Annotated in this window: 50 protein-coding genes; 31 read left to right on the top strand and 19 right to left on the bottom strand. The window is 68.0% G+C overall.

Annotated elements, in window-relative coordinates:
- Positions 1–2 precede the first annotated feature (2 nt).
- Positions 3–935: a ribokinase gene (locus tag I6A81_RS38240; RefSeq protein ID WP_203008175.1), complete on the bottom strand. Its 933-nt coding sequence runs from the start codon at positions 933–935 to the stop codon at positions 3–5.
- 123 nt (positions 936–1,058) lie between these two features.
- Positions 1,059–1,595, bottom strand: coding sequence for a DUF1697 domain-containing protein (locus tag I6A81_RS38235; protein WP_203008178.1), 537 nt, complete (start codon positions 1,593–1,595; stop codon positions 1,059–1,061).
- A 191-nt stretch (positions 1,596–1,786) separates the two neighbouring features.
- Here I6A81_RS38235 and I6A81_RS38230 point away from each other — a divergent pair, with 191 nt between their 5' ends.
- Positions 1,787–2,302, top strand: coding sequence for an SRPBCC family protein (locus I6A81_RS38230; protein ID WP_238431158.1), 516 nt, complete (start codon positions 1,787–1,789; stop codon positions 2,300–2,302).
- A 115-nt stretch (positions 2,303–2,417) separates the two neighbouring features.
- Here I6A81_RS38230 and I6A81_RS38225 read toward each other — a convergent pair whose 3' ends face one another.
- Together I6A81_RS38225 and I6A81_RS38220 are read right to left on the bottom strand one after the other, a co-directional pair.
- On the bottom strand, positions 2,418–3,311 hold the full coding sequence (locus I6A81_RS38225; protein ID WP_307875187.1) for a L,D-transpeptidase family protein: 894 nt from the start codon (positions 3,309–3,311) through the stop codon (positions 2,418–2,420).
- Between the two features lie 462 nt (positions 3,312–3,773).
- The gene (locus tag I6A81_RS38220; RefSeq protein ID WP_203002236.1) at positions 3,774–3,944 is read right to left on the bottom strand and encodes a hypothetical protein; all 171 of its coding nucleotides are present in this window, start codon (positions 3,942–3,944) and stop codon (positions 3,774–3,776) included.
- 610 nt (positions 3,945–4,554) lie between these two features.
- Between I6A81_RS38220 and I6A81_RS38215 the strand changes: the two genes are divergently transcribed.
- The 9 genes from I6A81_RS38215 (at position 4,555) to I6A81_RS38175 (ending at position 14,550) form a co-directional block, all read left to right on the top strand.
- A complete protein-coding gene (locus I6A81_RS38215; RefSeq protein ID WP_203002235.1) occupies positions 4,555–4,770 on the top strand; it encodes a hypothetical protein in 216 nt (71 codons plus the stop codon).
- Positions 4,771–5,078: 308 nt separating this feature from the next.
- On the top strand, positions 5,079–5,879 hold the full coding sequence (locus I6A81_RS38210; protein WP_307875188.1) for an acyl-CoA thioesterase: 801 nt from the start codon (positions 5,079–5,081) through the stop codon (positions 5,877–5,879).
- Positions 5,880–6,598: 719 nt separating this feature from the next.
- Positions 6,599–7,789, top strand: coding sequence for an alpha/beta hydrolase family protein (locus tag I6A81_RS38205; protein ID WP_203002234.1), 1,191 nt, complete (start codon positions 6,599–6,601; stop codon positions 7,787–7,789).
- A 64-nt stretch (positions 7,790–7,853) separates the two neighbouring features.
- Positions 7,854–9,329: an ABC transporter substrate-binding protein gene (locus tag I6A81_RS38200; RefSeq protein ID WP_203002233.1), complete on the top strand. Its 1,476-nt coding sequence runs from the start codon at positions 7,854–7,856 to the stop codon at positions 9,327–9,329.
- A complete protein-coding gene (locus tag I6A81_RS38195) occupies positions 9,330–10,277 on the top strand; it encodes an ABC transporter permease (RefSeq protein WP_203002232.1) in 948 nt (315 codons plus the stop codon).
- A 37-nt stretch (positions 10,278–10,314) separates the two neighbouring features.
- On the top strand, positions 10,315–12,312 hold the full coding sequence (locus I6A81_RS38190; protein ID WP_203002231.1) for a dipeptide/oligopeptide/nickel ABC transporter permease/ATP-binding protein: 1,998 nt from the start codon (positions 10,315–10,317) through the stop codon (positions 12,310–12,312).
- Positions 12,312–13,190: an ATP-binding cassette domain-containing protein gene (locus I6A81_RS38185; RefSeq protein WP_203002230.1), complete on the top strand. Its 879-nt coding sequence runs from the start codon at positions 12,312–12,314 to the stop codon at positions 13,188–13,190. The genes I6A81_RS38190 and I6A81_RS38185 overlap by 1 nt, the downstream gene beginning before the upstream one ends.
- Before the next feature lie 54 nt (positions 13,191–13,244).
- Entirely contained in the window at positions 13,245–13,568 is a 324-nt protein-coding gene (locus tag I6A81_RS38180; RefSeq protein ID WP_203002229.1) for a hypothetical protein, read from the top strand.
- A 79-nt stretch (positions 13,569–13,647) separates the two neighbouring features.
- Positions 13,648–14,550: a LysR family transcriptional regulator gene (locus tag I6A81_RS38175; protein WP_203002228.1), complete on the top strand. Its 903-nt coding sequence runs from the start codon at positions 13,648–13,650 to the stop codon at positions 14,548–14,550.
- Between the two features lie 460 nt (positions 14,551–15,010).
- Here I6A81_RS38175 and I6A81_RS38170 read toward each other — a convergent pair whose 3' ends face one another.
- Positions 15,011–15,625: a TetR family transcriptional regulator gene (locus I6A81_RS38170; protein WP_203002227.1), complete on the bottom strand. Its 615-nt coding sequence runs from the start codon at positions 15,623–15,625 to the stop codon at positions 15,011–15,013.
- A gap of 148 nt (positions 15,626–15,773) precedes the next feature.
- On the opposite strand from I6A81_RS38170, the gene I6A81_RS38165 reads away from it, so the two are divergent.
- From I6A81_RS38165 to I6A81_RS38155, 3 genes are all read left to right on the top strand, one after another.
- Positions 15,774–16,991, top strand: a complete 1,218-nt coding sequence (locus tag I6A81_RS38165; protein ID WP_203002226.1) for an acetyl-CoA C-acetyltransferase — start codon at positions 15,774–15,776, stop codon at positions 16,989–16,991.
- A 145-nt stretch (positions 16,992–17,136) separates the two neighbouring features.
- A complete protein-coding gene (locus I6A81_RS38160; protein WP_203002225.1) occupies positions 17,137–18,330 on the top strand; it encodes an acyl-CoA dehydrogenase family protein in 1,194 nt (397 codons plus the stop codon).
- Positions 18,327–19,433: an acyl-CoA dehydrogenase family protein gene (locus I6A81_RS38155; RefSeq protein WP_203002224.1), complete on the top strand. Its 1,107-nt coding sequence runs from the start codon at positions 18,327–18,329 to the stop codon at positions 19,431–19,433. Before I6A81_RS38160 ends, I6A81_RS38155 begins: the two co-directional genes overlap by 4 nt.
- Positions 19,434–19,880: 447 nt before the next feature.
- On the opposite strand, the gene I6A81_RS38150 is transcribed toward I6A81_RS38155, so the two are convergent.
- A complete protein-coding gene (locus tag I6A81_RS38150; protein WP_203002238.1) occupies positions 19,881–21,113 on the bottom strand; it encodes an ABC transporter substrate-binding protein in 1,233 nt (410 codons plus the stop codon).
- A 38-nt stretch (positions 21,114–21,151) separates the two neighbouring features.
- On the opposite strand from I6A81_RS38150, the gene I6A81_RS46455 reads away from it, so the two are divergent.
- Positions 21,152–21,415, top strand: coding sequence for a transposase (locus tag I6A81_RS46455; RefSeq protein WP_203002223.1), 264 nt, complete (start codon positions 21,152–21,154; stop codon positions 21,413–21,415).
- 129 nt (positions 21,416–21,544) lie between these two features.
- Here I6A81_RS46455 and I6A81_RS38140 read toward each other — a convergent pair whose 3' ends face one another.
- Both I6A81_RS38140 and I6A81_RS38135 read right to left on the bottom strand, forming a co-directional pair.
- The gene (locus I6A81_RS38140) at positions 21,545–22,483 is read right to left on the bottom strand and encodes a dihydrodipicolinate synthase family protein (RefSeq protein WP_203002222.1); all 939 of its coding nucleotides are present in this window, start codon (positions 22,481–22,483) and stop codon (positions 21,545–21,547) included.
- A gap of 17 nt (positions 22,484–22,500) precedes the next feature.
- A complete protein-coding gene (locus tag I6A81_RS38135; RefSeq protein ID WP_238428791.1) occupies positions 22,501–23,286 on the bottom strand; it encodes an SDR family oxidoreductase in 786 nt (261 codons plus the stop codon).
- Positions 23,287–23,520: 234 nt separating this feature from the next.
- Between I6A81_RS38135 and I6A81_RS38130 the strand changes: the two genes are divergently transcribed.
- Positions 23,521–24,618 (top strand): zinc-dependent alcohol dehydrogenase, encoded by a 1,098-nt coding sequence (locus tag I6A81_RS38130; protein ID WP_203002220.1) that lies wholly within the window; start codon positions 23,521–23,523, stop codon positions 24,616–24,618.
- Complete coding sequence (locus tag I6A81_RS38125; protein WP_203002219.1) at positions 24,590–25,795, top strand: DUF3500 domain-containing protein; 1,206 nt, start codon at positions 24,590–24,592, stop codon at positions 25,793–25,795. The genes I6A81_RS38130 and I6A81_RS38125 overlap by 29 nt, the downstream gene beginning before the upstream one ends.
- Here the strand turns inward: I6A81_RS38125 and I6A81_RS38120 are convergent, their stop codons facing one another.
- Positions 25,796–26,698: a LysR family transcriptional regulator gene (locus tag I6A81_RS38120; RefSeq protein ID WP_203002218.1), complete on the bottom strand. Its 903-nt coding sequence runs from the start codon at positions 26,696–26,698 to the stop codon at positions 25,796–25,798.
- A 123-nt stretch (positions 26,699–26,821) separates the two neighbouring features.
- On the opposite strand from I6A81_RS38120, the gene I6A81_RS38115 reads away from it, so the two are divergent.
- The 5 genes from I6A81_RS38115 (at position 26,822) to I6A81_RS38095 (ending at position 32,432) form a co-directional block, all read left to right on the top strand.
- A complete protein-coding gene (locus I6A81_RS38115) occupies positions 26,822–27,667 on the top strand; it encodes a fumarylacetoacetate hydrolase family protein (protein WP_203002217.1) in 846 nt (281 codons plus the stop codon).
- Positions 27,668–27,746: 79 nt separating this feature from the next.
- A complete protein-coding gene (locus tag I6A81_RS38110; protein ID WP_203002216.1) occupies positions 27,747–29,255 on the top strand; it encodes an FAD-dependent monooxygenase in 1,509 nt (502 codons plus the stop codon).
- A gap of 104 nt (positions 29,256–29,359) precedes the next feature.
- Positions 29,360–30,535 (top strand): alpha/beta hydrolase, encoded by a 1,176-nt coding sequence (locus tag I6A81_RS38105; protein WP_203002215.1) that lies wholly within the window; start codon positions 29,360–29,362, stop codon positions 30,533–30,535.
- 14 nt (positions 30,536–30,549) lie between these two features.
- On the top strand, positions 30,550–31,356 hold the full coding sequence (locus I6A81_RS38100; RefSeq protein WP_203002214.1) for an amidohydrolase family protein: 807 nt from the start codon (positions 30,550–30,552) through the stop codon (positions 31,354–31,356).
- A gap of 413 nt (positions 31,357–31,769) precedes the next feature.
- The gene (locus tag I6A81_RS38095) at positions 31,770–32,432 is read left to right on the top strand and encodes a TetR/AcrR family transcriptional regulator (protein ID WP_203002213.1); all 663 of its coding nucleotides are present in this window, start codon (positions 31,770–31,772) and stop codon (positions 32,430–32,432) included.
- Between the two features lie 252 nt (positions 32,433–32,684).
- Here I6A81_RS38095 and I6A81_RS38090 read toward each other — a convergent pair whose 3' ends face one another.
- Together I6A81_RS38090 and I6A81_RS38085 are read right to left on the bottom strand one after the other, a co-directional pair.
- Positions 32,685–33,371, bottom strand: coding sequence for an RraA family protein (locus I6A81_RS38090; protein WP_203002212.1), 687 nt, complete (start codon positions 33,369–33,371; stop codon positions 32,685–32,687).
- 66 nt (positions 33,372–33,437) lie between these two features.
- Complete coding sequence (locus I6A81_RS38085; RefSeq protein WP_203031890.1) at positions 33,438–35,156, bottom strand: GMC family oxidoreductase; 1,719 nt, start codon at positions 35,154–35,156, stop codon at positions 33,438–33,440.
- Positions 35,157–35,699: 543 nt separating this feature from the next.
- Between I6A81_RS38085 and I6A81_RS38080 the strand changes: the two genes are divergently transcribed.
- The 4 genes from I6A81_RS38080 (at position 35,700) to I6A81_RS38065 (ending at position 39,445) form a co-directional block, all read left to right on the top strand.
- Complete coding sequence (locus tag I6A81_RS38080) at positions 35,700–36,413, top strand: ABC transporter ATP-binding protein (RefSeq protein WP_203002210.1); 714 nt, start codon at positions 35,700–35,702, stop codon at positions 36,411–36,413.
- A complete protein-coding gene (locus I6A81_RS38075; protein ID WP_203002209.1) occupies positions 36,413–37,273 on the top strand; it encodes an ABC transporter permease in 861 nt (286 codons plus the stop codon). The genes I6A81_RS38080 and I6A81_RS38075 overlap by 1 nt, the downstream gene beginning before the upstream one ends.
- A 117-nt stretch (positions 37,274–37,390) precedes the next feature.
- Entirely contained in the window at positions 37,391–38,419 is a 1,029-nt protein-coding gene (locus I6A81_RS38070; protein ID WP_203002208.1) for an ABC transporter substrate-binding protein, read from the top strand.
- 279 nt (positions 38,420–38,698) lie between these two features.
- Positions 38,699–39,445, top strand: a complete 747-nt coding sequence (locus I6A81_RS38065; protein ID WP_203002207.1) for a FadR/GntR family transcriptional regulator — start codon at positions 38,699–38,701, stop codon at positions 39,443–39,445.
- A 365-nt stretch (positions 39,446–39,810) separates the two neighbouring features.
- On the opposite strand, the gene I6A81_RS38060 is transcribed toward I6A81_RS38065, so the two are convergent.
- Complete coding sequence (locus I6A81_RS38060; protein WP_238428790.1) at positions 39,811–40,452, bottom strand: TetR/AcrR family transcriptional regulator; 642 nt, start codon at positions 40,450–40,452, stop codon at positions 39,811–39,813.
- 451 nt (positions 40,453–40,903) lie between these two features.
- Between I6A81_RS38060 and I6A81_RS38055 the strand changes: the two genes are divergently transcribed.
- The 4 genes from I6A81_RS38055 (at position 40,904) to mhpA (ending at position 45,299) form a co-directional block, all read left to right on the top strand.
- A complete protein-coding gene (locus I6A81_RS38055; protein ID WP_238428782.1) occupies positions 40,904–42,031 on the top strand; it encodes a VOC family protein in 1,128 nt (375 codons plus the stop codon).
- Complete coding sequence (locus tag I6A81_RS38050; protein WP_203002204.1) at positions 42,028–42,978, top strand: fumarylacetoacetate hydrolase family protein; 951 nt, start codon at positions 42,028–42,030, stop codon at positions 42,976–42,978. Before I6A81_RS38055 ends, I6A81_RS38050 begins: the two co-directional genes overlap by 4 nt.
- Before the next feature lie 360 nt (positions 42,979–43,338).
- Positions 43,339–43,680, top strand: coding sequence for a DoxX family protein (locus tag I6A81_RS38045; protein WP_203002203.1), 342 nt, complete (start codon positions 43,339–43,341; stop codon positions 43,678–43,680).
- Positions 43,677–45,299, top strand: coding sequence for a bifunctional 3-(3-hydroxy-phenyl)propionate/3-hydroxycinnamic acid hydroxylase MhpA (mhpA, locus tag I6A81_RS38040; protein ID WP_203002202.1), 1,623 nt, complete (start codon positions 43,677–43,679; stop codon positions 45,297–45,299). The genes I6A81_RS38045 and mhpA overlap by 4 nt, the downstream gene beginning before the upstream one ends.
- A 3-nt stretch (positions 45,300–45,302) precedes the next feature.
- Here the strand turns inward: mhpA and I6A81_RS38035 are convergent, their stop codons facing one another.
- The 6 genes from I6A81_RS38035 to I6A81_RS38010 all read right to left on the bottom strand — a co-directional run bounded on the left by I6A81_RS38035 (position 45,303) and on the right by I6A81_RS38010 (position 53,342).
- On the bottom strand, positions 45,303–47,618 hold the full coding sequence (locus tag I6A81_RS38035; protein WP_203002201.1) for a transketolase-like TK C-terminal-containing protein: 2,316 nt from the start codon (positions 47,616–47,618) through the stop codon (positions 45,303–45,305).
- Positions 47,615–49,510, bottom strand: a complete 1,896-nt coding sequence (locus I6A81_RS38030; protein ID WP_203002200.1) for an acyl-CoA synthetase — start codon at positions 49,508–49,510, stop codon at positions 47,615–47,617. Before I6A81_RS38030 ends, I6A81_RS38035 begins: the two co-directional genes overlap by 4 nt.
- A gap of 37 nt (positions 49,511–49,547) precedes the next feature.
- Positions 49,548–50,393 carry a fumarylacetoacetate hydrolase family protein gene (locus I6A81_RS38025; protein ID WP_203002199.1) on the bottom strand — a complete coding sequence of 282 codons (846 nt, stop codon included), beginning with the start codon at positions 50,391–50,393 and terminating at the stop codon, positions 49,548–49,550.
- A gap of 97 nt (positions 50,394–50,490) precedes the next feature.
- On the bottom strand, positions 50,491–51,804 hold the full coding sequence (locus I6A81_RS38020) for a PucR family transcriptional regulator (protein WP_203002198.1): 1,314 nt from the start codon (positions 51,802–51,804) through the stop codon (positions 50,491–50,493).
- A 27-nt stretch (positions 51,805–51,831) separates the two neighbouring features.
- Complete coding sequence (locus I6A81_RS38015) at positions 51,832–52,293, bottom strand: flavin reductase family protein (RefSeq protein ID WP_203002197.1); 462 nt, start codon at positions 52,291–52,293, stop codon at positions 51,832–51,834.
- A gap of 71 nt (positions 52,294–52,364) precedes the next feature.
- The gene (locus I6A81_RS38010; RefSeq protein WP_203002196.1) at positions 52,365–53,342 is read right to left on the bottom strand and encodes a PucR family transcriptional regulator; all 978 of its coding nucleotides are present in this window, start codon (positions 53,340–53,342) and stop codon (positions 52,365–52,367) included.
- 517 nt (positions 53,343–53,859) lie between these two features.
- Here I6A81_RS38010 and I6A81_RS38005 point away from each other — a divergent pair.
- Both I6A81_RS38005 and I6A81_RS38000 read left to right on the top strand, forming a co-directional pair.
- Positions 53,860–55,059: an acyl-CoA dehydrogenase family protein gene (locus I6A81_RS38005; protein WP_203002194.1), complete on the top strand. Its 1,200-nt coding sequence runs from the start codon at positions 53,860–53,862 to the stop codon at positions 55,057–55,059.
- Positions 55,060–55,079: 20 nt separating this feature from the next.
- A complete protein-coding gene (locus I6A81_RS38000) occupies positions 55,080–55,658 on the top strand; it encodes a VOC family protein (protein ID WP_203002193.1) in 579 nt (192 codons plus the stop codon).
- Positions 55,659–55,983: 325 nt separating this feature from the next.
- Here the strand turns inward: I6A81_RS38000 and I6A81_RS37995 are convergent.
- A partial coding sequence (locus I6A81_RS37995; RefSeq protein WP_203002191.1) for an aldehyde dehydrogenase family protein occupies positions 55,984–56,106 on the bottom strand: 123 nt, incomplete at its 5' end.

The following is a 56,106-nucleotide window of genomic DNA, read 5'->3' as shown; positions in this document are numbered from 1 at the left end:
GCTCAGGCGGGGCCGACGGCGGCGACCTCGTCCGCGGTGGGCATGGACGGGCCGGCGCCGAACCGGCCGACGGCTAGGCCCGCGGCCGTGTTCGCCCGCGCGAGGGCCGACGCGGGCTCGAGCCCGACGGCGAGCGAGGCGCCGAACGTGCCGCAGAAGCAGTCGCCCGCCCCGGTCGTGTCGACCACCGGCATCCGCCGGCCGGGCACGGTGAGCAGCTCGCCGCCGATCCGGGCCAGCGCCCCGTCGACCCCCAGGGTCACCACGACGTCGCCGAGCGGCCCGCCGTCGGGGGCCGTCAGCGCGTCGCCGGAGCGCAGCAGCTCGGCGATCCCGTCGGCCCCGGCGCCGGAGGCACCGACGAGCTCGGCGAACTCGGTCTCGTTGACGATCAGCACGTCCACCGCGTCCAGCAGCCGCCGGCTCGGCGGCCGAAACGGCGCCAGATTGAGGATCGTCGTCGCGCCGGCCGCGCGGGCGGCGGCGGCCGCCGCCTCGTTCGTCTCCGCCGGGATCTCGTCCTGCAGCAGCACGACGTCCCCGGACCGAAGCGCGGCCTCGGCCACCCGGTTGGGGCCGACGGAGCCGTTGGCGCCGGCCACGACGATCACGGTGTTCTCCCCGCCGTCGGCCACCGTGATCAGGGCGGTGCCCGTCGGGCCATGCTCGGTCCTGACCGGCGAGATGTCGATCCGCTCCGCGCCGAGGAAACCGGCCAGCACCGTCCCGAACCCGTCCGCGCCGACCGCGCCCACCAGGACCGTCGGCACGCCGAGCCGCCGGGCGGCCACGGCCTGGTTCGCGCCCTTCCCACCCGGCACCTGATGCACCGAGCCGCCGGCGAGCGTCTCGCCAGGCAGCGGCATCCGGGGCACCGTCACGACCACGTCCATGTTGATGGACCCGATGACAACAACCCGCCCGCGCTCAGCCACGCCTCATCCTTCCCGTCCCACCCCTCCCGCCAGTTGGGCGGCTTACGTACGTCAGGTGCCCGCTGACGCGTCCGGCGGTCCGCCGGCGCGCCCGCCCCGGAAGTGGCCGGGGCGAGTCTCGGGTCAGGCGGCGGTGCGGTCGCGCAGCGCCAGGACCGTCCGCCAGTTGCGGGTGGTGCCCAGGACCGCGAGCCGGCGTTCGACGGCCGTGTTGGTGAGCTTGCTGCGCCCGTAGCCGTGTGGGCAGTGCAGGTAGACGTCCCGCCCGACGACGGCGACCTCCTCGCCCTCGGCGGCCAGGGCGGACAGTCCTGGGATCAGGGCCCGGTCCGGGTCCTCGGCGACGAAGGTGACGTGCAGCTTGGCGGGGTCGTCCTGGCGGCCCAGGAACGGGTTGGCGGCGACGACCGCGGCCAGCTCGGCCCCGCTGCGCAGCAGCACGGTGGTACGCAGGCCGAGCTCCGCGCCGAGCCGCGCCTCGATGTCGGCACCCAACGCCGCGCGGGGCGTCTCAGTCTCGAAAACGACGTTGCCGCTCTGCAGGTAGGTCGAGACGCCCTCGAACCCGAGGCCGGCGAAGGCCGTGCGCAGATCCGTCATGAGGACCTTTGCCCGGCCGGCAACGTTGACCCCGCGCAGCAGGGCCGCATAGGTGATCACCGGTCTCCTTCCGACAGCCCCGCGCGGAACTTTAGAGCATGGGCGGTCGAATCCGGCCAGATCTGCCGCTCCGGTGGTCTCTCGGTGACCATCGGCGCTGGCGGAGGGTGACGGACAGCGACGGGGGTGTCCGGGCCGTTACACGTCCGCGGCGCGACATCGCAGCTCGCGGACCCGTTCTGATCGGCAGCATGGTCACACGCGCACCGACGCGCGCCGCATTCGAGGGGATGAGCACCATGCGCGAGCCGTTCCGGACGAGCTTCCTGTCCGCGTCCGTCACGGCGGGGCCGGAAGAGGTGTGGTGGATACTCGCCGGCGGCGGCGAGCCGGGTGTCGAGGTGCTGGGCGCCATGCTGCCCGACCGCCAGCTGCTCTCCGACTGGCGGCCGGGCTCATCGGTCCGGCTGTCGGCCGCCGGCACCGACGTGTACGGGACCGTGCTGCGCGCCACCGCTCCCTACCGGCTGACCTACACCCTCGGCGCGCCCCAGCCGGACGGCCAGGACTCCACGGTGATCGTCACCTGGGAGGTCCAGCCGGCGGCGGACGGGGGCAGCGTGCTCATGCTCGCGGTTGACGACCTCTACCCGGACGGCGCCGACGACCTGCGGGACGCCTGGGCGAGCGTGCTCGCCGAGGTCCGCGGCCGGCTGGAGATCCTCGCGCCGCCGGTCGGCGAGACCCCCGGCTCCGACCGCGCCTGACCGCCCGCCGCGCGGCCCGGCCGCGGACGGCGGGCGGCACGCCGCGGCCGCCTCAGCGGGCGGCCGGGGCGACGGGGCGGCCAGCGGCCGCCCTCCAGGGCCCGCGGCGGCGAGGTCAGTAGACGTGGACCGCGGCGCCGATCTCGGCCACGCCGGACGACCACATCCAGTCCATCGCCGGGTTGCTCAGGCGGACGCATCCGTGCGAGGCCGGGTAGGCGGGCACGGACGAGTAGCCGTGGAACGCGATCCCGCCGTTGAAGTACTTCGGCCGGTAGAGGCTGCCCAGCGGGCCAGGGTCGACCCCGTTGACCTGACGGAAGATCTTGTAGGTCCCCTCCGGGGTGACCGCGAGCTTGCGGACGCCGCCCGAGACGTAATACGTGTTCGAGCCCGTCGACGTGTTGAAGATCTGCTGGACCTTGCCGTCCTGGGCGACGAGGACCAGCTGCCGGGCGAGGTCGACCTCCAGCGCCCGTCCCTGGGTGCTACGCGCCGACGGGCGGACCCCGGCGTCGAGCGCCCGCCAGGTGGCCGGGCCGGCCAGCCCGTCGCGCTGCGCGCCCGCCGCCTTCTGGAGAGCCAGGACCGCCTGCTGGGTGAGCTGGCCGTAGGTGCCGTCGGGGGTGCCCAGCCAGTAGCCGGCGGCCGAGAGCCGGTTCTGTAGCTCCAGCACCCGCGGCCCGCTGTCGCCCGGCCGCAGCGCCGGCGGGGCCGCCGGGCTGGCCGGGGTGGCGGGAGCGGACGTGCCCCCGGACGGCGGCTCCGCCGTCGGCGACAGGGTGGCCGTGGCCGGCGGAGCCGCCGTCGACGGCCCGGCGGGAGGCGCGGACGTGGTGCCGGGCACCAAGGTGGTCCCGGGCGCGGACGTGGGCGGCGCGGGCAGCGCGCCGCTGGTCGCGCCGGCGCCCCCGGACGCGTCGCAGCCGGCGACCAGAGCGGCGACGGCGGCCGCGGCCGCCAACGCCACCGCGGCCCGGGGGCCCCCGAAGGGGGGTCGAGTAGTCACGTGTCCAGATTGCGCCCAATCGCGCCGTGATGTTGCCTGTCGGGCGATCGTCGGCGGGCGCCCGGCTGTCGCCTTCACGACCCGTTGTCCTGGTCTTTTCCCGCAACCAACGGGCCCTCACGCGCGTGGCACCGCCAGCGGGCATTGCCGGAAAACACCCGGAGCCGGCCGGGGGAATCCCCGGCCGGCTCCGAACGGTGCGCGCCCGCGCGGCCGTGGGTTGGACCTGCTTTTCTCGGGGCCCGCCGGCCGGCCGTCAGGCGCGGGTCGGTGGGTCAGGGTGTCGTGGGTCACCTGGCCGGTGCACGTGGCCGTTCGGCCCGGCGACCGGAAATCGACGCCCCGATATCCGAGGAGTTAAGGGAGAGTGAAAGCGGAAAACAGTGGCGGCCATCACCCGTCGGCGCCCGCCGGGGGCCGACGCCGCCCGGCCCGGGCCGTCGGGCCAGGCCAGCGCGGGTCCTAGACGGAAACGCCCTGGCGGAACAGGATGACCTCGAGCTCCTGGCGCGCGTTCGGCGACAGCGAGTCCTGGGCGAGGTAGGTCTCGAGGGCGCGCCGCTCGCGCCGCGCGACCCGACGGGACGAGGCACGCGACCGCAGCCGCTCCAGCGTGGACAAGTCGTTGCGCATGATTGCTCCCTGCAGATGTGACGGCGACCGCATTCCCCGACGGCCACATAACCATTGTGGACCTCCGTCCAGAACGTTTCGAGACACCTGGACGTGAGCTTTGCCGCATATAGCGGGACTAAGTCCAATGCGACATGTTGAACGTGTCGGCGACCACATTGGGAATAGTTGCCTGGCAGCAATCCCGAAGGTGGTCACGGTCACAGCGACGCAAAACCTCCTGGTCAGCGGGCGCATTCGCCGAGGTGTGGTCGCGGTCGCTTGTCGGGTTTCGGCGGAAGCCGGGCCGCGGCCGGCGAAGCGGCCAGGCGGGACGGCCCGGACCATGCCGGCGGATGGCCGTGGCGGGCACCACACGGGCCTGCCCAGCGGCCCCGGCCCGCGCCCTGTCCGGCGGCCCTGGTCAGCGCCGGCCGGTTGCCGCGAGGCCGGCTACCGCGAGGGCCGACGCGTAAACCAGGCAGTTCGAGGTGGGACGAACAACGCAGTTCCGGCAACAACGGGCGCGTCGGCTGGCACTTCGGCGACTTTTACTGTGTCGTAGAGGTTGGTTGGATCCGGAGAGGCGCAGTCCGACAACCCGCAGTGACGCTGCCAGGGAGGCAACCAGGTGCGCGACCAGCTAAGACGGGCGGCTCTGATCATCGCCGCCGCCAACGACGCGGATCTTCTGCGCCTGCGCGGTAACGACGACGACACCGCCCAGCGGCTGGAGGCACCAGACAGCCCGAGCGGCCGGGTGCCCGCTCCCCGCCAGCCGGTCGAACCACCGCAGCGGACCGGCCGCCGGCCCCGCCTGGCCAGGCCCCGCTCCGGCCAGGCCTGAACGGCCCCACCGCGCGGGCCGCGTGCCCGTCAACGGGTGCGCCCGCGCACGCCCGTGAGCATCCCGCGAAGGGGCGTTCCTGGCGTCTCCAGTGGTCAGGGACGCTGTCGGCAGGTGGAGACGCCGTCGGCAGACAGGGAAGTCGTCAGCAGGTACGGAATCGGCGGGTACGGAAGTCGCCAGAACGGGGTGTTGTCGGGGATGTCGTGGTCGACGAGGCGGGCGGGCGGGTGAGCGGGGTGGACGGCACAGGAGTGGTGGGCCTGACCAGCGACACGAGGCGGGCGGGCGCCGTCCAGACCGCGACCGTGCCGCCGGGACAGGCGGGCGTCACCCTGCTGGACCTGCTGGCGCTCGAGGAGCTCGACCGGGACCTCTACCGGACCACGGCCGTCTTCGACGAGCCGTACTTCCTCTACGGCGGCCAGGTCGCGGCGCAGGCGCTGCTCGCGGCCGGGCGGACCGTGCCCGAGGGGCGGCTGCCGCACTCGCTGCACGGCTACTTTCTCAGCCGGGGCAACGCCGCCCGGTCGACGATCTTCCGGGTGGAGCGGGACCGGGACGGCCGGTCGTTCTCCGCCCGCCGGGTGGTCGCGGTGCAGGGCGGCCAGGTGATCTTCAACATGAGCTGCTCGTTCCACGTGCCCGAGGGCGGGGCGGACCGGCAGGTCTCCGGGCCGCCGCCGGCCGGCGACCCGGAGACGCTGCCGGCGTTCACCCTCCCCCGGCTGTTCGACGTCCAGGCCCGCCGGCCCGCGCAGCCCTACCCCGACGCCGGCTGGGACACCCGGTTCTGGGCGCGCGCGACCGTCGAACTCGGCGATGACCCGTTGCTGCACGCGAGCGTGCTGACCTACCTGTCCGACGTGTCCGGAGGGCTCGCCGCCTGGCACGACGGGCGGGCCCACACGGGAGCGAGCCTCGACCACGCCGTCTGGTTCCACCGGCCGGCCCGCCTCGACGACTGGGTGCTGATGGACGTCACGCCGCTGACCGCCGCCAGCGGTCGCGGCCTCTACAACGGCACCATCCACACCCCCGACGGCCGGCTCGCCGCGAGCCTGATCCAGGAGGCCCTTTTCCGCGACCGCGCCGCGAACGGCGCCTAGGGCGCGTCCCGTGGATCTTCGGCCGCGCGGATCGACGCCCAGACGGCCGCTCGCCGCGTTGTCGTCGTCGTCCATAGCTCCGCTATGGACTCCTCCTCCGCCTTGCGAGCAACCGCCTGGACGCCGCCCGCATCGACCAAGATCCACGGGAAGCGCCCTAGCTTCGGGCGCTGCACCTGCCGTCGCAGCCGCGACCCGGTGGCGCAGGACGAGGATCTCTACCTCTTTCGCGGTGTCCCCACGAATCCGGAGCAGCGTCAGCCCGAGGACGTCGCTGGTCAGGCCGTAGAGCAAGGACCACACGATGACCAGCCAGCCTGCCCGAGCCGCGCCCGGGCGGCAGGCAAAAGTGTAGGTCATCGTCCGAATCGGGGCTCCGGAGCCCACAGGGTCGATGTTGCGGCGGCCAAGGTCCGCGGGCAGGTCGGCGACGGGGGTCCTCCGCGACGGCTACCTCGGCATGTGCATGTGGGCCTGGAGTCCGGCTGAGCGGCGCTGGACCTCGTCCGGGCCTCCTCGTCGGAGGTTGACCATAGCTGCTCTCTATAGCTGTTGAAGTTGATTGGTCTTTGCGCCGCACAGCACCGAACCGCTTCAGTGATGCCAATCACGTCGACGGCTGTACTCGGGTGCCCGCTCGACATGTAGCTGCGTCGCACGCAGGAGAGGGCGACGAAGGCTGACATCAGGACAAGAGCGATCAGTTAGCAGGTGCAAGCGTGGAGAACGCGACAGTGAGTCCCTGCTCGGCATCTACGGTCCCGACCGAAGATCCGTGGGACATCGGGCCAGACGGCTTCTACCGGCGTTGGCTCGCTGCGATCGAGGATCGCGCTGAGCTTGTTGAGGCTGTCAATCGTCTGACTGGCACGACGCAAGACAAGTGGATTCCGGTATGGAAGGAACTCGGAGAGGTCCACGAGGCGGCGGGCGAGCGCCTTGAGGCGGACGGCGACTTTGGACGGGCGCGCAGGGAGTTCCTTCTCGCCAAGACCTACTACGCGATCGCGCGCTTCCCCGGTGAGATCACCCCGGAGAAGGCAACTGTCAGCAAGGACTGCGTCCGCGCGTACATCCGCGCTTGCGCCCACATTGACCCTCCTCTCGAGGTCGTCCAGATTCCGCACCAAGACGTGACCATGACGGCCCACCTGCGGGTGCCGAAGTCGGATGAGCCAGTGCCAGCAGTACTCGTCATGTGCGGTTCCGACGTCTTCAAGGAAGACCGCGGCTGGGCTCAGGAGATCTGTATCTCGCATGGCATGGCAGGGCTGGTCATGGACGCCCCGGGCACGGGGGAGAACCCTGTTCCCTGGGCACCGGAATCGGTCACGGCGTGGGAAGCGGCGGTCGACGCGCTCCGCGCGCGCCCGGAGATCGACCCGAACAGAATTGGTGCATTCGGTATAAGCCGGGGTGGCTACTCCGTCATGCAGCTCGCTGGGACCGTGCCCGACAAGCTCCAAGCGGTCGTGGCCGTCGCGGGAGCGCCGCTGGGATACCTGCCTGAGGGCGAGGAGATGGCCCGGCACCTCGCCACGTTGAACGAGCGCGCCGAGTGGTACTTCGGTGCCGCGGACGACGGCCCGTTCAGGCCGCCGATGTCGGAAGAAGATGTCCGAGCCGAGTTTCACCATTGGGCGTTGTCCGAGATTGGTGTCCTCGATCGCATCACGCAGCCAGTACTCATGATCAACGGCGACCAGGACTACTTGTCACCTGTCGGGCACATCTATTCGGTCCTGGAGCACGGGCCGGTCACGGGCAAAGAGGCGCGCGTCTACGCCGGGGCCGGGCACTGCGCTGCCGAGCACGCGGGCGAGTGGGTTCCCGAGGCATTCGCTTGGCTCGCCCGCAAGCTGTCCGTCACCACAACGACGCCCGCAGCGGGCTCGCTGCCCCAGCATTGAGGATTTGGAGCAGCACATGCGAACTATCAGTCAACGCTTCCGGCGAGTGTCCATATGCGGCGTCGTGGCGACCGTTCTCGCGATCACGGGCTGCAGTTCCTCCTCGGACAATTCAGATGATGGGAGTGGTCAGGGGCCGTCCGGCACCGTGCGCGTCGGGATCGAGGAGATCCCGAGCCAGTGGGTGCCTGGCACCGACAACGGGTACGCCTGGGTGCGCGTCCCGTACGAGACACTGGTCGGTCGAGCACCGGACGATCCCACTCAGATCAGCCCACAGCTCGCCACCAAGTGGGAGCAGACACCGGAGTCGATTACCTTCACGCTCCGCGACGACGTCACCTTTCACGACGGAACGCCGTTCAACGCCGAGGCCGCGAAGTTCAACCTGGAGTACGTGATCGAGCAAGCCGGGCCCTTCAGCGCCGGCCTGTCCTCGATCAGTTCGATCGAGACTCCCGACGAACTCACCCTCGTGCTCAACCTCGCGCGCCCGACCCAGAGCCTCCTCAGTGCTTTGACCGGGCGAGGCGGCGTGATGGCCAGCCCGGCGGCCATCGAGGACGGCACGATCGACGACCACCCAGTCGGAACAGGTCCCTGGGCATACGACCAGAGCCTCAGTGTTCCCGGCAGCGAGGTCGGATTCTCGCTCTACGACGGCTACTGGGACATCGACAACGTGGGTGTGCGGCAGATCGTCCTGGTGGCTATCGACGACTCGGATGCTCGAATCAACGCGCTGCTGACGGGTGAGGTCGACCTCGGCGACGTCCTCGTCGCCCAGGCGGACCAGGCGAGGGATGGCGGTCTCGAGGTGGACGTCTTCCCCGGAGTTCACTACGGCCTGCTCTTACTTGACCGGGGTCCAGGTGGCGCCCTCGAGGACCTCGCCGTCCGGCGGGCGACCTGTCAGTCGATCGATAGCGAAGGACTCGCGGCCGTGGGAGGTGGCGAGTATCTGACGGCCACGAACCAGCGCTTCCAGGAAGGCGAGTACGGCCACAACGGCGACATCCCGCCCTTGAAGTTCGACGCGACGGCGGCAGAGCCGCAGCTCGACGGTGTTCCGCCCCTCACCATGCTCGCGTTCGAGCAGACCCAGCTGTTTGCCGAGGCGATCTCAGGAATGTTGGGCGAAGTGGGCGTGACCCTGGATGTGCAGACGGTCACGGCAGGTGAGTATTTCACTGGCTGGTATGCCGGCACGAACTCGATGGGCTTGGGGGACAACACTGACCTGACTCCCGAGGAGTGGTACACGCGCTGGTTCGCGGCTGATGCTCCCGGCAACCCGGCCGGGGTCGAGTCGCCAGAACTCGCCGCGGCGGCAGAGAAGGCCCTCGCCGAGACCGGCGTGGCTGCGGCGGAGCCGCTCTGGTCGGACGTGATGGGGATCATCGCGCAGGAGTCTCTCGTGTGCAACGAAACGATCGTCAACCAGGCCATGGGATACAAGCCGGGTCAGGTGGAGGGCGTGCAGACCGTGACGTGGGAAGCCAGCTCGGTGGTCTTCAAGAGCCTCAGGAAGGGGAACTAAGTGCTGGGACGGCTCGTAGGGTTCCGGCTGATGGGGATCGTTCCTCAGCTCGCGCTGGTCTCGGTCGCGATCTTCCTGCTGACCTACCTCATTCCCGGAAGCCCTGCGGCCGTCCTGCTCGGACCTCGAGCGACGCCGGAAGGCATCGCCGAGCTCGAAGAGCGCCTTGGTCTGGACCAGCCACTCGTCGTTCAGTTCGTCGAGTGGGTCGGCGGAGTTCTCCGGGGCGACTTGGGGACCTCGTGGTTCGGGAACAAGCCCGTCACCAAGGTGATCTCCGAGCATCTCCTGCCGACGATCAGCCTGACCGTCGGCGGGATCCTGGTCGCCATCTTGCTCGGGATGAGCGCCGGTATCGTAGCTGCGCTACGTCCGGGGGCCCTTTTGGACCGCATCGTCGGGCTTGGCACCGCCACCGGACTCGCGGTGCCGTCCTTCTGGCTCGGGGTCATCCTTCTCGGGTACCTCGCGGTGCAGCTCGGTTGGTTCCCCGTATTGTCCTGGACGCCGCCGTCGCAGGATGTCGGGCTGTGGCTCCGTGGCCTGGTGCTGCCGTCTATCGCGGTTGGGATCGCCGGCAGCGCCGTGATCGCCAGGCACACACGCAGCGCGATGCTGGAGACGCTGGCCGCACCGTATGTACAGACGCTCCGCGCTATGGGCACCCCGCGCAGGACGATCGTCGCTCGCTACGCCATCAAGAACACCATGGTCCCCATCCTCTCGGTGATCGCCTTTCAGCTATCCACGTTGATCGCGGCGAGCTTTGTGGTCGAGCAGGTCTTCACCATCCCTGGGATCGGCACTCAGCTGATCAACGCGGTGGCACGCAAAGACGTACCGGTGGTCCAAGGAATCACCTTGGTCGTGGCGGCCGCCGTGATCATGATCTACCTTCTCGCCGACATCGGCTACGCGCTCCTCAACCCTCGGGCACGACCGCAGTAGCCCCGACACCCCCGGCACCTTCATCAGATCCAGGGCAATGGAAGCTCGCAACCATATGATGAACAAGGTCGATTCCTCTGTGTTCCCGGCGCTGGACCCTGAGGCCGGCCCGGAAGTCCCACGGATCGCGCGCCGTGTACTCCATCGGATGCTTCGACAACCAGCCACCGTGGCTGCTGGCGCTTTCGTCGCGGCCATCATGATCGCTGCCGTCCTCGCACCAGTCCTCGCTCCCTATGACCCACTCAGCCAGGACCTCCGGCGGGCGCTTGAGGGCCCAGGTGGCGACCACTGGCTTGGAACCGACTACCTCGGCCGTGACGTTCTCTCGCGCCTCATCTTCGGTGCGCGGGTCGCGATCCAGGCGTCGCTTCAGACAGTGGCCATCGCACTCATCGTAGGCGTGCCGCTCGGACTGTTCGCGGCGTATCGCAGCGGTTGGTGGGACCGCGTGCTGATGCGGCTGCTCGACGTGGCGGACTCGATCCCCGGCCTCGTCCTAGCCTTCGCCATCATCGCCGTTTTGGGACCTGGCCTCACTAGCGCGATGATTGCGGTGAGCATCATTTTCGCGATGAACTACATGCGGCTCAGTCGCGCGCTCGCGCTTGGAGAGCGAGAGAAGCTGTACATCGACGCGGCGAGGGTCTCTGGGCTCACCGAACGAAACGTGCTCTTCCGACAGATGCTGCCGAATATGGCCGGGCCCCTCATCGTGCAGTCGACGATCTACATGGGAACGGCGCTACTGATCGAGGCGGCGCTCAGCTTCCTCGGCCTCGGCCTCGATATCGGAGCCCCGAGCTGGGGTGGCATGCTCAGTGGTGCCACGCAATGGCAGAACCAACAGCCGTTCCTGCCCTGGCCGCCCGGTCTGGCGATCACCCTGACCGTGCTGGCCTACAACCTTCTGGGCGACGGCCTGCGGGACGCACTCGCCGGCGAGGGTTCCATCCGGGGCATCCGAGAGCGCCGCCAGGCACGCCGGCTCTCCTCGCGGCCAGCGGCGTCGGCCGCGGAGATCGATGGGCCGCAGGCTGAGAGGATCGCGCTGTCCATCCGGGGCTTGTCCGTGGCCTTCCCGACCGACACAGGCATCGTGACCGTGGTGGATGACGTGAGCCTCGACGTCCGCCGTGGCGAGATGCTCGGACTCGTCGGGGAGTCTGGGTCAGGCAAGACCATGACGGGCCGCGCCGCGCTCGGCCTGGTGCCCATTCCGGGTCTCGTCACAGCTGGCTCAGTGCGCGTCGACGGGCAGGAGGTGGTGGGCAGTTCCGAGGCCGAACTGAACAACCTGCGGGGCGGCAGTATCAGCATGATCTTTCAGGACCCCCTTGTCGCGTTGTCCCCGGTGCACACCATCGGGCGCCAGCTGACCCAGGCGATCCGCAACCACGACCACGATCTCAACGCCTCCGCCGTCCAGGACCGAGCCGTCGAACTGCTCGAGATGGTGGGCATCGCTGAGGCGCGCACCCGGCTTCGCGACTATCCCCACCAGTTCTCCGGTGGAATGGCCCAGCGGGTCGTGATCGCGATCGCGTTGGCTGGCCAACCGAGCGTGCTGATCGCCGACGAGCCAACGACGGCGCTCGATGTGACGACGCAGCGTCAGGTTCTGGACGTTCTTGCCGACCTGAAAGACCGCCTCGGCATGGCGGTCGTGCTGATCACCCATGACCTCGGCGTCGTCGCCGACGCCTGCGACCGCGCCGCGGTGATGTATGCCGGTCAGATCATCGAGGAGGGCACCGTGGACGAGATCTTCAAGGAGCCTCGCCACCCGTATACCAGTGCGCTGCTTGCCGCGGTGCCCACCAGCGCCGGCGGATCGGGCCGACTGCCGACGATCCCGGGCCGCGTGCCTCCCATGGACGCCCTGCCGACGGGCTGCCGGTTTGCCCCTCGATGTCTACATCGGCGTGATGTGTGCAAGATGGGTCCGATTGAGCTCACCACTGGTTCGCGCTGCATTCGTGAGGATGAGCTCTCCCTCCCTGGCACGACCCCCGTACTCCGGAAGAAGAGCTGATGTCAACGCTGCTCGAGGTCGAGGATCTCTGGATCAGGTACGAGGGCGGGTACCTCCTCGCACGGCGTGCGCACGAGAAGGTCGCGGTTCGTGGCGTGTCGTTCGCCGTCGCCGAAGGTCAGACGTTCGGCCTGGTTGGGGAGTCGGGCTCGGGCAAATCGTCGGTGGGCAAGGCGATACTGCGTCTGGTTCAGCCCTCGTCTGGCGCGATCCGTTTCGACGGCCAAGACATCGTGGAGTTCGGCAGAAAGACCCCTCTGAGCTACCGCGGAGACGTCCAAGTGATCTTCCAGGACCCGTGGTCCTCCCTCAACGCTCGGGCACCGATCGGACGGATCTTGGCGGAACCGATGCGACGCCATGGCCGAGTCGCCCCCGGTAAGGAGCGTCACCGCGTGGTCGAACTGCTCGAACGCGTCGGCCTCGCGCCAAATCACGCCGATCGCCTCCCTAGCCAGCTCTCCGGCGGGCAGCGGCAGCGCGTCGCGATTGCCCGAGCCTTGGCAGTCGAGCCGCGCCTGATCGTGTGCGACGAGCCTGTCAGCGCCCTCGATGTCTCCACCCAGGGACAGGTCATCAACCTCCTCCAGGACCTCCAAGAGCAGCTCGGTCTGACCTACGTCTTCATCGCACACGATCTGGGCGTGGTCAGGCACATCAGCCAACAAATCGGCGTGATGGCCTCCGGCGAGCTCGTTGAGACCGGGTTGGCCGACGATGTCTACCTTCGCCCGCAGCACTCGTACACGCGCGCTTTGATCGACGCCGAGCCGCTACCTGATCCGGACTATCAGCGCGAGCGAAGGCGCGCGCGCCGCACCGCCGCACAGAACACGGCGGATGCCGTACCGGGCACCGGCTCCGGGCCGGCACGTTGACCTGCGCCGACTCCACAGCCTGCCCGTCCGGGGCGTCGCTCGGTCTCGCGCATCGTGGTCATCGTCGTTGTGGCATTTCTCACGCAGAACCTCGACATGACCATCCTGACGTCGCTGCCGCAGATCGCGCACACCTTCGGTGTCTCGGCAGTGGACGTGAACATCGGAATCACCGCCAACGTGCTGGCCGGCGCCGCATTCGCCCCCGTCGGGCGGTTGAAGTTGACCCGATTTCGTGCGCACCGGGCTCTTGGGGCAATAGTCACAAAGAGGATTACTGGTGTCGAGATCGCAACCGCTTTACACGGAGGAGTTCCGCCGGCCGATGGTGGACCTTGTCCGGCTGGCCGCTCGGTCCCGGTTCCGCCGTCGAAATGATCGTGTGTGGCGGAGCGGGTGCGGGTTCGGTCCGCGCCGCCGCAATAGCCCGTTCCTATATGGCATGTAGGCTGTTCTCGTGCGGCTGCGGCAACTCGAGTACTTCCTGGCGATCTGTGAGCACGGTTCACTCACGGCAGCGTCGGCGCATCTGTTGGTGGCGCAGCCCTCCCTGTCCCGGCAGATCCGGGCTCTGGAGAAGGAGGTCGGCGCGGAGCTCCTTGAGCGCGGGCGCCAAGGCGTCTCCCTCACCGCGGCCGGCCGCGTGTTCCTGCCGCACGTGCGGGCAGTGATCCAGGCGACTGAGGAGGCACGGCGCTCTGTGGCGAACGTCGTGAGCGGCGGGGACGGCGAGCTTCATGTGCTCACGGTTCGTTCCGTCGCATCGGGTGTTCTGCCTGCGGCTGTTGTGCGCTGGCACGACAAGTACCCCGCTACGGTGCAGCGACTCCACGACTTCTCTCACCGGAAAGACCTGGAGGCGGCGATGCGGGAGGGCAGGGGCGACCTCGCCATCGGGCCGAGGCCGTTGGGGTGGGAGGGCGAAGTCGTCTCGATCGGGTTCGAGGACCTCGTTGTCGCCGGCCGGGGGCCATTCGCGCACGCGGTGGCGTCGGTCGAGGAACTGCGGGACGCGAAATGGGTGCACTTTGAGCCGGAGCAGGGCATGACCGAGGTCCTGGACTGGGCCTCCGTCTCGCTCGGGTTCACTCCACGCGTCGTTGCCCGGGTCGGCCAGGTCGCAGCAGCGCTGCGTCTGGCGATCGAGGGCGTCGGGCTCGCGATCGTCCCTGCGAACGCTGTTCCGCATGGTTGGAGCCACCATGTTCGTCCGTCGGATCCTCCTCTGTTCAGGGAGCTCGTTGCGTACAGCAGGGGTCCGATGGTGCAGCTCACGGCACGCTTCGTCAGCCTGCTGCGCGCCGTCGAGTTACCCCTGGTCCAAGCCCAAGGCCTGCCCGCCGACGCCCTGGTTCGTTGACCATCCGATAGTTGTAACTACGCTGCGGCCAAAATGGCGAGTCCGGCGGCGATGACGCGTTCGATCGGCATCGAGGGACGTCCAGGACCCTGGTCCTTGACGTTGTCACGATCGGGGCGGCCCTGCCACCAGCGGGGGCTCCCAGGCCGAGGGACGGTCTGACTCACGGCCACCACCCTTTGCTCAACCAGTCGGCCCCGGCGTCAGCGCCTCGCCCACTCTGGCGTGGCTACACTGTAGCCGCAACTATCGGCCACGTCGTAGCCGATATATCCCGTGCTCCGGGGGAGGTCGTCGTACTTGCCTCTCTCGTCGTGGTTGGACGCTCGCCAGAAGTACAGACGGCCGCATGCCGAGACCTTGTAGTCCTCGGGCGGTGGCCGGTAAGGCCCCGCCAGACGAGTAAGTCCGAAGTCTGGCGGGCCGTGGCCGGACATAGAGAGAGGCCAGCCGGTCGACATCAGACTGCGTCGTGGGCGGGGCGCAGGCCGAGCATCCTCAGGGCCAGTTCGGCGTAACGGTCGCCAATGTCCTCGGGCGTCCAGCCGCCGTCGTCCCGATACCACCGCGCGATATCGATGCCGAGAGACAGGAGCGCTGTTGCTGCCATCGCCGGGTCGACGATGTCGAAGACACCGGCGGCCACGCCCCGCTCGACGAGCCTCCGGATCTCGCCGTCAGTGATCTGCCGGATAGCCCGGATCTCGGCTAGATGCTCTGGGCTCAGTGCTGCCAACTCGTAATGGACGACCCTGGCGGTCGTGTGATCGCGAGCGTGGAAGACGGCGAAGTCGCGGATGACGCGGCGCACCTGCTCCACCGGGTCGCTCGAGGAGGCCACGCCTGCGCGAAGACGCGCCAGGGTCCGCTCATGCCCGCCGCGCGCGATGAGGTAGAGCAACTCCTCCTTGGACCTGTGGTGCACGTAGAGTGCCGCCGGGCTCATCCCGGCGGCCGCGGCGATGTCCCGCGTGGTCGTCGCGTGGAACCCCTTCGCGGCAAACGTGCTGACCGCGGCGGCGAGAAGGCGGGCGCGGGTGGCGTCGGCACGCGGCGGATCCGAGGTCTCTGTCATCGTGCGTATCTTCGGCCACCCGCGGGATCCAAGGCCACCCAGCAGCAGTGACGAGGGTCATAGCAGGCGAGCGATCCGCGACTCGTTGACGCGAGGCACCCCCACGGTCCAGGCTCCTGACTAAGCGCTTAGTCAGCGAGGAGCCTTCATGCCTGAGGCCGTGATCGTCGCCACCGCCCGCTCGCCGATCGGCCGAGCCGTCAAGGGCTCGTTGCGCGACATGCGCCCCGACGATCTGGTCGCACAGATGGTGCGGGCAGCGCTCGCAAAGGTCCCGGAGCTGGACCCTCGTGAGATCGACGACCTCATGCTCGGCTGCGGTCAGCCCGCCGGCGCCTCCGGCTTCAACCTCGCCCGGGTCGTCGCGGTACTCACTGGCATGGACCACCTCCCGGGCACCACCGTCAACCGGTACTGCTCGTCCAGCCTGCAGACCACCCGGATGGCGCTGCATGCGATCAAGGCGGGCGAAGGCGCCGTCTTCATCTCGGCAGGGGTCGAGACGGTGAGCCAGTACGCCAAAGGGAATGCCGATGGCCTTCCCGACACCAAGAACCTCATCTTTGCCGAAGCGGAGGCACGAACCGCGGTCTTCGAGGCTGGCGGGCAGACCTGGACCGACCCGCGCTGTGACGGAGCACTGCCGGACATCTACATCGCCATGGGTCAGACGGCCGAAAACGTAGCCCAGCTCACCGGAGTCACCAGGGCGGAGCAGGATGCCTTCGGCGTACGCAGTCAGAACCTCGCGGAGAAGGCGATCGCGAATGGCTTCTGGGGCCGCGACATCGCGCCGGTCACCCTTGCCGACGGCACGATCGTGGCGAGAGACGACGGCCCCCGGGCCGGCGTCACGATGGAAGCGGTCGCCGCCCTCAAGCCGGTCTTTCGGCCAGACGGCACCGTCACTGCCGGCAACTGCTGTCCGCTGAACGACGGCGCCGCGGCGATTGTGATCATGTCGGATACCAGGGCCAGAGAGCTCGGCATCAGCCCTCTGGCGCGCATCGTCAGCACCGGCGTGACCGCCCTGTCGCCTGAGGTCATGGGCCTCGGCCCCGTGGAGGCGTCTCGTCAGGCACTCGCCCGAGCCCGCATGACCGTCAACGACATCGACCTGGTCGAGATCAACGAGGCCTTCGCCGCCCAGGTAATCCCATCGGCCCGCCAGCTCGGTGTGGACGAGGAAAAGCTGAACGTCAACGGCGGGGCCATCGCGGTCGGCCACCCCTTTGGGATGACCGGAGCTCGACTGACCAGCACATTGATCAATTCGCTTGCGTTCCACGACAGGCAGCTCGGCCTCGAGACCATGTGTGTCGGTGGCGGGCAGGGCATGGCGATGGTCCTCGAGCGGCTGCGCTGAGACGGAGGACGGGAGCGCTGGCCCCGTCCTGGAAGTGACCGGCGTCGCGCGATACACGAGCGAGCCACCTGTGGGCGTCGCCGCAGGCGTCGGAAGTCCATGCGCGCGTCAAGTCGCGTCGCCAGACCAGGACAAGGAGGAGCCGATGGCCCTCGCACAGAACGACCCGGCGGGCGAGTTGCGGCGTCATGTCGCAGCCTTTCTCGCCACGCACGATCCCGCGACCATGGAGCGACTTTCGTTCCTGCGGGCTCGTTACGACGCCGGGCTGGCGTGGGTGGCCTTTCCCTCGGGACACGGCGGCCTGGGCCTGCCAGGGGCCTTGCAGCCAGACCTGGACCGGCTGTTCGCCGAGGCGGGAGCACCCGACAACAATCCGCGAGCGAACATCATCGGCCTGGGGATGGCGGCCCCGACCATCCTCGCCTTCGGCACGGCCGAGCAAAAGGAGCGATATCTACGGCCGCTTTGGACCGGTGAGGAGATCTGGTGTCAGCTGTTCAGCGAGCCTGGCGCTGGCTCCGATCTGGCGAACGTCGCCACCCGCGCGGTACGTGACGGCGACGAGTGGGTGGTCAACGGGCAGAAGGTCTGGACCTCCAGCGCGCATACCGCCCGGTTCGCAATCTTGGTCGCCCGGACAGATCCCGACCTGCCCAAGCATGCCGGTCTTACGTACTTCCTGTGCGACATGGCCGACCCTGGCGTCGACGTTCGGCCACTGCGCCAGATCACCGGGGAAGCTGAGTTCAACGAGGTGTTCCTCACCGACGTCCGCATCCCTGACGCTCAACGACTCGGGCCCGAGGGCGGCGGGTGGAAGGTCGCCAACGCAACGCTCAACAACGAACGTGTGGCAATTGGTGCCGCGGCTGTCCGCGAGAGCGGCATCGTCGGACTCGTCGCGAGTACCTGGCGTGAGCACCCGGAGCTGCGCAACACCGAGCTGCACGCACGCCTGCTGAAGCTGTGGGTCGAAGCCGAGGTCGCACGGCTGACTGGGCAGCGGCTACGTCAGAAGCTGGCACTGGGGCAGCCCGGCCCCGAGGGGTCGGCGATGAAGCTCACCTTCGCCCGGCTCAGCCAGCAGCTCACCGGCCTCGAGCTCGAACTGCTTGGCGAAGAGGGACTGCGCTACTCCGACTGGACCATGGTCCAGCCGGAGACGGTCGACTTCGCTGGCCACGACGCCGGCTACCGCTACCTGCGCGCCAAGGGGAACTCCATCGAGGGCGGCACCTCGGAGATCTTGCGCAACATCATCGCGGAGCGCGTCCTGGGCCTGCCCGCGGAGCCACGAGTTGACAAGCACCGTCCCTGGAGGGAGCTCGCCCGATGACAGCGTTGAACCTGCTCTACACCGACATCGAGGACGATCTACGGGCCACCCTCCGTGACCTACTCGCCGACCTGTGCACGCCAGCCGCCGTGAGCGCGGTCTACGACGGTGACCGATCCCTGGTCGCCCCCCTGTGGAAGGCCGTCGCCGCTGACCTCGGCCTGGCGGGGCTGCTCGTACCTGAGGCACTCGGCGGCGCTGGCGCGTCCGCGCGTGAGGCGGCCGTGGTTCTCGAGGAACTCGGGCGGGCATCCGCGCCGGTGCCGTTCCTCACCAGCGCCGTGGTCGCGACCATGCTCCTGCTGAATGCCGGCGACGATCTGCTGCCCGCGGTCGCGTCAGGGGAACGGACCGCGGCCCTCGCCATCCCCCTTTCGACCGCTCCACACGCCCTACTCGCGGCCGTCGCGACGGACAGCCAGCAGCGGCTCACCGGAGTCGTCACCAGCGTCGCCGGCGCCGCCGAGGCGGACACGCTCCTCGTGCCCGCCTCGACCGCGGACCGAATAGCGCTGTACGCAGTACCCGTTGCCAGCGCCAGTGTCGCCCCGGTGGTCTCGCTGGACATGACCAGGCAGCTGGCCGACGTCACCCTCGACTACGCGCAGGGCCGCCTGGTCCTAGCGGATGCCGAGCCAGCGATCCGCGCCGCCCTGCGCGCCGCTGCCGCGCTGCTCGCCTCCGAGCAGCTCGGCGTCTCCCGCTGGTGTCTGGAGACGACCGTGGCCTATCTCAAGGAACGACGCCAGTTCGGTCGGCCCGTCGGCGGCTTCCAGGCGCTCAAGCACCGGCTCGCGGACCTCTATACCGGCATCGAGTCCGCGGCAGCCGCCGCCCGCTATGCCGCCGCGGCGCTGGCTGCCGGAGACCTCGACCTGCCCGTCGCCGCGTCGGTCGCCAAAGCGTTCTGCGGCGACCTCGCGGTCCTCGCCGCCGAGGAAGCAATACAGCTGCACGGCGGCATCGGCATGACCTGGGAATATCCGGCACATCTCTACCTGAAGCGCGCGAAAGCCGACCAGCTCGCCCTGGGAACCCCCGCGGAGCATCGTGCCCAGCTCGCCGAACTCGTCGATCTGACGATGAGAGCGCCGGGCGCCTGACCAGAAAAAGCCCTTGAGAGGGCTTGGTCGATGCGCCCGGAGACGAAAGAGCGCGGCGACGACGTCCGCCCCCGTACGCTGTCCGTTCCGGGGCCAGGCCGGCCCCGTCAGGCCCCGGAGCGGGCAGCCCGTACGGCAAACGAACACAGGTACAACAACTGGTACAACCTGAAACGCCGGCACACCAGTATCGGAATGATCAACCTGCTGACTACGAGGCCGCGTACCTGCCCCGGTCGTCGAGCCAGACGACGATCGCTCACCCCACACCCAGGTGTCCTGCCGTAAGGGGCCAAGCTCACGCCGTCTACTGCCAGCGAGCGCATTGACGACTCACGACACGAGTAGACCCGGCGACGGTCGGCCATGTGCCGCGCCCTACCCCACCCAGTGCCGTCGATGCACTGATCTTCCTCTCGCTGCGCCAGGGGTGCAGACGCGCCGCCGTCAGCTGATGGGGTTACCACACCGCGCCATCGGCTGCAGCGGCACGAACCGCCTCCCATCGTCGCTGACCCGGACGAAGGCAAAGCAGTTACTGCTCATACCTCTGTTCGTCGCTAGGTCGACCGGGCCGGGGAGAAGACCGTCAGCGTCATAGTTGTGAATTGCGCGGAGGCCTTGAATGAAAGACTGGCGGGTCGGGCAAGGGCCAGCGGCTCGAAGGCCGCGCACGAACAGATCGGCAGACAACCAGCCATAGACCGCGCTTTCCTGCGCCGGGGGTTGGAACTCCGGAGCGTACGCGGTCATTGCGTTGAGAAACCTCGTGTGAGCGGGGCTTTGCACTTCGAAGGGAATGAAGCTCAGGTATATGACGGTGGTTGCGAGGAGGGAGCCAACCTGGTTCAGCAACGTCGGATCGTAACCGAATGGCACGAGTATCGACTTGAGGTTGACGCCGACAACCTGGGCCGCGGAAAGCATCTGGGCAAGGAGATCTGGAGGGGTAGCGCCCGTCACGGTATCAATGCGCTCCGCCTTCAGCCACTCTGCCAGCGCCACAAAGTCAGTAAGATCGGTCGCCTCGATGATGTCGACGCTAATACCTTCCGCTTGGAGGCTCTCGGTGAGCTGTCGATTGTAATTCCGTACCGCATCGTTCGCCACCCCGCTCAGGAGTACCGCGCGGGCTCCTCCCTGGCTACGGATGAAGTTCCCCCACACCGTGGATGACCCTGTCGAGGCCGTGTAGTAACGCCAGCTGACCATGTTGTCGTAGGCCGCCCAGGCAGTTTCGGCGGCCACGCCGGTGACCGGGATCTTCTGATCGGCGAGATACTGTGCCGAACCGGCCGCTGCGTTAATTCCTTCGATCATCCCGAAAATTTCTTCGCTAACAAGCTCGCGGGCTTTCACCCCGTTCACCTCGGGGTCGCCGCCATCGTCTCGCCACGAATAGACGATCTTTCTTCCGCTGACGCCACCGGCTGCATTTTCTATTCCGAAGCGGGCGTCGACGCCAGCCCGGAACGCGCCCACTATGAACGATGCCCCCCCGGTGTCGGCAAACAACAGGCCTGCCTTTACTTCGGTGTCCGTCACGCCCGGCGTCTCACAGGCCGCTCCCACGTGTCCTGATTCCCCCGAGTCGGCGCACGCGACCAGCCCGATCAGGCCGGCCAGGGAAATGGATAATGCGACGGATCGGGGCGACGACCGCCTTCCTGTAAAGAGCATCGTCACAGCTCCCTTGACTTTCTTGGTTGATCTGAGGCGTGGACGGCCCCCTTGCCCCGAGGCTGGTATTGGATGAGCTTTGGGAGCTGGTGAAGCCGCTATTGCTGGAATTGACGTCTCGCCGGCAGCGCCGGAGCAGAGCGGCGGTGCCTGATCGTGCCGTATTCACCGCGGCTGCTTTCGTGCTGACCACGGGCTGTGCGTCGCGGCATCTGCCACAGGGTTTCTTGGTGTCCCCGGCGACCGCGTTCTCGATGACTTTCCGTCACCGCCAGGCGACGGACGATAATCGGTATGTCTAGTTGAGCGACCTCACCTGCGGGCCAAATCGACACTCGTTCAGGCGGGGCTTGACTGGCTGATCGCGGCTATGTGGGTCGTGCTGGCCCCGAAGACCGCCGGGTGGTGCCTGCGCCGTGCGGAAGGCCGTGTCACCCGGCGCCGATGGGGCTGCGCGCGTCACGTTTGCCGAGTCGCCGCAGCAGGAGGTCGACCTCACCGCGCTCGGCAGCGCTGAGCGAGCGCCCAGGCAAACGCTGAGCGTCGGAGTGCAACAGGCCACGGCGCCGCATGATGTACTTGCGGACCGCGAGGCCGGTGCCGACCTGCTGCTCATACCGGATGAGTGGGAGGTGGGCGTCGAAAAGGTCGTGCGCCTCGTCGGTGCTGCCTTCGGCGCCCAGACGCACCAGGTCGACGAGGAGTTCCGGGAAGCAATAACCTGTCATCGCGCCGTCGGCGCCGCGTTGGATCTCGAAGTCGAGGAACAGTCCGCCGTTGCCGCACAGGATTGACAGTCGTGGCATCTCGCCGGCTGCCTCGATGGCGCGGATGGCGCTGATTTTCTCGAGGCCGGGCCAGTCCTCGTGCTTGAGCATCACCACCGACGGCACGTCCCGCGCGATGCGTTGGAGCACTGGCACCGAGATGACGACGGAGAAGGTCAGTGGATAGTCCTGCAGCACGATTGGCACGTCAGGTCCGAGTGCCTGGGCGACCTGAGTGTAATAGTCCACGATCTGGTCGTCGGTGCGCAGTGTGTTGGGTGGGCCAACCAGCACGCCTTTGGCACCGAGGGACATCGCCTCGTGGGTTAGCTCCTTCATCGTGCCGAAGCCCGGGGCCGAGACGCCGACGACCACGGGCAGGTGGGTTCTGTCGATGACAGTGGCGATGATCTGCACCGCCTCGGCCTGGGTCAGCTTCGATGCCTCTCCCATCTGGCCGAGCAACGTCAGTCCGTCGACGCCCACCTCTCCGTAGAAGTCGACGAGGCGGCGCAATGAGTCCAGGTCCAGGGAGCCGTCTGGGAGGAACGGAGTCGGGGCGATCGCGTACGCGCCGCGGGTGGTCCTGCTGAGCAAAGACATGGGCTTTTCCTCGGGGCTCAGATGCTGGGGATGAGTCCGCCGTCGACTCGCACCAGGGATCCGGTGATGTAGGAGGCCCGCTCGCTGGCGAGAAAAGCGACGACGGCGGCGTACTCATCAGGGTCGCCGTAGCGACCCACAGGGATCGAGGCGATGCTGGCCTCGGCGACCTCATCCACGGGTCGGCCTTCACGGGCCGCCTTGTTCTCGTCGAGTGTGCGGACGCGAGCGGTGCCAATCCGTCCGGGGACGACGACATTGCAGGTGACGCCAGCCGCGCCCACCTCCCGCGCTAGGGTCTTCGACCAGCCCACGAGCGCCGCGCGCAACGAGTTGGAAAGACCCAGGTTGGCGATCGGCGCGACCACGCCGGAGCTTGTACTGGTCACGACCCGCCCCCATCCGCGCTCGCACATGCCTGGAACGACCCGGTCGGTGATCGCGATCACCGCCTGCACCATGGAACGGAAGTAGTCCGCCCAGATTTGCTGGTCCACCCCGAGCACCTCTGTTGGCGGCGGGCCGCCGGTGTTGTTGACTAGGATGTCGACCGGGCCGAGCTCGGCCTTGATGCGCGTGATGTTTCCGTCGATGGCCGACAGGTCACCGAGGTCCCACGCCAGTCCCACAGCCCTGCCCCCGGCATCACGGACCTTGCGCGCGGTGTCCTCGGCGGCCTCGCCCCGGATGTCCGCGATGGCGACGGCCACGCCCTCGGACGCGAGGGTCCGCGCAGCGGCACCGCCGAGTCCACCCCCCGCGCCGTGCACGAGCGCGACCCGTCCCGCGATACCCAAGTCCATCGGCTTCCCTCTCCAGCGGCGACCACCGCACGTGCGTCCTCGATCCCCAATCACTGAAGCGCTTCCAGCCACCGACGCGCAAAGACCAATCCCCTGCGCCTCCAATAGGCAGCGGCTATACGTCGCTCATAGGAGAAGGCTATGAGGGTGAGCGGCGAATGGTCTTGGACACATCGACAGCGCGCACATCACGCTGTGGAGTGTCACAAGCTGCGACAGTGAGGACCGATGAGGATGACGCCGCTCCCGAGCGTGATGAAGGCGGCCGTGCTAGGTGAGCCCGGTCAAATTCGAGTACGAGAGCTGCCGGTGCCCGAACCCGGACCGGAGGACGTACTGGTGCAGGTGTGTCGCGCATCCCTCTGCGGCACCGATCTCAAGATCCGCAGCAGGAAATTCTTCAAGAACGACGGTCCGCGGGCCGACACCTTCGTCCCTGGTCACGAATACGCCGGCGTCGTCGTCGCCGTCGGTTCCACAGTAGACGAGTTCGGGATCGGCGACAGGGTGGTGACCGAGGCCCACCGGGGATGCATGCGGTGCGCCAACTGTCTGCACGGTAAGTACACGGACTGTCTCAACTACGGCATCCGTGCCAAGGGTCATCGAACCCAGGGAATGACGGTCAACGGCGGGTTCGCGGAGTACGCACTGAACCACGTCTCCACCCTCTACCGACTTCCGGAGAACGTGAGCTTCGATGCCGGCGTTGTCCTGACAACCGTGGGCACCGTCATGCACGCCTTCGACGTCCTCGCCGATCTGGTTGTCGGCGCCCGGGTCGCGGTGCTCGGCCCAGGCCCTATTGGCCTCCTTGCCGTGCAGGTCGCGAAGCAGCTGGGAGCCGAGTTCGTGACGCTGACCGGGACCCGTGAATCCAGGCTCGCGCTCGGCGAGTCGTTCGGGGCCGACCTTGCCCTGAACGTCCGCGACGGCGACGCCGTGTCGCGGATCAGGGCGGCTACCGGCGGCCACGGGATGGATGTCGTCCTCGAGTGTTCGGGGGCCCCGTCCGCGGTCGACGACGCGCTGGCAATGGCCAAGCGCGGCGGCCGCGTCGTCCTGGTCGGTTTCTTTGACGAGCCCGTCACCTCCGACCTCAACCGTGCCGTGATGAACGGCATCACCATCCACACCGTCCGCGGCGAGGGCACCGGTTCCTTGGCACGAGCTGTGTCACTGGCGAGCCAGGGCCGGATCGACACCAAAAGCCTGGTCACGCACCATTTCTCGCTCGACGCGGTGTCCGAGGCGTTCGACACCTATGCCGAGCGCCGCGGCGACGCACTCAAGGTGATGCTGGATGTCTCGCCCATCTCCGCGGGGGCATGACGTGACCAACCAGGCGAACGGGCGCGAACCGCAGGTGGGACCGCGCGACGACGAGCACGCGCTCGTCCGTCACATGGCCCGGCTCGCGACCGACTTTCTCGACTCGCTCGAACCGGAGATGCAAGCACGCGCTCTCTGGGCTCGCTTCGACGACTCGAGAGTCGAAGCCGAGCGGATCCGTTGGTTCTACACGCCCACGGACCACGGCGGGGTGGCGCTGCGTGAACTGTCACCCATGCAGCAGAGCCTCGCCATGCAGCTGCTGGCAAGCGGCCTCACGCGGCCCGCCTACGTCACCGCGTGCGCCGTACTGGGCCTGGAGAACGTCCTCGACGAACTCGAAGGATGGAATGTCGACTGGGGCCGGGAGCGTGGGCGCGACCCAGGGCTGTACTGGGTCCGCGTCTTCGGTCATCCCAGCGAGAACACCTGGGGATGGCGCTTCGGGGGCCACCATCTGTCCGTCAACCTTCTGCTTCGTGACGGACGCATCGCCGCGACGACTCCGTCGTTCCTCGGCGCCGACCCGGCGACGTCTCCGCTCCTCGCGGGTGAGCTGCGCCCGCTCGGCGGGACGGAGGATCTCGCCCGGGCGCTGATGACCTCCCTCGGCAAGCATGAGCGGGCCCAAGCGCTCCTGCACCCGCGGGCGATCTCCGACATAGTCTCGGGTAACCGCCCGCGGCTCGGGCCCGGAGACCAGATGATGCACATGCAGGATCTGTTCCGGGGTCCCCTCCCGATCCCGCGCCTGGTCGCGCTCGTCAATCGCATCGACGAGGTCGCGGAGACCGGAGCCGGGTATGCCGAGGCCGACCACGAGCGGATGGCGCTCGGCCTCAGCCCTCGTGGAGTCGCTGGCCGCGACCTGACGACAGAGCAGCGGGACCTGCTCCGTGGACTGATCACGACCTACACCGACCGCGCCCCTGCGCCGGTCGCCAGCGCCCTGCGACGTCGCTATGCCGATGACGTGAGCCTTGACGTCGTGCGTTTCGGCTGGGCCGGCGACATCGCCCCCGGGCAGCCGCACTACTACCGGCTCACAGGTCCGCGTCTGCTCGTCGAGTACGACAACACGCAGCGAAGCGCGAACCACGCGCACTCCGTGTGGCGGGATCCCGCCGGGGACTTCGGGCTTGACCCGCTCGTGTCACACCGCACCAGGTCCCACTGATCAGCGCACCAGAGCGTCGGCCGGCAGCTGCGCACGGCTGACCAGCGGCAGCTCCACCGACGTCAGCAGATCGACGAACCGCCGGGTCAGTTGCGCCATCGAGCCCCGGCAGTAGGCGACCAGCTCGCGGTAGAGCGGTGGCTCCGATGGCCGCACATGGTGGCTCCACCCAGGAGGGACAGCGTTCGCCGGGATCACCGTGAACCCGACACCCTCGACGGCGAGACGCAGTGCCGCGGCCACCTGACCCACGCGCGCCACCACCCGCGGTGTGAAGGCGAGGGAGCGGGCTGCCCAGTCGAGGACCTCCGTCATCCCCTGCTCGGGCTCGAAGTGCACCCACTTGGCGGCGTGAAGCTGCGCCACCGTGGCGCTCTCGGTCTCGTACGGCCCCGGGCCGGCCACCATCATGCTCTCGAAGCCAATGGACACGACGTCGCCGTCCCAGTCGGACGGTCGTGGTCCGATCGCCAGGTCGCCGAGCCCCTCCCGCATGGCCGCCTCAAGATCCTTGCGATGGGAGTAGTCGTGCAGCCGCAGCACCGTGGCGGGATACTGGTCGTGCCAACGCACGATGCCCATGGGCAGGACTCCGGAGGCAACCGACCGGATCGTCATCACGTGCAACTCACCCTCGGCGCCACTGGCCAGGTCCGCCACCGACTTGCGGGCCGCCTCCGCTGCCGCGATCACGGCCTGCGCGCGGGGTAGCAACACGCGGCCGGCAGCAGTGAGCGCGACACCCAGGTGCCCGCGCTCGAGGAGCTCACCACCCAGCTCACGCTCCAGTGCCCTGATTTGCTGCGACACAGTCGGCTGCGCCACACGCAGGTGGTTCGCCGCCGCGTTGAACGAGCCGTGCTCGCAAATGGCGACGAAGTACTCGAGCTGGCGGAGACGCACAAGCGGCACCGTAGCACATAGGCGCCGACTATAACCACTGGTAGCAACCGGTATTGGACGCCTTGTGACCGCCGGGCCGACCATGTGAGGGCCCGTCCCAATCGCGAGCCCCGAGGACCCGACATGCGCCTTGCGCGAGCCCGCATGCACGACACCAACCACGTCGTCCTCGTCCGACTAGAGGGCGACGACGCGGTGGTGCTTGCGGAGGAGTCCGCCCACGTGGCCGCCGACGTGCTGCGCGAGGCCGTCCACAGTGGAATCGACCTGGCCGGCCGCGGCGCGACCCGGGTCGCAATCGATGATCTCACCCTGCTCGCCCCAGTACGGCATCCCGGCCGCATCCTGTGCGCCGCGCTCAACTACGGGACGCACGCGGCTGAAACCGGCAGGCGGGCGCCGTCGGAGCCGACGCTGTTCGCCAAGTTCAGCGGCTCGCTCGTCGACCCACACGGCACCGTTGTCGTCCGCGACGCGGACCTCGCGGGCATCGACTACGAGGGGGAGCTTGCCGTCGTGATCGGCCGGCGTGCCCGGGACGTCGACGAGCGGGATGCGCTTTCCCATGTGCTCGGCTACACGATCGCGAACGACATTTCGGCGCGGGCCCAGCAGCGAGCCGACCGTCAATGGTGGCGAGCCAAGGGCAGCGACGGCTTCTGTCCCCTCGGTCCGGTCATCGTCACGGCCGACGAGCTCGGCGACGCCTCGGGGCTCACGATCCGCACCACCGTCAACGGCACGCTACGTCAGGACGGCATGACGACGGACCTGATCTTCTCGGTCCCGTCTCTGCTTGCCTTCGCGTCGCGGTTCGTGACGCTCGAACCGGGCGACGTCCTACTCACGGGAACCCCTTCGGGCGTCGGTGTGGCGATGGATCCGCCCTGCTTTCTTGAGCACGGCGACCAGGTCGAGGTGGCGGTGGACGGCATCGGACGCCTGCGATCGACCATCGAGCTGCGGTGAGCGCGCTCTCAGGGACTTTGCGCCCCCATTAGTTACGGCTACGATGTAGCCATAACTGGGGACGATGGGAGGCGACAACGTGAATGACCATGTCGAGGTGCTCGTGGTGGGCGCCGGACCCACCGGGCTGACGCTGGCCTGCGACCTGCAGCGCCGGGGCGTCCGCTTCCGGGTCATCAGCGCGGCGGACCACGGCTTCGAGGGCTCCCGGGCCAAAGGCCTTCAGCCGCGAACCCTGGAGGTGTTCGACGATCTCGGTGTCCTGCCCGATCTTCAGCCGCGTGGGGCTCTGTACCCGCTGCTTGGCCTCCACGTCGGTCCGCTCACCCTGCCATGGGTGATGTACAAGCGCTACAAGCCGACCGAGGCCGTGCCCCATGCCAACACGTTGCTCGTGCCGCAAAACGAGACCGATGCATCGGTCCGGCGCCGCCTCGAGGAACTCGGGGGGGCCGTTGAGTACAGCACACGACTCGTGTCGTACGAGCAGGATCTCGACGGTCTGGTCGCGACCGTCGAAGGCCCAGCCGGCACGGACCGGATCCGCGCCCGTTTCCTGGTAGGCGCGGACGGTGGCGGCAGCATCGTCCGCCTCAACGCCGGTATCGACTTCGTCGGGACGACAGACGAAACCGATAGGATGATCGTCGCCGACGTGACGCTCGGCGGCCTCTCTCGCAAGCGGTGGCACGTCTGGCCTCGCAACGGAGGCCGCTTCATGGCGCTATGCCCACTTCCCGGTAGCGACAAGTTCCAACTCATGCTCAAACTGCGCCCTGACGAGAACGCCGACCTGAAGCGGGACGCGGTCAATCGCCTCGTCCAGGAGTTCGTGGGCCGAGCCAAGCTGCGCGTTGAGGAGATCCACTGGGCGTCGGTCTGGCGTCCGAACATCAGACTCGCCGCGCGTTACCGACGCGGGAACGTCTTCCTCGCTGGCGATGCCGCCCACGTCCATCCACCCACCGGCGCCCAGGGGCTCAACACCGGCGTTCAGGATGCCTACAACCTCGGCTGGAAGCTGGCCCAGGTACTGGCCGGAGCTCCAGACGCGCTGCTCGACACCTATGAGGCCGAGCGGCAGCCGGTCGCGGCCCGGGTGCTTGGCCTCTCGAGCGAGATCTACGCAGGCATAAGCAACCAGCCTCTCGCCGCGACCAAGCGCGGTGACGAGGAACGACAGCTTACCCTCACCTACCGCACCAGTGGCCAGTCTCCGGACGGAGCGGAGCCGCGGGAGGCCGTCCGCGTCGGCGACCGCGCTCCGGACGCCCGGTTTACGGACAGCCAGGGGCGCCCCGGCCGGCTCTTCGACGTGTTCCGCGGCCCGCACTTCACGCTGATCGCCGTTGGCGATCGCGCGATCGATGGGCTTGCGCGGATCAATTGGCCGGACCGAGGCGCACCCCTGAGGACTGTCGCTCTCGCCGCGGACGCCGCTCACGGGCTCAGGCGCATATACGGAATCCAGGAGCCGGCCCACATCCTCGTGCGACCCGACGGCTATGTCGCCTCTGTCGTCCATGACAACTGGATCGCGGCCTTCGACAAGCACGCCCAGCTCATGCTGCCGCCGCTCGCCAGCTAGCCGCGGCGCACCAAGGCGGTCACCACCGCACCTGAGGTCGAAGTCGGCGGCCCGGCACGCCACGCCATTGACGCCCATGAACCATGAAACGAGGAGTCTCAGGAATGTCAACAGAGCGCGACGCCGCATTAGACCCATTCCCGATCGTGATTCGTGAGTTCGTCGGCCCCCGCGCGGAGACCGACGACGTCACCTCGGCCCTCTCGGTCGAGTCGCGGGCCGCACTGCGCCAGTTCTCACTCGAGCGGACGCTCGCCTACGGCGTCGACTACGCCGACGCGGTTGAGTTGCGCGGGCGGGTGCTCGACGGACAGGATTGGCGCTCGGCCGCCACGGAGCTCGCGGATACCTGCCTTCGCCGCGTCCAAAGCGCGCCCGCGGTCGCGGGAGTTCCCACGCGGATCGCCTACCTGCGACGTGCGTCCGCGCTCCTTCGCATGAGCCAGATGATGATGCTGTCCGACATCCCCGAGCGTCGGGTCATCTTCGCGGAGGCCGCGTCTTTGTACGAGCAAGCCGCCGACCTGCTCGTCGATCGAACGCGCGTCTCGATCAATACGGACCACGGAACGCTCGCGGGCTGGCTCATCCCCGCCGGCGATGCCGCAGTCGCCTCCGTCATCATCATCGGCGGCATTGAGGGCTACGCCATGGACTTCGACAGCATGGGGGAGGCGTTCGCGGCCCGCGGCGTCGATGCCCTACTGCTCGACGGACCAGGGCAGGGCGAGACCAGGTTCATTCATCAGCATTACCTGTCGACGCAGTGGCGCGATGCATACCGCCGCGCCATCGATTTTCTGGAGGAACGCGCACCGGGTCGCCCGATTGGTTTCGTCGGCAACAGCATGGGCGGCAGTCTCGCGATGGCCGTCGCCGTAGACGACACGCGTATCCGGGCATGCTGCAACAACGGCGGCATCGTCGCGCCGTGGATGGTACCGCCAAGCGTCGGAACCTTCTTCTCGAAAATGGTGGCATACTGCGGCGTCGTGGACCCGGAACAGGCGGTCGACGTGTGGAGGACCGTCACCCCAGCGGCTGATGGGCCAAATGCGGGGTATCCGTTACTGGTTGTGCACGGTCGAAAGGATCCGATGATCTCGACGGAGATGGCACAGATGCTCCTGGAGAGCGCGCCCACGGACGACAAGCAGATGGTCGTCTTCTCTGACGGCGATCACTGCATCTACAACCACCGGCACGATCGCGACGTGCTGATCACTGACTGGATGAGAGCACGCCTGTGCGGCGTGACGACACTAGAGCTCACGAGCTGAAACGGGCCGTCCCCATGCAAATCATCGATGCTCAGATCCATCTGTGGGCCGGCGACAGCGCGCCGCCTCACCACTGGCGGGCTCCATACACCGTCGAGCGTGCCCTCCGCGACATGGATCAGGCAGGCGTCGACCGTGCGGTCAACTGCCCGGCGATCTGGGACGCGGGCGCGAACGACTACGCGGTCGAGGCGGCGCAGAGTCACCCGGAACGGTTCGCGACCCTCGGCTGGTTTTCTCTCGACGACTCTGCGGATGAGTCTCTCGTCGATCGTTGGCTCGCGAAGCCGGGGATGCTGGGTCTGCGCTTCGTCCTCGTAATGCCGGATATCGCCGATCGGCTCGCGTCCCGTGCGCTCGACTGGCTGTGGGCCGCGGCCGATCGACGCGAGATTCCGGTCGCGCTCATGGTGCTGCCCCAGCAGCTGCCCGCGGTCGCCGACATCGCCGCGCGCTTTCCCCGCATGCGTCTGTTGATGGACCACCTCGCGATCAGTCCCTTCGAGAGGTTGCCTGGTGCCGCCGCCCACTTCGAGGCACTGCTCGCGCTGGCTCGCCAACCGAACATCGCGATCAAGGCGACGGCCGTCCCGAGCATGGCAACCGACGAATATCCATTTGCAAGCACGCACGGTCTGCTGCGACAGGCATTCAACGCATTTGGCGCTGAGCGGACGTTCTGGGGCACTGACATCACGCGTCTTCACTGCACCTGGCACGAATGCGTGACGATGTTCGTCGACGACCTGCCCTGGCTGAGGGGTCGCGATCTCGAGCTGGTCATGGGTCGCGCCGTCGCCAACTGGATAGGCTGGCCCTAATCGCGACTAGACGGAACAATCCGCGCGGTAGGCTGGACGGAGCTGGGATATCGACGGACCGCGCGATCTCGCCGAACGTCAGTGGCTGACGCACGTGGTGTACGGGGTGTGATCGGACAGCGACAAGGTCCCGGCACGCGGCCGTCTGTACTTCTGGCGAGCGTCCAACCACGACGAGAGGGGCGCGTACGACGGCCCCCCGGATCGGGGGACATACCGGCCACGACGTGGCCGATAGTTGCGGCTACAGTGTAGCCACGCCAGAGTGGGCGAGGCGCTGACGCCGGGGCCGACTGGTTGAGCAAAGGGTGGTGGCCGTGAGTCAGACCGTCCCTCGGCCTGGGAGCCCCCGCTGGTGGCAGGGCCGCCCCGATCGTGACAACGTCAAGGACCAGGGCCCTGGACGTCCCTCGATGCCGATCGAACGCGTCATCGCCGCGGCGGTGAAGCTGGTCGACGAGGTAGGACCAGGCGATTTCAGCATGAGGCTGCTGGCCCAGCGACTGCAGTCGAGTACGGCGACCCTGTACCGACACTTCGCCAGCAAGGACGAGATCTTTGCCGAGGTCGTTGACCACGTGCTCGGTGAGGTCCCACGGCACCTCACCGACACGGCCGACACGGCGACGTGGCAGGAACGGCTGATCACCATCGCCGACGCCTTGTTTCGAACCCTAAAGAAACATCCGACGGTCGTGTCTCTCTTCAACGACCACATTCCGTTTGGCCCGCAGGGTCTCGCCGCCAGGGAGACCGCGATGGGCGTCCTGCTTTCCAGTGGATTCTCGCCCGAGGCCGCCGCCAAGGCATACACCGTGGTAGCGCATTACACGATCGGCTTCGCCAGCCAGTTGGGTGCCTACGCAGGCGACGGCCCCGAGGACGACCAGGGCATCCGCGAGTTCTACGACTCGCTCGATCCAGCACGCTATCCCGCCACGGTGGCCTCGGCTCCGTTCCTACCGAGCTCCCTGGACGACGAGTTCCGGTTCGGGCTCCAACTCATCGTCGACGGGCTGACCACACAGCTGGCCGCCGTCCCTACGCCGACAACCCCCTCGCCCCACCGGCGGTAGAGCGGTCGTCCCTGATGCGGTTGGAAGCGACACACCAACTGATGCGGCGCCTCCGGACAATATGACGTTCCTGACGGTCACAGCCCTGAGCGAGGTGGGGTACAACTCGGCGGCGGTCACTGTGCTCACTGCGGTGGCGGCCCGCTCCCGGGAACAGCGGGGCCACCAGCGGCCGGTGGGCTGGCGTTCCTCATCTCAGTTCCCGACAGCCGAAAGGTCAAGATCTCCCTTCTCGAGGAGCGGTTAAGCGCATCAATGCGGACGACCGTGAACTCGGGACACTTCATCGAAACTCGCGGCGATCGATCGCAGCGAACGCGCCGACTGGGCCCAGACCCGTTCCCGGCCTTCGATGACGAGGGCCCTTTCGATGACGCCCGCGGCGACATCTCGCGGCACGCAGACGACACCGTCGCCGTCCCCCACGACGAGGTCACCGACGGCGACTCGAACTTCGCCGAAGCGAACTGGTTGGCCACAAGAACGCAGCCTGGTGCGGTCGCGCATAGCTCTTGGGTCGCTGGTGAGGTGGCGGATGGGGATTGCGTATTCGTAGATCTCGTCAGTATCTCGGATGCCGCCATCTGTAACGATGCCGGCTATACCACGACCGAGAGCGGTAGCCGCGGTGACTCCGCCAACCGTAGTCACCGGCTGCGCGTTCGTGCTGATGACCAAGACGCTTCCGCGAGGAGCCGAGTCGAGATAGTTCCACATCTCTGCGATGTCCACCTGCCTGGCCGGCCCCTCGCCTCGCGGGAAGGGATCGGCGGCCTCGTCGACGGCGAGTTCGACGGTAAGCGCAGGACCTACGAAGCGTCCTCTGCCCCTGGCTCCAGCCAGAATGACGCCCTCGATCCCTTCCTGCTCGAGCACATCGACGACGGACGCGGTCCCTACGACAGGCCAATGCATTGGCGCGTCAAGTTCAGGCGGCATGCGCGTCGACCTTTCCGATGCGACCAAGGGCAAGGCCAAGACCGTGGGTAACGGTGCAGCTCGGGGTCATGTGAGTCCTTCTGCGCCGGCGGAGCTCGATGGGTGAGGGTAACTCGAGTTAAGTTGCAGATCCGCGATCCGCATCGCGACCATCTGCACCGGCAGATTCGTGTTCGCGCGCGGGATAGTGCGCATGATGGAGGCATCGGCGATAGTCAGGCCATCCAGGCCGATCACATCACCGCGATAGTCGACCACTGCCTCGGGGTCATCGGCCGGTCCCATGGCGCACGTACCTGCCACGTGATACGTGCCGAAGGTCCCCGCCAGCATGGTTCTTTCACGCCACATCGGGTCTCGGAGGCGCCTCTCTGAGAGAGCACCGGTGGACATTCCGATCCGGAGCATGGACCGACGACCAAACCCGGGTCCGTCCAACAACGCCGCGATCAACGTAGTCAAGGCGGCGTTACGAAAACCGGGTGCATTGAGCGCGCGCACGACCTGGTTGTAGCCGGCGGTGAAAACCTCATGCCGGTGCTTGCGAACATCGCCGTCGGCGAGCAGTTCGGCGGCGAGTTCGACGCCGAACTGCATCCGTCGCCGGTCTACCGGGTCGGAGAGAAAGTTGAAGAGAATCTCGGGCCGGTTGCTCGAGCCAGCCTGAGCGAGGCGAACCGAGCCGCGGGAGCGAGGCGCCATGAGGCTGACGCCCAGTCCGCCGATGGACTCGCCCAGCCCGTGCCAGGACGACTTGTTCAGGTACGCGGCATTGAGGTCGCCGAACCCGCCCTCGATGCCGGAGCTGGCTCGAAGCCCGGCGATAAAGCCCTGACGGATCGACCTTGGTTGTCGGGCGGCCCTGGGAATGTGCGTCGCGAGGTACACCACGGGATGGTTCTGCAGGTTTTCCCCCACTCCGCCGAGCGGGGTGACTACCTCTATCCCGAGTTTTCGCAACATGTTGGCATCGCCGATGCCGGACCGCTGGAGCAACAGCGGAGTGAATACGGCGCCCCCGCAGACCACGACACGGTCAGCGTGGAAGGTGACCGGCTGACCGCCGGCTGTCGCCCTGACTCCGACGCATCGACTACCGGAGAAGAGTAGTTGGTCGACCTCTACTCCGGATTGCACCCGCGGTGAGCCCCCCGCCCGCAGCCAGCCGGGAAGGAACGCCGAGGCCGAGGAGACCCTGCTCGACGCGGTTCGGCTGAGCGGGAGCGGCCCGAATCCGTCTCGGTCGTCGGTGTTGAAGTCGGCGATGTACCGGAATCCCGCGCGCTCGGAAGCCGCCCCGAGGGCGGCGACGAACGCCGGCCAGGACGCTCGGTCGAGTCGTCGGACGGCGATGGGCCCTCCGCGGCCGTGTCGCTCATCGGCGAAGTCTGCGTCGTCCTCGAGGCGGACGAAAGTCCGCTCGACCTCAGCGGTCGACCACTCGGGCACAGTCTTCGACCAACTCTCGTAGTCTGCCGAGAGACCGCGCAGGGCCACCATGCCCATCAGCGCGGAGCCTCCCCCGAGCACCCGGGCCTGGGTGAACGGAGACGGTGGACTCGCAGGGTCCGCCTGCTGTTGAGCTTGGAGCCCGGGCCAGGCGTAGTCGGGGTTGTAGTACGAACGCGGGTAGAGGTCGCTGATGTCAGACGGGACATCGTCGGGGTCGATGTCCTGACCGGCCTCGAGGAGGAGGACGCGTGCGCCTCCATCCACGAATCGTCGGGCCACGATGCACCCAGATGTCCCGCCGCCGACGACGATGACGTCGAAGCCGCTAGGCATGGTGCGTCGATCCAGATCGGTCGGCAACGGCACGGCCGTGGTCCGGCGTGCGCCGAGGCCTCGCCGTCGGCTGCTGTGAGGTGCCACGGCGGCGTGGTGGTTCGTCCACGGCGTTCCCCTTCGTCGCGACAGGTGACCTGGTGACCTGGTCACTATGCGCTAGCCGCAACACGCGCGTCAAGCGCCGAAACTCCCCGTTGACAGACAAGGCGGGCGAGGCCACGATCGGTCAACAAGTCACTAGGTGAGCTTATTACCTGGCGCGCGGCGGCCGCTCGTGTCTGAGGTCGCGCGTCCAATCACGAAAGGACTCGATGCGCTATGCGCCGACCAGCGCTCCGGCGTTCCGGGCTCGCGCCGGGTCTCCGCGTCGAGCACCCAGAAGCTGGCGACGGGCAGCCAGGGCATAACCAACTGGACCGATCAACAGGTGGGGAGGACTCGGCGCCACCAGAGCCAGATCGACCCGTCAACGAGTACGCCGATACCCGTCCCTTACTCGAACTTCGAGACCTGGGATTCGGGTACACCCCTAGAGCCAGCGTGATTGAGGGCCTGAACCTCTCCCTGGCGCCTGGAGAGATCATCTCGGTCGTTGGTCCGTCAGGCTGCGGGAAGTCGAGCCTGCTGCGGCTGATTAGCGGTCTCTCGGCGCCGTGGCGCGGATCCATCAGCATCCACTATCGTCGCCCCGGCCAGCACGGGCTTAGCATGGTGTTCCAGGAGGACACACTCCTGCCCTGGTTGCGGGTGCGCGAGAACGTTCTCTTACACCATCGGTTCTCCGGCACCCGCCGAAGCCGGAAGGCGCAAGAACTCGCCACCTCGTTGCTCGATATGGTGGGCCTTACCGACAAGGCGCACGCGTTCCCAGCCCAACTGTCCGGTGGAATGAGACGGCGCGTCGCTGTGCTTACCGCGCTCGCCGCCGACCCGGAACTCCTCCTGCTCGACGAGCCGTTCTCCGCCTTAGACGAACCGACCCGCGTCGGCGTCCATCGAGACCTCTACAGACTGGTGCGCTCGTCTGGTGCCAGCGTCGTTCTGGTCACCCACGACCTCGGAGAGGCGATCTCCCTGTCGGACCGGGTCATCATGATGTCTCGCGCTCCGTCGCGAGTAGCCGCCGAATTCACCACCTCGTTCGGCCGAGACCGCGATATCCACGCAATCCGGACTCACCCGGACTTCCTCGAGCTCTACGCCCGACTCTGGGAGGGCATGGACGCCAACCTACAGTCGAGAGGCGAACCCTGATGGTGACGGCCGAGAACTCCATTTCTACGGCTCCGGGTTCGATCCACGCCGCGGAGGCGAATCGTCCGGTGCCATGGTTCGTCTGGCGCACGCTCACCCAGATCGCCATCGTCGCTGTTGTGGTCGTGTCGTGGGAGTTCGTACCGAAGATCGGCTTCCTCGCCCGGCACGTGCGCATCCTAGACCCGTACTACATCAGCTCCCCGACTCAGGTCTGGGACAGCCTGAAGGCACTGCTCACCGGCGACCCGGGCACGGGCGCGACCGTATGGCCATACTTCATGGTCACATTGCTGTCCACCGTTGAAGGTACCGCCATCGGACTAGTCCTTGGCGCCTTGGCCGGGCTGGTCTTCAGTAACAGCCGCAGGCTCAGCGAGATCTGCCGCCCATTCATCGTCCTGACCAACTCGGTGCCACGAATCGCCCTGATCCCAATTTCCGTCGTTCTGTTCGGGCCGACATCCACCGCGTCGGTGGTCAACGTCATCGCCGTGGTCTTCTTTGTCGGCTTCTTCAACGCCTTCGAAGGCGGCCGCAGCGTGAAACCGGCCGTCCTCGAGAACGCCCGGCTGCTCGGCGCGAGTTCGTGGCAGGTCATGCGAACGATCCGTCTCCCCATGGTGCTTACGTGGACATTCGCGGCCGTCCCCAACGCCATCTCCTTCGGCCTCATCGTCTCCGTCACGACGGAACTTCTCGCTGGCGTGCGGGGAATGGGCGAACTTCTCCAATCCGCTACCACGTACCTCCAGACATCGATGACATTCGCCATCGTCGTCGTCCTCAGCTTTATGGGACTAGCGCTGTATGGCGGCGCGATCGGCCTCAAGAAGATCGTGCTGAGGTGGGACGAGTAGCCAACGATGGAGTCATCGCCCCATCCGCCAGGCAGCCATCACAGAAAGGGATCAATCATGCCGCACCTCCGCTCTCGGCGGGTCTTACGACGATGTCTAGCGGGACTCCTGGCTACTATGGCGCTCATCGTCACCGCCGCCGGATGTGGCTCGGGCAGCATCGAAGCCCCGTCCAGTAGCGGCAACACCCCGACTATCAAGATCGCCATCGGATCGAACGCGCTCAACTACGTCGACTACTGGGTCGCCGAGGCGGAAGGTCTCTTCAAAAAGCACAACGTGAGGGTCGAGATCGTCAACTCGAACGCGCTCGCCGTGGCGCCCGCCCTCCTGACCAGCGGTCAGATCGATCTACTCCTGAGCGCGGTCGGTCAGGGCGTCGCCGTCGCGGCGACCGGAAAACCAGTAAGCATCGTATACAACCTTTACAACTACTCCCCGGGTGGGGCGGCATTCGTCGGCGGTTCCGACATCACGTCCATCGAGCAGCTTCGAGACAAGGGCTCGGACTGCAAGCTCGCGACAACGCAGCGGGGCACTGGGGCGTACGCCTTCGCCAGGCAGCTCATGCGTGCCTACGACCTGCGCTGCCAGATCTCGGCACTCGCTACTACCGCGTTGGCGGTGAACAGCATCACCTCCGGGCAAGCCGACGCGGCCACTTTGGCCCCCGCGGACGCCGCCACCGTCGTCGAGAAAGGCGGCCACTACCTGCTGAACCCCGCGACAATCACGGACCAGGAGGCCGCGAAGATCGTGCCCAATCCCTTCCCAGCTCTCGCCGTGATGGGACTGGCGCCGGCACTCCAAGCGAAGTCGCGGGAGGTGGAAAACTTCCTTGCGGCGTTGGAGGAAGCGCTCAAGGAGGCCTCATCGGGAGATCCCGGGGAGATCGCTCAGAAGATCTCCACCCTGACCTACTTCCCAGGTCTTTCAACGGAAACGATGACACGGTCGCTGACTCCGACCCTGGCCGGCCTCCCAACCACCTCTGAGGGCGGTCAGATTACAGAAGGCGCCTGGAGCACCGCGCTCAAGAGCTTCCAGGAAGATTTCGACCTTCCTGGTTTCGATGCCGCCGATCCGAGGTTCGCCTATGCCAAGCTAATCGACATGTCGTACCTTGACAGGGCGAAGAAACAGTAGGGTCGCGGCGGGCGGGGCCCGGGACGACTTGGTGACCGCCGAGTCGGCTCGGGCCGGTCCCCCGTCCGCGGCCGTGAGGGTAGGCAGAGTGCTAAGGTCACTTGCGAAGACTCAGGCGGAGCGAGGGGACGGTCCTTGGTGAGCGGGAGTGGGTCGTCTCGCGGTGCCTCGCCCGGCGAGCCGTCGCGACGCGGGTCGCGCGGTTCTGCTAGCCGCCCTGCCGCCACCGAGACCACCGCGTTGACCCGGGCACATCACCCGGAACGGATGACGGCGTCCGTGAGCATAATCCGGGCACTTCGCGCCGACATCGCTTCAGGTGTGATCGCGCCGGGCTCGCGACTGCCGACCGAGCGCGATCTAGCCGGCTTCTTTGGGGTAAGCCAACCCACCGTGCGCGAGGCGGTCCGCGGCCTTGAAGCCCTTGGCTTGGTCGAGAGCCGCCACGGAAGCGGCGTGTATGTCAAGTCGAGCAGGCAGGACTTTGTGTTCAACAGCCTCGAGGTCCTGCTGCAGATGCAGCAGGCTCACATCCTCGAAGTTTTCGAAGTTCGGCGCGCTTTAGGACTGTACTCGGTTCGCCTGGCGTGCGCCGGCGCCACCGACGCAGACATCGACGCTATGGAGGCCGCCTTGAGGCGGGCCTCGGTGGCAGATAATCTCCAGGATATCGGCGAAGCGATACTTGATTTTCAGGTCGCGTTTTCATCCGCGGGCGGCAACGCGCTACTCACCGCCCTGGAGACTGTTCTCATCCGAATTCTCCTTCAGATACAGAAGATGGCCTATGAGCGTCGCGCGCCTGGCTGGTGGCGCGGTTATACCCAGGAACTTAACGCGCACCGTCTGCGGATCGTTGCTGCTCTCCGAGCCCGGGACCACGAGTCGGTTCTGAAAGAGTGGTCAGACTACTTTGACGCGCAATACAAGCGTTTCTACGAGGACCCGGTGCTGTCTCGGATCACACTGAATGACAACGAAGCGATCGCGGCAGTACGGGACATCGCGATCAACTTCTCAGGTTGACGCGGATCCTGTATTTTGCCGGCTGACGGCCATAGCCACAGCCGGTTCTGTTGGATTCAAAGCGTCGGGGCCTCACCGAGGCTGTTGCCATGCCGGCGGATAAAACCGCCACGGCGTGTTCGGCGAACGCGACCGGCAGGCGAAGCTGTGGATCGGCGTCGACGTGAGTCCGTGGCGGCCGCGGCGGACAGGCCGAGGCTGTGGTTTGCGTCCGTAGCCGAGGAAGGATCCGGTGATCGAACGCCGCCGCCGCTGTCCTGTGGTCCTGGCGTCAAAGTTCGTCGGTTCCGGTTCCTCCTGAACTGATCGTGCTGGTGGGTCGCTGGCACTGGCGGTTCGCGCTGTCGAGGTCGCCCACGTGGCACCTATTTGGTCGGGAGTGCGGGCAGAGGAAGCGAGGTCAGGTGCCGAGCTTCGCTGTCTGGCAGGCCGAAGGCGCGCAGCAGGTCGGTGGTGACCGCGTCGGTGGTGACGGCGGCGTCGCGGTCCGGCTGGTCGTGGAGGAGCTGACCCAGGGCGAGCGCGGCACCGGCGGTGAGGGCGAGCGCCACGTCGAGGTCTGGGATGGTGAAGCGGCCGGCATCGGCGGCGCCTTGGAGATCGCGGCGGGCGCGGTGGGCAAGGCCTGTCGGGGCGCTCATGAGCTTGATTCCCGTGTTGAGCAGTACTCGGCTTAGCTGTGGATTGAGCCGGTGGAACCGGCCGGTGAGACGGAACGCCTGGGCGAAGCGGGCGGCGGGGTCCTCGAGGTCGCTGGTCACGTCGTCCAGAAAAGCTCCTTGCACGTCGAGGGCGTCGAGCACCGCGACCTCGACGAGTTGCTCGCGGCTTTCGAAGTGGTTGTAGAAGGTTCCGAGACCGACATCCGCGGCCTCGGTGATGGCCGCAATCGGCGCGTGTGCCTGCCCCTCGGCGATGAGCTGTTGCGCGGCCTGGATCAGCGCTGCCCGCGTACGTGCCTTGCGAAGCTCGAGACGGTTTGGAGAGTCGGCCACAGCACCGAACATAGCTTCAGGACTGAAGATGCCAAGGGACCGGCGCCGGGGTTGAGACGCTCGCCGCATCACTTCCGGCGAGGTCCGATGGTCCGCGACGCGCGACCACGAGTCGATGGTTGCGGGGCCCCGCGGCATCCCGGTTGGCGATCCCGCGAGCCGGTCGCTACGACGGGTCACGGCCGAGATCGGCCGCCGGCACCCGTGACGGCTGCGATCGCCGAAACCTGGGCGGGCCGGGTGCTGGCGGTCTGTGCCAGCTCCGCGCTGGCCGACGGCGCGCTGCGGCCCTCGGCACCGAGATCCCGAGGATGTCGGGTCGCAGGTCCCCGCCACCTTGGCTTGGCCGAGACGCTGGCACCAGTGGATCGCCGATCTCGCTCACTGACGAAATCGTCAGTTACACTCGACTGACGGAAGGCTCGGTAGTGAATGTTTGGTCAGTAGCGTGGAGGTGATGCGTATGAGTAGCGCCACCGGCACACATCGCGATCTACACGGCGAGCGGCGGCGGGAGGGGCCTCCGGGGCGCGCGGACAACCCGGTCGTGAAGGTGTGTGGCCTGGCCTGGTTGGAGTTCCGCAAGCCAGACCTGGACCGGGCTGAGATCTTCGCGCAGGCGTTCGGCTTCGGTGTGGCGTGGCGGACACCGGACGAGCTGTGGCTGCGCGGGTCCGATGCTGGCGCCCCGTGCCTGATCGTGCGGCGGGGTCCGGCGTCAGCTTTGACTGGCCTGGCCTTCGCGGCGGCTGACCGTAGCGATGTGCACCGTCTCGCATCGGCTACGGGCATGACGGTGGCCGCGTTGCCGGAGGGCCTCGGCGGAGTGGCGGTTGATCTGGTCGACCCGAATGGCCTGACGGTTCGGGTGGTCAGTGACACCGACGAGGTCCCCGGGCTGCAGCCGCAGCACGCGTACACGATGAACGTCGGCCATGACACGCCACGGGTGAACGCGGCCCAGCGCCCGCCGCGGGCGCCGGCGGTCGTGCAGCGCCTGGGCCACGTGGTGCTGCAGTCGACGACGTTCCAGCGGACGTTGGACTGGTACCTCCGGCACCTCGGGCTGATCGTCAGCGACTTCCTGTACTTCCCCGGGCAGCGTGACCGCGGGCCGACGATGAGCTTTGTCCGGTGCGACCTGGGCCTGACGCCGGCGGACCATCACACGATCGCGCTGGCGCTGGGACCGAGCAACCGCTACGTCCACTCGGCCTACCAGGTCGCGGATCTCGACGCTCTCGCGGCAGGCGGCGAATACCTCCGCGAGCTGGGGTTCAAACGGTCCTGGGGGATAGGTCGACACCTCCAGGGCAGCCAGATCTTCGACTACTGGCGTGATCCGGACGGCGTCCTGATGGAGCACTACAGCGACGGCGACCTGTTCGATCACACCGTGGAGCCGGGCTGGGCGCCGATGACCGCGTCCGGGCTCGCGCAGTGGGGCCCACGGGCGACGAAGGACTTCCTGGGTATCGCGCCTGGTCGGCGGGCCGTGCGGGAGCTGGTGGCCATGCTGACGTCGCTGCGCGAGGACAACGAATGGGACGTCGCGCGCATGCGCGGCCTGATGAAGGTGGCGGCCTCATGAGCATCCCGGTTCTGCGCACGGCGGAGGGCTGGTGGTCCGTTACCAGCTCCGGACGTGCCGCCCGGATCGACACGGCCGCGTCGTCCACCGCCGGTCTGTTGGCTGATCGGGACGCCGTCGCCGCTGCCGCGCACCGTGACGGCGCGGCCGGGCTGGTCGATGTCTCGACGCTCTTCCCGCTGTCGCCGGTCACCGTGCCGTGCCGGGTCGTCGCGCAGATGACCAACTACTCCTCGCATGTGCGGGACTCCGGGATGAACCCTGCCACGGTGCCGCTGACGTTCTTCCGCAAGACGTCCGGATCCATCAGTGGCCCCTTCGACGACGTCATCCGCCCCGGACACGTCCGTCTGCTCGACTACGAGGTCGAGATCGGGCTGGTGATCGGACGCACGCTCGCGGTCGGCACCGAGGTCACAGAGCACGGCCTCGCCTCCTATGTGGCCGGGCTGGTCGTCACGAACGACGTCTCTGCTCGCGACGTCCAGCTACCGAAGACCCAGTTCTACGAAGCGAAGTCCTATCCCACGTTCACCCCGACCGGACCGGTGCTGCTCGTGCTCGAAGACGGCGATCATGACCGCTTCACGGACCTGCGGCTGCGGCTGTGGGTGAACGGCCGGTCGCGGCAGGACAGCGACGTCACAGACATGATCTATTCCCCGGTGCGCGCGCTGCGGGAGCTGTCCCGGTTCCAGCGTCTCGATCCCGGCGACCTGGTGCTTACTGGTACCCCTGGCGGAACCGCCCTCAAGGCGCCGCCGAAACCCGTCGAGCTGATCGGGTCGCTGCTGCCGCCAGCGACGAAGTGGAAGACGTTCTTCCGAAGCCAGGCCCGCAACCCGCGGTACCTGAAGCCAGGCGACGTCGTCGAGGCCTCCATTGCCACCCCCGACGGTGCGCTCGACCTCGGCCGGCAGCGCACCGTCATCCGGGAGGGGCAGTGAGCGGCGCACAGCTGTGGCCGACGTGCGAGCGGCCCGAGGACCTGTCGGTCATCGAGGCGGTACCCCTCACAAGCGTGGGCGGCCGCCTACCATCTACGACGTCCTCGTCCGGGCTGCCACCTTGTGGCCCCACCGGCCGGCCCTGTCTGTCTTAGCCGATGCGGCCCACTGGCGAACACCGACGGCGCGTTCGTTCGCCACGCTACTCGGCGACGTCCACCGAGCCGCGAACCTGCTCCACCGGCTCGACGTGGGTCGGCAGGACCCCGTCGTGTTGCTCGTCGACGCCGACCGGGCGTCTGTCGACGAAACGGAGCTCACCGCGGCTCCGGGCTGCTACTCGATCACCTGGGGGCTCACATGGCACTGACTATCCTTGCGATCTTTCTCGCGGTTCTGTTCGCTCTGATCGGCGCAGCCAAGGTCGCAGCCGTGCCGCCGATGCGTGAGAGCGCCGGGCGCCTCGGCTTCAGCGTGTCCGTCTACCGCCTGATCGGTGTCCTGGAGCTCGCGGGCGCGGCGGGTGCGCTGCTCGGTCTCGTTCGTGGCGTGATCGGTGTGCTCGCCGCGGCCGGCCTGCTCGCCCTGCTCGCCGGCGCGGTCGTCGCACTGCGACGCGCCGGCGAGGGCCGCACGCACCTCGCTCTTCCCACCGGGACCGCGGTCGCGGTCGCGGTCTATCTCGTGCTGGTCGTGTCATGACCGGCGTCACCCGGGAATGCGAGAGTCCAGACGCCGAGGTCGTTCCCGTCGTGGTGATCGGTGCGGGCCCCACAGGAGTGACCGCTGCCACCCTGCTCGGCCAGTACGGCGTCCGAACTCTCGTGCTCGACCGCTGGGCGGACGTCTACCCGCAGCCTCGCGCGGTCCATCTCGATGACGAGGTTTACCGGATTCTGGCGCGGCTCGGCGTCGATGACGCCTTCGCCCAGATCTCCCGTCCTGCCCTCGGGCTGCGGCTAGTCGACCGTGACCTGCGGGTGCTGGCCGAGTTCCGGCGCAGCGACGTCGCCGGCGTGAACGGCCACCCCCAGGCGAACATGTTCGACCAGCCCGAGCTCGAAGCACTCCTACGAGCCAACCTCCACCGCTACCCTTGCGTCACCCTGCGAGGCGGCGTGGACGTCGTCGGCATCGAGGCCACGCCAGCCGGAACAGTCGTCGTCGACTACCGCGAGCACGACACCGGCGAGCACCGGACGGCGACGGCGCAGTACCTTCTCGGGTGCGACGGAGCGAACAGCCGGATCCGCGACTGGATCGGCTCCGACATGCGGAACCTGGGCTTCGAACAGCGCTGGCTGGTCGTCGATGTCGCCACCGACACCGATCTCGGCCTGTGGGACGGAGTTCACCAGGTCTGCGACCCTCGGCGGCCCGCGACCTTCATGCGTGTTGGCCCGACCCGCTATCGCTGGGAGTTCCGACTCAACCCGGGCGAACAGGCCGCCGACTACGCTGCCCTCACCACCTTGCAGCCAATCCTGCGGCCCTGGACCGGCGACACCCCGCCCGACCTGCTGCGCGTGCTGCGGGTCGCCGAATACACCTTCCGCGCCCAGGTCGCCGACCGATGGCGTCGCGACCAGGTGTTCCTCCTCGGCGACGCCGCGCACCTCACCCCACCGTTCATCGGCCAGGGAATGGGTGCCGGCCTCCGCGACGCGTACAACCTCGCGTGGAAGCTGGCCGGCGTTCTGCACGACGCCCTCCCCGCGGCCGTGCTCGACAGCTACGAGACCGAACGCAAACCTCACGCCCGGGCCATGATCCGCCTGGCGACCTACGTCGGGCACGCCATGACCGGCGGCAACGACGCGGCCGACCGCATCCGCCGGCTGCTAGTGCCCCGCCTGCATCGCGTGCCCGGACTGCGCACCCACATCCTCGACAGCACAACACCGCGGCTGCGCCGCTCCAGCCTGGTCAACCGCCACGTCCGCGGCCACCTCGCCGGCATGCTCTGTCCCAACCTGCCACTCGGCGACGGCCGCCACGTCGACGACCTCCCGCCGACCTTCCTCCTGCTAACGACCCGACCGTTGACCATGGCTGAGCGGCAGGCCCTCGACGCGTGCGGTGTGAGGCATCTGGTCGTCCTGCCCAGCGGCAACCTCGGCACCTGGCTGCGCCGCGGCCGGAGCGCCGCCGCGCTGCTGCGCCCCGACCGAACCATCATGATCGCCGGAACCGACGTCTCCCGGATCTGCACAGACATTGCGACCCGCCCGATTGGTGGTCACCTCGACCGCCCGGCGTCCGTTGGACAGCGCCCCGCTACTGATCGACGTACCTGTGCGCCCGAGGACCAGTCAGCCTGATGATCAGTCGATGAGATCCAGGGCGGCCTCGACCACGCTGTCAGCGTCGAGACCGTGGTGGCGGTAGAGCTCGGCGAGGGACCCGGACTGGCCGAAACGGCTGACGCCGAGTGTGGTGACGGGCACGTTGTTGATCGTGGCCAGGAAGGCCAGCGTGTGCGGGTGGCCGTCGACCAGGGTAACCATCGGGACCGTCCGGCCGGTGGGGAAAACCTGACCGAGAATCCACTCCGGTCCGTCGTCCAGGCCCCTGCGGCTCTGCAGGGCGCGGAAGATCAGGTCGGGACTGGTCACGCAGACCACGTCGGCCGGGACGCCGAGGACACCCAGCCGGTCGGCGGCGGCCAGCGCCTCGGTCACCATGGCGCCTATCGCCGCGATGGTGACGGCCGGCCGCTCCACCCTGCGCAGTGCGTACGCTCCGGCCACGACCTGGCGGCGGCGGCGTGCCCGGGCGGCAGGGTCGGCCGGGACGGCGGCCAGAGCCTGGTCGACGGGCCGAGTGGACAGCCGCAGGTAGGCCGAGGAGCCGTCCGGCCTGCCGAGATCGCCCAGGGCGGCGAGCAAGCACCATTCAGTGTCGATCACGAAGGCGGGTTCGTACGACACACATCCCGGCTGCTCGATGCCCAGTGAGGGCGTGGTGATCGACTGGTGCGCGCCGCCCTCGGGGGCCAGGGAGACCCCCGAGGGGGTGCCGACCAGGATGGACTGACCACCGGCGTAGATGCCGAACGACCACGGCTCCAGCGCCCGGTTGACGAACGGGTCGTAGACGACGCCGATCGGCAGCAGCGGCTGCCCCCAGCGGCTCCAGGTGGCGCCCAGCTCACCCAGCAGCCCGACGAGGTTGGTCTCGGCGATGCCCAGTTCCACATGCTGGCCGGTCGGCCGCTCGAGCCAGTGCAGGATGGTCTCGGCATCGTCGGCGAACCAATCGGTCCGCTCGGTGTGCGACCAGACCCCGACCTTGTTCAGCCAGCCTCCCAGGTTGGTCGATGAGCTGACGTCCGGGCTGACCGTCACAATTCGCTCCGCCGCTCCCGGCGCCATCCGGGTCAGGTCGAGCAGCACCCGGCCGAGCGCCTGCTGGGTGTTGCCGGTGCCCTTCGGGGTGCGGCCCAGGTCGTTCGGGACGGCGGGCGGTCGCCGAGCCTCCACGATGGGCCTACGGAGCCGCTCGGCGGCCGCCGCGCAAAGCGATGCCTCCGGGGTGCCGTCGGCGAAACGGGCCCACCGATCGTCGGGATCGGTGCCCAGGCGGCCCACCAGTTCCCTCATCTGACCGGCGGTCAGCAAGGAGGAGTGATTCTGCGGATGGCCTTCGCTGGGCAGGCCATGACCCTTGACCGTGTAGGCGAAGATCACCGTTGGCCGGGTGTCGTCGATTCTCGCGTATGCCTCAGTCAGGGCAACGAGATCATGCCCGCCGAGATTGCGTAGCGCAGCGAGCAGCGTGGCGTCGTCCAGCTCCGCGACAAGCCCGGCGATGGGCTCGGCCGTCGACCCTTTGCCTGGCAGCCGTTCACGCAGGACATCTGGGGTGCATCGCAGCAGCCGCTGGTACTCGGGGTTGCCCATGGAATCGATGCGGGTGCGCAGCGCGTCGCCGCCGGAGCGGGTGAACAGTTCCTCCAGTAGCCGCCCGTATTTCAGGACGAGCACCTGCCAGCCCGCCGCGGCGAACATACCCCGCCACCGGTCTACGGCCATGCTGGGCACCACCCGGTCGAGTGACTGCCGGTTCAGGTCGACAATCCACACAATCTCGCCGAGGTCGGCAACCATGGGGTCCTGGACGGCCTCCCAGATCGCGCCCTCGTCCAGCTCGGCGTCGCCCGGCAGCGAGTACTGACGCCCGCCGCCCGCACTGCCAAACCGGCCCGCTACGTAACGCCGCGCGATCGCCCCCCACAGTGGCGCGGTGGCCCCGATCCCGACCGATCCGGTCGAGTAGTCCACCGGATCGGGGTCCTTGGACCGGCTCGGGTAGCTCTGCAGCCCGCCGAACGAGCGCAGCGAGGTCAGGTACGACACGTCCAGCTCACCGAGCAGGTAGTTAATCGCGTGCAGCACCGGCGAAGCGTGCGGCTTGACCGACACCCGGTCATCGGCCGTCAGCGCGCGAAACCACAGCGACGTCATGATCGAGGTCATCGAGGCGCTGGATGCCTGATGGCCACCCACCTTCAGACCGGACGGGTTCGGACGTACCCGATTGGCGTGATCAACAATGGCGGTCGACAACCACAGCACTCGCCGTTCGACCGCCGCTAGTGCCTCCAGGCCCGTCTCCTTCGAGGTCGTCTGGCCGGTCATCGGGTCGGCTCGCGGACGATCTCGTAGGACCAGGCGTACGCGTCGAGGTCGGCGACCAGCGCGGCGATGGAGGCATTCCCGGGTGTGGCGAGGTGGATGGTGGCGTGTGTGCGCCCGTCACGCAGCCGGGCGTCAACCTGCCCGTGCAGATGGTGCAGCTCCAGCACGGTCTGGATGATGCGGGTGACGGCATCCAGGACGAGCCCGGGCTTGTAGATCTTTCCGACGGCGGTGGTCGGCAGGGCGTCGACCACGTGGATGGAGCGGGGCGCGGCGGTGGGTTCGGGTGCGTGGGCCGTGGCCCAGTCGCGTAGTTCCTCAATGTCGGTGGTCGCTTCGGGGCGCAGGACAAGGTAGGCGAGAGGTACCTCCCCGGCGTGGGGGTCTGGTGCTCCGACCACTGCCGCGGCCATGACGTCGGGGTGGGCGAGGAGGGATTCCTCGACCGGTCGGGGGTCGATATTGTGGCCGCCGCGGATGATCAGGTCCTTGGCGCGGCCGGTGAGGTAGACATACCCGTCGGTGTCGACGTGGCCGATGTCGCCGGTGATCAGCCAGCCGTCAAAGATCTTTCCCGTGGGTTCCGGGCGCGGGCCACCGGGTGAGGGACGCAGGTAGCCGGGGAACACGGCTGGGCCGCTGATGGCCAGAACGCCGGTCGCGCCCGGCGGGCAGTCCTCGGTCGGGTTCTCGTCGGCGTCCACAGTGACCGTTTTGATGTGCTGGTAGGGCAGGCGGAGTCCGACCGAGCCGGGGCGCGGCGCGCACGCCGGGGTGATGGCGGAGGCGCAGGTCGCCTCGGTAAGCCCATAGCCCTCCAGCAGTGGGACCTTGGCGGTGGCCTCGAACCGCTCACGGACCCGGGACGGCAGCGGCGCGGCGCCAACCGTGCCGGCACGCAGGCTGGACAGATCTACGCCATCGGGAATCGGGGGAAGGGAGGAGAACACGGTCGGGACGCCAGAGAAGCCGGTCACTCGGTAACGCTCGATGATCTGCCAGAAGTCGGCCATCAGGCCCTTGTCGCGGTAGCCGGACGGGCCGAGGCTGACTACGGCCGTTGCGTGCATGAAGGGGCCGAGCCCGGTCACGTGGACGGCGTTGACGTGGAACAGCGGCAGCCCCGACAGCGTCACGGCATTGTCGAGGTAGGCGCCCGAGCAGCCCAGCGCCCAGGCCATATACACCTGGCATGCGTGGGTGTGTGGGGCGATCTTGGGCGTCCCCGTGGTGCCGCCGGTGTGAAAGTGAGCGGCGATGTCGTCGCCGCCCCGGCGGACGGTGGTGACAAGCCGGTCGGCAGGCTGTTCGGCGGTCATGGCCGTGAAGTCGACCGTGGGAACGGGGCTTGAGACGGGCGGGGAGCCGACGGCGGCGACAGCGATCAGGCCGGGCAGTCGCGCGGCGACCCGCTGCGCCTTGTCCCACAGGTGGGCCGACAGGCCAGGTCCCGGGGCCACGAGAACCTGGGCGCCGGTGATGGTGAGGATGTCGACTAGGTGCTCCTCGGCGAGCATCGGGTTGACCGGATTGGCAATGCCGACGGCCTGGGCGCCGAGCAACGCCGCGTAGGTGACGCCGAGGTTCGGCAGCATCAACGCGACCACGCCGCCTTCCGGTAACCCCAGCGCCAGGTAGGCATTGGCCGCCTGATGGACTCGTTCCAGCAAAGTCCGGTACGTCCAGCGCGGAGCATCCCGCCAGGGCCGGCTGTCCTCACCGAGCAGATGCAATGCGGTCCGGTCAGGGTGCGCCGTGGCGGTGTGGGCCACCAGCTCGTACGTGCTGGCCGGCAGGTGCCGCTCAGACAGCGGGACAGCCTCGATCTCCGCCAAGTCCCGCGGGCTCAGAACGAGCGGCCGCTCGCCGATCGTGGCCGGGGTGGGTCCCATCGTGGTGCTCCTCCATGGGTCGGCGTGTCGGCGACTGTCAGGCCGTACGGAAGGTGACGCGCTGTGTGCCCAGGCCCTCGATGGTGCTGACCAGTTCGTCCCCGTCGGCCAGGAAGCGGGAGGGGCTACGGGTGGCGCCGATCCCGGCGGGAGTCCCGGTGAAGATCAGGTCGCCGGGTTGCAGGACGGCCACGGACGACAGATGGGCGATCAGCTCCGGAACGTCGAAGATCATCCCGCCGGTGCGGCCGTCCTGCATCGTCTCGCTTCCCACTGCGCAGCCGATGGCCAGGTCGGCGGGGTCGGGCAGTTCGTCGAGGGTGACGACAGCCGGGCCTGTCGGCCCGAATCCCGGATGGGACTTGCCGAGCGAGAACTGCTGGGGGGCCGGTCCTGACCACTGGCCGAGCCGCTCGGACAGGTCCTGACCGATGGTGTATCCGGCGACGTGCTCCCAGGCGTCCCGCGCGGCGACGTGGTGACCGCCCTTGCCGATCACCACGACGAGTTCGACCTCCCAGTCGACCCAGCCTTCGGGCAAGGTCACCGTGGCGAACGGGCCGGTCAGGCAGGAAGCGAACTTGGTGAACGTCATCGGGAACGTGAGGCTGGCGATGTCGATGCCGGACTCTTGGGCGTGATCGCGATAGTTGACGCCGATGGCGAAGATTTGGCCCGGCCGGGGGACCGGCGCCCGCAGGTCGCTGTCCTCGTAGGCGGATGCCTCGCCCGTCAACGCCGCTAGGACCGGCCAGGCGTCCTGCCAGCCTTCGAAAAGAGCCTGCGGGTCGGAGCTCAAGGCCCCCCCACTGGCCTTGTGAATGTCGACAGCTCCATCGCCGGTCAGCAGCACGGCGCGGCCGGCCAGGTTCGCGATACGCATCCGTCCTCCATCGTTCGCGCGTCGCCCGCGGTGGGCGCCGGGTTCTTGCGCATTGAACGCGGGCGGGGAGGGGATGGCTTGGGCTGCCGAACCAAAGTCAGTGGTCCGCTTTGCGTTCCGCGTCCAGGACTCGGGCGATCTCCAAGGCGAGGCGCAGCTCCATCGGGTCGCCGATGAGGTGGCCAAGCAAGTCCTCGGCCTTGTGGATCCGGTAGGTGACGGTATTGCGGGCGAGGTGCAGTTGTTCGGCGGCGGTCCGGAGGCTGCGCTCGCAGGCCAGGTAGACGCGAAGGGTCTCGCGGAGCTCCCGGGCGCGTTCGTTGTCGGCCAGCAGTGGCCCAAGGACGTCCTCCGCATACCAGCGGGCCTGTTCGTGGTCGGCGGTGGCCAGGCACAGAGTCCGTACCTCGGTGTAGTCGCACCACCAGCCCGTCCTGGCCGCGGTGGCGATCCGGTCGGCTTCACGTGCCTCCAGGTGGCTGCGGCGCAGGCCCTCGGGCCCGAACGCCACCAGCCCGGCAGCGACCCTGGCTCCGGGGGGCGGACGCAGCGACCGGGCCTGGTCGCAGTAGTCAGGTGCCGGCTTGGCCCGCCAGCCTGCCCAGGCCCACACCTGCCCGGGCACGACGGACAGGCTGATCCATCCGTCGGCGGCTAGCGCATGTGACAGATGCTCCGCACAGCGTTGCAGATCGACGACGGCGGCATGCCGGTCACCAGCCGTCACCACGAACGCCTGATGGTAGCGGGTCAGCTCATAACCGAGCGTGGCAGAGGCGGTGTCGCCGGGGAGGTCCTTGCCGGCCAGCAGAGCCTCGACGATGCGGCGGCGTTCAGCCTCCCGCCCGGCCTCCCAGCGGGCCCGCTCGGCGATGTACTCCTCGGCCAGGCGACTGGCGTGGGCGTCGGCATAGGCGAACAATAGGTCGCTTACGCGGTGACTCTCAGCGCGGCGGACCGGCTCGGGCAGGAAGTCGATGACGGCGACGAGCTCGTGGTGCAGCCGGGAATGACCGATCCGCACCCCGCGCAGTACCCGGTCGAGGGGGATCCCACGGCGCGCGAACTCCCCACCTGCCACGATCGCCTCCGCCGTGGCTGCCTGTTCGGTGAACGCCCCGCTTCCGGGTGGGATGTCCTCCAGTAGGCTTCGCAGCGCCAGCAGCACAGTCGACTCGACCGACGACCGCAGCGTGGCGAGCGGCGCGGAGCCGCCGCCATGTTCGGGCACCCGCTGAACGATGTCGTCGGTTATCTTCAGCGCGGTCTGCACGGCCCACGCCACCGGTCCGGGTCCCAGCAGTGCCGTGGCGACCGCGATGGTGACCGCCGAGCAGGCGGGCTCGGGCACTCTCTCCGGGGGGTCTCGCGGGGCCAGGGCCAGGATCCAGTCGGGCTGGACGCCGGTCATGCGTTCAGTCTTCCAGCCCGGGTCCTGTCAATCCAGCGCCGCCAGCCGGCCGCGGAAGAACACCAGCGGCTTGACGTCGCCGGCCGCGCTCGCGCCGTGGACCAGGCCGGCCACCGCGAGATGGTCACCGACCTCGTGGAGTGCGTGCAGCTCGCAGTCCAGCCAGGCCAGGACGCCGTCCAGCAGCGGCGACCCCAGCGGGCTCGCGGTCCAGGCCCGGCCGCCGAACCGGTCCGCGTCCCGGGCGGCGAACGCGGTGGCGACCTGCGGCTGGTGCGCCGACAGCACGTTCACGCAGAATCTGCCGGCCCGCTCGATGAGCGGCCAGGTGGCGGAGGACTTTCCGGCGAAGAACGACACTAATGGCGGGTCCAGCGACGCCGAGGTGAACGACCCGACAGTCATCCCGACCGGGGCACCGTCATGCAGCGCGGTGACGACCGCGACACTGGACGGCACATGCCGCATGATCTCTCGCAAGGGGCTCATGGTAGTCACCTTGCGCGGCCTGCTACCGGCCCCGCTTGGCCCGCGGGCACCAATTGGCGCCGGTGATCTGGTCACGGCACCAGTCCCGCCCTGACGTACATGCGCCGCATCGGACCCGGCCCGTCTCCCGGCCGGTCCGCGGGCCCGCGGTCCAGCACATCGGGAAACCGCATGATCTCCAAGGCGAGCCGAACCTCCGACAGGTCTGCCAGATGGCGCGCTCCCAGCAGCAGACCGGCGCGTTTCACCCGGTAGGTGACGGTGTTACGGGCCACTGCCAACTGTTCGGCGGCAGTCTTCAGGCTCCGCCCCGACGCCAGGTAGCAGCGCAGGGTGTCGCGCAACTGCTCCGACCAGTCGTCCGGTGCGGCCAGCGCGCCCAGCGTCTCCTGGACGTACCAGCGTGCCTGCTCGGCGTCGCCCGTCAACAGGCACGCGGTCCGCACGTCCACGTAGTCGCGCACGCCTGTGTCCGCCAGCGTGGTCGCGGCGATGCGGGCGGCACCCCGTGCCGCCAGATGGCTGCGTCGCACTCCTGGCAGACCGAAGGATGGCGGGCCTGCCGCGGCCCGCCACCCGTCCGGCAGGCTTCGCGGCCACCGTACCCTGTCCGGCCGGACGTCGAATCCGATCCATATCCACACCGCCGAGGCGTGAACCGCCACCTGCAGCAGCCCGTCGCCGCCCCCGGCGTCCAGCAGATCGGCGGCTATCAGGCGCGGGCGCGGGCCGGCATCGGCGTGGCCCTCCCGCCACAGAATCACAGCCACGTGATGGCGGCCCAACGGATAGTCCAAGATCCGTTCGGCGACCGTCGGATCGGCCTTCTCTCCCGCGATGATCGCCTCGATCATGCGACAGCGCGCGGCCTCCTCGCTCTCCTCCCACCGGTCTCGCTCGGCGACGTACACCTCGGCCAGTTCACCTGACAGCAGATCGGCCTGCTCGAACAGCATCTCGGTGAGCCGCCCGGGCAGCTCGCCACCGGGCGCGGCATCCCGCAGGGCCCGGTACAGGAAGGCGTGCCCCAGCCGCACGCCGCGCAGCACCCGGTCCAGCGGGATACCACGACGCACGCAGTCCCGCACGGTCTCGACCCCCTCACGGGGCACTCCGTACGGTGCGCTCCGCCCGTTGGGCCGCTCGGACTCACCTCCGTCCGTCCCACCGGCATCCGCCAGTCCGCACAGGCAGATCAGCACCACCGCCTCGGCCGTCCGGCGCAGCGTCTCGAACGGCGTGGGCCCGACCATGCTCTCGGCTACGCGGCCGATGATGTTCCGGGTAATGGCCCCGGCGGTGGCGGCCGCCCACCGCACGGGGCCCTCCCCGAGCAGCCGTCGGGCCGAGGAGAGCGTAACCGTGTCGCAGCACGGCTCCGCCGACCTTGGGCCGTCCAGATCCAAGAGCCAGGAGAACTGCATCGCCCCACTCCACCACCGGGCGTGCTGGGACGTGGGAGCCGCCGGTGCAAACACAGGCCTCATCTTTAGGCTGTGAGGCCAAGCGGGGCGGCGGGGCGGCGTCGTGGAATGTGCGGACACCACCCCGTGAAGGAGGCATCTGGTGTCCGTTCCCGGCGACTTCCCGCTGCAGTACAGCCCGTCCATCAACGCCGACCTGGTCGGGCGCGCCCGCGACCTGAGGCCGCTGATCGCAGCGAACGCGGCGCGGGTCGAGTTAGACCGGCAGTTGCCCGAGGCAACCGTCGGCGCCCTCACCGAGGCCGGCCTGTTGAAGCTCACCGTGCCGCGCCGCTACGGCGGCCACGAGACCAACTTCGCCACCTATCTGGCGGTGAGCGCCGAGATCGCCCGGGCCTGCGGCTCGACCGCCTGGGTCACCGCCCTGATCAACATCTGCAACTGGGCCGTCTGCGCCGCTCCCGACAAGGCCCGTGAGGACGTCTTCGGCGCGGACCCCGACGCCCGGGTCTGCGGCGTCCTTGCCCCCGGCGGAACCGCCACACCGACCGGTGACGGGTACAGGGTCAGTGGTTCCTGGGGCTTCACCTCGGGAAGCCCGCACGCCACCTGGGCGGTGGTGGGCGTCCAGGTCGCCAACGGCGGCAGGGCCGTTGAGTTCGGCAACGTCCTGATGCCCATGGCGGAGTTGACGATCAAGGACACCTGGCACGTCGCCGGGATGCGCGGCACCGGCAGCAATACGGTCGTCGCCCAGGATGTCTTCGTTCCCGCCCACCGTTTCATACGGCTCTCCTTCGGCGGCGACCAGCCCGACAACCACCCCGACGAGCCGCTCTACCGCTCCTCGATGGTTCCCTCCCTGGCGCTGGTGTTGGCTGGGCCTCAACTCGGCCTCGCCCGTGCCGCCCTCGATCACACCCTGGCCACCATCGGCAAACGCGGCATCTCCTATACCTTTTACGACCACGCTGTCGAGGCGCCCTTCACCCAGTTCCAGATCGCCCAGGCCACCGAGCTCATCGACACCGCGGCCCTGCACGTCTTCCGCTCGGCCGCCCACATCGACCAGGCGGCCATCGAGGGCCGGGCAATGGAGATCACTGAACGGCTGCGCGTCCGCATGGACACCGGTTACGCCATCACCCGGTGCCGGCAGGCCATCGACCTGCTGCTGGACGCCAATGGCGCCTCCAGCTTCGCCGAGTCCAACCCACTGCAACGCATCTGGCGCGACTCGTCAGTGGCCGCCCGCCACGCCATCGCCAGCCCCAGCGTCAGTGCCGAAGCCTACGGACGAGCCGTGCTCGGCGTTGAGGAGCAGATGACCCTCGTAATCTGACATTTGCCGAGGAGAAGACCATGAGCCGCATCCGCCCCAAAGCTTTTGTGCACATCGTCTACCGTACGCACCGTTTCGACACCATGATGGACTGGTACCAGAAGGTGTTCGGTGCGAGGGTCCAGTTCCGGAACGAGATGCTCGGGTTCCTGACCTACGACGAGGAACACCATCGCTTCGCCCTGGTGAATCTCGATCTTCTCGACCCGAACCCCAAGGAGAAACACCGTATCGGCCTGGTCGGAGTGGACCACGTCGCCTACACCTTCGCCTCGCTGCGCGAGCTGCTGGAGAATTGGGAACATCTGAAGGCGATGGGGGTCGAGCCATACTGGTGTATTCACCACGGGATCACCGTCTCGCTGTACTATGGCGACCCGGACGGCAACCAGATGGAGTTCCAGATCGAGAGCTTCTCGACCCCCGAAGAGGCCAGCGCTTTCATGACCGGACCCGGATACACCGAGAACCCGATCGGGGTCGAGTTCGACCCGGAAAGCTGGCTCGCCCGCGTGCGCGCCGGTACACCGGAAAGCGACTTCCTAATCCGCGAAGTTCACCAGCCGGTGTCGCCGATCCGTTTCTCCACCCCGAACTGATCCGTGGCCGGTTCCCGAGACCGGCTCGCGCAGTGGGCCCGCAGTAGCATCAACATCACCTGTTACACCGTTGACCCGGATCTTTCGCGCTTCGGTCGGGTGTGATCACGGGCTGACCTTTTACCCTTGTTGATGTCGAGTTTTGTGCTCGGTCTGGGTGCGGCCGTGGCGGGGTGCCCCGGCTGTCGGGCAGGGGGCGTCCGGTCCAGGTCCGGAATGGGGTTTGTCCTGGCCGGTGGCCCTGGGCTATCCGGGTGTGGGCTGGACGCGCAGGGTGGTGATCGTCTGGACCGTGAGTGCCGCCCACCGCCATGAAAGCCCTGGGCTAACGGCTGGCTGCGACGGAGATCGATTTGGTGTCGAGGAAGCCTTCGATGCCTTCCTTGCCGAGTTCGCGGCCGATGCCGCTGGCCTTGACGCCGCCGAAGGGTGCGGCGGGGTCCATGCT

The organism is Frankia nepalensis, from assembly GCF_016786325.1.
Taxonomy (GTDB): domain Bacteria; phylum Actinomycetota; class Actinomycetes; order Frankiales; family Frankiaceae; genus Pseudofrankia; species Pseudofrankia nepalensis.
This window is presented reverse-complemented; position numbering and strand designations above follow the sequence as displayed.

Coding starts and splice junctions, on each gene's coding strand:
- I6A81_RS38060 (WP_238428790.1), bottom strand. CDS start 40,452: ATGTTCGGTGCTGTGGCCGACTCTCCAAACCGTCTCGAGCTTCGCAAG.
- I6A81_RS38135 (WP_238428791.1), bottom strand. CDS start 23,286: ATGGACTTGGGTATCGCGGGACGGGTCGCGCTCGTGCACGGCGCGGGG.
- I6A81_RS38000 (WP_203002193.1), top strand. CDS start 55,080: ATGAGCCGCATCCGCCCCAAAGCTTTTGTGCACATCGTCTACCGTACG.
- I6A81_RS38015 (WP_203002197.1), bottom strand. CDS start 52,293: ATGAGCCCCTTGCGAGAGATCATGCGGCATGTGCCGTCCAGTGTCGCG.
- I6A81_RS38170 (WP_203002227.1), bottom strand. CDS start 15,625: ATGACAGAGACCTCGGATCCGCCGCGTGCCGACGCCACCCGCGCCCGC.
- I6A81_RS38165 (WP_203002226.1), top strand. CDS start 15,774: ATGCCTGAGGCCGTGATCGTCGCCACCGCCCGCTCGCCGATCGGCCGA.
- I6A81_RS38070 (WP_203002208.1), top strand. CDS start 37,391: ATGGCGCTCATCGTCACCGCCGCCGGATGTGGCTCGGGCAGCATCGAA.
- I6A81_RS38125 (WP_203002219.1), top strand. CDS start 24,590: ATGTCTCGCCCATCTCCGCGGGGGCATGACGTGACCAACCAGGCGAAC.
- I6A81_RS38035 (WP_203002201.1), bottom strand. CDS start 47,618: ATGACCGGCCAGACGACCTCGAAGGAGACGGGCCTGGAGGCACTAGCG.
- I6A81_RS38030 (WP_203002200.1), bottom strand. CDS start 49,510: ATGGGACCCACCCCGGCCACGATCGGCGAGCGGCCGCTCGTTCTGAGC.
- I6A81_RS38090 (WP_203002212.1), bottom strand. CDS start 33,371: ATGCCGCCTGAACTTGACGCGCCAATGCATTGGCCTGTCGTAGGGACC.
- I6A81_RS38020 (WP_203002198.1), bottom strand. CDS start 51,804: ATGACCGGCGTCCAGCCCGACTGGATCCTGGCCCTGGCCCCGCGAGAC.
- mhpA (WP_203002202.1), top strand. CDS start 43,677: ATGACCGGCGTCACCCGGGAATGCGAGAGTCCAGACGCCGAGGTCGTT.
- I6A81_RS38075 (WP_203002209.1), top strand. CDS start 36,413: ATGGTGACGGCCGAGAACTCCATTTCTACGGCTCCGGGTTCGATCCAC.
- I6A81_RS38230 (WP_238431158.1), top strand. CDS start 1,787: ATGGTCACACGCGCACCGACGCGCGCCGCATTCGAGGGGATGAGCACC.
- I6A81_RS38155 (WP_203002224.1), top strand. CDS start 18,327: ATGACAGCGTTGAACCTGCTCTACACCGACATCGAGGACGATCTACGG.
- I6A81_RS38045 (WP_203002203.1), top strand. CDS start 43,339: ATGGCACTGACTATCCTTGCGATCTTTCTCGCGGTTCTGTTCGCTCTG.
- I6A81_RS38085 (WP_203031890.1), bottom strand. CDS start 35,156: ATGCCTAGCGGCTTCGACGTCATCGTCGTCGGCGGCGGGACATCTGGG.
- I6A81_RS38140 (WP_203002222.1), bottom strand. CDS start 22,483: ATGTCTTTGCTCAGCAGGACCACCCGCGGCGCGTACGCGATCGCCCCG.
- I6A81_RS38025 (WP_203002199.1), bottom strand. CDS start 50,393: ATGCGTATCGCGAACCTGGCCGGCCGCGCCGTGCTGCTGACCGGCGAT.
- I6A81_RS38100 (WP_203002214.1), top strand. CDS start 30,550: ATGCAAATCATCGATGCTCAGATCCATCTGTGGGCCGGCGACAGCGCG.
- I6A81_RS38150 (WP_203002238.1), bottom strand. CDS start 21,113: ATGCTCTTTACAGGAAGGCGGTCGTCGCCCCGATCCGTCGCATTATCC.
- I6A81_RS38050 (WP_203002204.1), top strand. CDS start 42,028: ATGAGCATCCCGGTTCTGCGCACGGCGGAGGGCTGGTGGTCCGTTACC.
- I6A81_RS38160 (WP_203002225.1), top strand. CDS start 17,137: ATGGCCCTCGCACAGAACGACCCGGCGGGCGAGTTGCGGCGTCATGTC.
- I6A81_RS38130 (WP_203002220.1), top strand. CDS start 23,521: ATGACGCCGCTCCCGAGCGTGATGAAGGCGGCCGTGCTAGGTGAGCCC.
- I6A81_RS38105 (WP_203002215.1), top strand. CDS start 29,360: ATGTCAACAGAGCGCGACGCCGCATTAGACCCATTCCCGATCGTGATT.
- I6A81_RS38115 (WP_203002217.1), top strand. CDS start 26,822: ATGCGCCTTGCGCGAGCCCGCATGCACGACACCAACCACGTCGTCCTC.
- I6A81_RS38185 (WP_203002230.1), top strand. CDS start 12,312: ATGTCAACGCTGCTCGAGGTCGAGGATCTCTGGATCAGGTACGAGGGC.
- I6A81_RS38095 (WP_203002213.1), top strand. CDS start 31,770: ATGCCGATCGAACGCGTCATCGCCGCGGCGGTGAAGCTGGTCGACGAG.
- I6A81_RS38220 (WP_203002236.1), bottom strand. CDS start 3,944: ATGCGCAACGACTTGTCCACGCTGGAGCGGCTGCGGTCGCGTGCCTCG.
- I6A81_RS38055 (WP_238428782.1), top strand. CDS start 40,904: ATGAGTAGCGCCACCGGCACACATCGCGATCTACACGGCGAGCGGCGG.
- I6A81_RS38190 (WP_203002231.1), top strand. CDS start 10,315: ATGGAAGCTCGCAACCATATGATGAACAAGGTCGATTCCTCTGTGTTC.